Genomic DNA, 55,287 nt, shown 5'->3' with positions numbered 1-55,287 from the left:
CAAGCTGGCCAGCGCAACCGCGCTGGGCGCTCAGCACACCTATACCCCGCAACAGGCGCTTGACGCCGGCGTGCGCGCCCCGGTGGTGATCGAGGCGGCCGGTCATCCCGTTGCGCTGGAGACCGCGATCGGCTTGACCGCACCGGGCGGGCGCACTATCACTGTCGGCCTGCCGCCTCCGGATGCCCGGATCAGCGTGTCCCCGCTGGGTCTGGTTGCGCAGGGGCGCGCGCTGATCGGCAGCTACCTGGGTTCGGCGGTGCCCGCACGTGACATTCCACGCTTCGTGGAGTTGTGGCGAGCCGGCCGTCTTCCCGTCGAGCAGCTGGTGTCGGCGACCGTGCCGCTCGAGCAGATCAACGAGGCCATGGACCAGCTCGCCGACGGCGCCGCGGTCCGTCAGATCATCACGTTCGATCCGCACTGATTGCCGGTTCGAAGGTGAAGTCCGCTGCCCGGAACCGTCGGGTCATCGCCCAGAACGCACCGGCGCTGCGCGGCCACTGGGTGACCACCCGGCCGTTGGCGGCACGAAAGTAGTTGCTGCAGCGGGTGGTCCACACCGTGCCGTCCATCCACCGGTCGACCTTGGCGATGAAGTCTGCCAGCGCGGCGGGCCGCACGGCGACGTAGGACTTGCGCGTGCGTCGCAGGTGTTTGAGCACCCGAACGATGTAACGCGCTTGGGCCTCCAACACGAAGATGACGCTGTTGGAGCCTACGTTGGTGTTGGGCCCGTAGAGCATGAAGAAGTTGGGGAATCCGGGCATCGCCATACCGAGGTAGGCGCGCGGCCCGTCGCGCCAGGCCTGTTTGAGGGTGATGGCGTCCTCACCGGTCACCTCGATCTGACCGAGGTAATCCGCGGCCGCATATCCGGTGGCACAGACCACCACGTCGACCTCGCACTCGGTGCCGTCCTCGGTGACCACCGATCGGGACCGCAGCGCCCGGGCCGGGCTGGTCACCACCTCGACGTTGGGTCGGGCCAGCGCGGGCAGATAGTCCGAGGAGAACACCAGGCGCTTGCAGCCCAGCGGGTGATCCGGGGTCAGCGCCGCCCGCAACTGGTCGTCGGCGATGTTGTTGTCCAAGAGTTTTCGCGCGATGTCGGTGAACTCCCGGGTCTTGTCGCTGCCGTTCTCGATCACCGCGATGTTCGACTCGCTGCGCAGCCACAGGCGCATCCGGTACAGCCGCTTGGCCAGCGGGATGCGGGCAAAGGCCCATCGCTCCCGCGGGGTATAGCGCCGGTCCGGCTTGGGCAGGATCCAGGTCGGTGACCGCTGCAGCGAGTACACCTTCTCGGCGACGTCGGCCAATTCCGGCAGCAGTTGCGCCGCAGTTGAACCCGTCCCGAGCACAGCGACTTTCGCGCCGGCGATCGGCACCGAATGGTCCCACCGCGCTGAATGCATCACAGTGCCCGCGAAGGGCTGTTCTTCGATCAGGTCGGGCAGCACCGGCTGCGTGAACAGCCCTACGGCGGAGACCACCATGTCGAACCGATGCTGCGCGCCGTCGCTGCTGATCAGACACCACTGACGCCGGTCCGGCTCCCAGTGGGCGGCGCGAATCTCGGTGCGCAGCCGCAGATGCGCGTCGAGGCCGTGGTCGGCCGCGCAGCGCTCGAAATAGGCCAAGATCTCGGGCTGCTGCGACCACTGCCGCGACCAATGCGGGTTCAGGTCGAAAGAATAGGAGTACAGGTGTGATTTGACGTCACAGGCCAGCCCCGGATACGTATTGATCCGCCAGGTGCCGCCGACGCCGTCCTCCCGGTCGAAGATGGTGAAGTGGGAGAACCCCGCGCGGCGCAACAGGATTCCCAGCGCCAGCCCGCCCGGCCCGGCACCGATGATGCCGATCTTCATCGGATCTGCAGACACTGTCCGCCGTCCACCACAAGCTCGGCGCCGGTGATGAATGATGCGGCTTCGGAGACCAGGAACGCCACCGCGTCAGCCACCTCGACGGGCCTACCGAGTCGGCCACCCGCCGATACCGCGGCCAGGCGCTGCTGGGTCACGTCGTCGAGCATCGGGGTGGCGATCGGCCCGGGAAACACCGCGTTGACCCGGATGCCCGCCGAGATGAGTTCCGCGGCAACGGTCTGGGTCAGGCCGCGCAGTGCCCACTTCGATGACCCGTAGGCGCTGTGCTGCGGAAAGGGGCGGATCGCCCCGGTGCTGCAGGTGTTGACGATGGCGGCACCCTCGGCCTCCCGCAGTCGATCCAGCGCCGCCTGAATTCCCAGGAATGCGCCCAGACAGTTGACCCGCCAGGACTTTTCGAAGTCCTCGGGTGTCTCCTCGGCGATCGTCGCACGGTGCAAGGTGCCGGCATTGTTGATCAGTGCGGTCAGCGCCCCGAACCGCTGGACGGTGGTTGCCACCGCGGCGTGCCAGTGCTCGGGGCAGGTCACGTCGAGACGAACGCCGACCAGTGCGTCGTCAGCCCGCCCGGTGACGGCGGCATGCAGCGCGGCCTCGTTGATGTCGCCGGCGACGACGGCGAATCCGTCGGCGCGCAGCCGTTCGGCGATCGCCCAGCCCTGGCCGCGGGCGGCGCCGGTGACCAACGCAACCCGTGCCGGGCTCATCGGCCCCTCGCTTCGTCGAGATGTTCGAGGGCTCCCCGGCGCAGCGCCTGGGACTCGGCGGCCAGCGTGATCATCTGGTAGCCCAGCCCGGCTAGCACCGCGCCCGCCGCGCCCGATCCGCCGTGGATCGCCGCGATCACCCCTGCTTCCGCTGCCGCGCCCCGGATGCGTGTCATCGCCGCGAGCAGGTCGGGGTGCGTGGTGCTTTGGGCGACGTCGACGCCCATCGAGATCGCCAGGTCGGCGGGCCCGACGTAAACGCCGGCCAGGCCCGGAACCGCACAGATGCGTTCCACGTCTGCCAGGGCCGCGGCGGTCTCGATCATCGCGAAGACGTCCGCTCGCGATTCCAGACCGGCCAGATCGCGGCCCAGACCGAGGCGCAGCGGCCCGAAGCTGCGGATTCCGGCCGGGGGATAGCGGGTGGCGGCCACTGCGGCGGCCCCCTGCTCGGCGGTCTCGATCAACGCGATGATGACCGCGTCGGCGCCGGCGTCGAGCACCCGCCCGATAGGGGCGGGGTCTGCGTTGGGCAATCGAACCGCGGTGGCGATCGGCAGATGTTCGGTGTGCCGCAGCATGGCGGCGATGTCGGCGTCGTCGAGGTAACTGTGTTGGGCGTCGAAACCCACGTAGTCGTAGCCGGCGCGGGCGAATTCCTCCGGGCCCAGCACGGTGGGCCCGGTGACCCAGCCGCCCCAGAGCGGGGCCCGGGCCGCGAGGGCGGTACGCAACGCCGACGTCATGCAACCATCGCGATCTTGACTCGGCCCGGCACCGGTCGGGTCGCTAACTCGAAAGCGGCCTGGACTTCGTGGCAACCGAAGACGTGAGTAACGTAGTCGCCCAACAGTTCTGGATGCTCCGCGGCGAATCGGCCTGCGACCTCCAGCATCCGCCTCCGATCCTGGGTGACTCCGGAGATCAACGTGAGGTTGTTGCGCAGCATGGTGCGCATGCTGATCGGATAGCTGTCGTCGTCGGGGACACCGAAGTAGAACACCGTGCCGCCGGGAGCGACCGCCTCGATGGCGTGGCCCAAGGTGGCGACCTGGTGGCCGACCGCCTCGATCACGATCTCCGGGCGGTCGGCTGCGTCCAGGTGGTGCACCCAGCGGTCACTTGTCGCCTGTGCCACGGTGTCAATCCCGAAGGCGGATGCCATTTCTCGGCGATCGACCGGATCCACACCGGTGACGTGGCGCGCGCCCGCGGCTTTGGCGACAGCGCTGAACAGCAGACCGATCGACCCCTGACCGATCACCGCGACATGGCGGCCGGCCAGGTCGGGCAGTTGTTCGACTGCGTAGAGCACACACGCCAACGGCTGCAGGCCCACGGCTTGGGCGGGCGCCAGCGCCGGGTCGTAGGCCACCAGTCCGTCGCCGTCACTGATCACCTGTTCCATCAGTCCGTCGAAGCCCGACGCCCAACCGACGACCCGGTCGCCGGGTTGGTGCTGAGGATGCCGGCTGGCGATGACGTCGCCGACGATCTCGTGGATGGGGAAGCCGAGCTTCTCCGCGGCCGCGGCGCCGTCGTCACCGGGCAACCTGCCCTGCGCGCCGCGGAAGGCCGGCAGGTCGCTGCCGCATACCCCGGCCGCGACGAACTGCAGCAGCACCTGCCCCGCGCCGAGCTGCTGCTCGCGTGGATCGGGGGCCTCGATCTTCTCGAATTGATATGGCGCTATCAACCGGTATGCCCACATGTTTCAGACCTCCACCGGGATGGTGTTCCAGCCCCATTGGAAGCTGGATGGCAGCCGGGTCGCGCCGTCGTCGAGAATCCGATAGTTCGGCACTCGATGCAGCCATTCCTGCACCAGGACGGTCACTTCCAGTCGGGCCAGGTGGTAGCCGATGCAGAAGTGCTGTCCGCGTCCGAACGCCAGTGATCGTTTGATCGGCCGGTCCCAGCGAAATTCGTCGGGGTCGGGGTACTGGCGCTCGTCTCGGTTTGCCGACGCCAGCAGGGTGATGATGCGTTGGCCCGGCTCGACAGTCATCCCGTGCAGCGTGAACGGTTTGCGGGCGGTGCGCGCGAACCATTGCGCCGGTGCGCAATAGCGGATCATCTCTTCGCGTGCCAGCTGCACCGTGTCATGCGGATCGGCCCGTACCGCGGCCAGTTGGTCCGGGCGCCGGGCCAGTTCCCACAACCCGTGCGCGACGATCTTGGGCACGGTCTCGGTGCCGCCGATAAAGATGCACAGCAGTTGCGTCGCCGCTTCGATGTCGTCGAGGTCGGTGCCGTCCGGCAGTCGGTAAGCCAGCATCCCGTCGACGATCGGCAGCACGCCGGGGCCCTGCTCGGCGCGCCGGCGTTGTACGGCCGGGATGAGGTACTGCAGGTAGTTGGGCCGTGCCACAGCGGTGTCCACCCCGCTGCCGGCCTGCGCGAGACTTCCGGCGTTCACCGCCGCCAATACCTCTGCGGCGCAATCGATCGGAATGCCCAGCAGTTCGCAGACCACCTGAGCCACCACGACTCCGCCGTAGTCACAGGTCAGGTCGAACTGGCCCTGGCCAAGCAGCTCATCGAGCCGCTGATTGGCCAAGGTGCGGATGCGGTCTTCCCAGTCGGCCACCGATCGGGGCCGAAACGCCGGGGCCTGCAACCGGCGGATGTCGTCGTAGATCGGCTTGTCGAAGACGGCGTGGAACGGCAGCGGGTGCAGCGGCGGGTCTGGAACCGGGCCATTGTTGTGGTGCGCCAGCACGGTGGCCGCCGGCAGTGTTCCCTCCGAGGCCACGAAGGTGCCGTCACTGAGCGCCAGCACATCCCAGATGTCGTCGAAGCGGGACAGGGCGTACAGATCCCACTGTGGGACGTAGTACATCGGGTGCTGATCGCGCAGCACCCGGTAGTACGGGAGGGGGTCGGCCATCACCGCCGGGTCGAACGGATCGTAGGAGAACTCCGGTGCGGCAACGCTTGTCACGAGGCGTCTCGCTGCAGCGGAGAGGGGGGCAGGGCCTGCAGGATCGAGTCCTCCCAGCCGTCGCGTAATGCGGGCGCCACACTCATCCACGTCACGATCTCCGCCGGCGGATGGTCCTTCCACGACGGGTAATGCTCGGCGAAGCAGTCCCAGCCGCCGTCCAGTGCCCAGTAATGGATGACCTCGTTGTAGCGGAATGTGGTGGTGAACGAACCGAGCCAACGCTTGCCGGTGCTCTCCGACCACGGCACATACAGCCGCTCCAGTTCCCGGATGTAGTCGTCCTGGCGACCGGGCTTGGTCTGCATGATCTCCTGAATGACCACGGTCGCGTCGAAGTCGGTCGCGCGTAACGCAGCCAGGGTTTTGTTGTGCGGGCCGGGGTACATGATGCGGCCCTCCCCCGATGCTCCGATTCCGGCGAGGTAGGCCGACCATTCGGCCGCGCTCTGGGCGTGGCTGCCGCCGCGGCTCTGCGCCCGCCCGATTCGGGCGTAGTCGGCGAACGCGTCGATCTCCCAGATGATCGTGACCTGCGGCCAATGCCCGTTGTATGCGGTGGACTCCCACAGCGCGAACAGGCGGGCACCCAGCTCGGCCATCATCGGCTGGTAGATCTCGGTGAACTTGCGGGTGAAGTCGTCGCGCACGCCGCGGCCCAGATCGATCGTCTCGTGCAGGTATAGCAGGGTGTGGTCGTAGTGCTTGCGCATCAGCCGACCGGGACCAGATCGGAATTGACTGGCAGGCAATGCTTCTGGTCGCTACGGAATATCTCCGGACCGTCAAACGGGGCCGCGTACCCGACATCGGCGGCTGCCAACGCCTGCCGCTTGAACGCCCGGCCCGCCACCGTCGGCAGGTGCTGCACGGCGCTGAGCCGATGGCTGACCTCCAACGGCCAACGCTCACCCCACAGCACGACCTCGGTCAGGCTGCTCCGCAGCGCGTGGTGTACCCGCGCGCTGATCCGGGGATCGGCGGTGAGCACGTCGGCGACCACCGCCAGGCTGTGTCCGGGTGCATCGCTGCCGACGGCAGACAGCTCCGCCTCGAGGTCTGCCGTGTTGAGTCCCAAGATCTGCAACGGTCGGAGGTCCTGATGCGGCGGCACCAGCACCCGCACGTCCCAGCCGATCGCCGCACGGTGATACAGCCACCCGCCGGCCGCGCGCACCAGGCCGGCGACATCGGGGGCGATGACATCGAGGCGGTAGCGGAGGTAGTGATCCTGCGCCAAGGAATCCAGGGCCGCAGCGGTACTCGTCATCGCATCATCCCAGCTCGTCGTGAGAATCTCAGACGGTGCAGCCGGCCGGGCGCTGTCCGGCCGCGCAGCACAACTCCTCCGAGATATTACAGTTGAAGCTAAATTTGTAAAGCCGTATGAGGCGAACACGGGCGGGGGAGTGAAATGAGTCTGGTGGCCGGACACGGCCCGTTGAGCACCGAGCGCGCCGGCTGGTTCGCCCCGGAGATCACCGGCGCACTGGTGTACGTCGAACCGCATCCGCGCCGCGTGCGGGCGATCCGCGGTGAGCGCACCGTGATCGACACCGAAAGCGCGCTGCTGGTGCATCGCCAGGGCGAGCCGCTGGGCTACGCCTTCCCCGCGGATGCCGTCGGCGACCTTCCACATCGGGCGCTGCCCGAGGCATCGGGCTTCGTGCAGGTCCCGTGGGACGCCGTCGACGCCTGGTTCGAGGAGGGCCGGCGGCTGGTGCACTACCCCCCGAACCCTTACCACCGGGTCGATTGCCGGCCCACCCGGCGCGCATTGCGGGTCGAGGTTGACGGAGTGCCCCTGGTGGACACCGATGACACCGTGATCCTGTTCGAGACGGCCCTGGCGCCGCGGCTGTACGTCGCCCCGGACTACGTCCGCACGGATCTGCTGCAGGCGTCGACGACGTCGAGCTACTGCAACTACAAGGGCTACGCGAACTATTGGACCGCGGTCGTCGGAGACACCGTCGTACCGGACGTGGCCTGGAGCTACCCGGACCCGCTGCCCGAGAGTGCCCCCATCGCAGGACTTTTCAGCTTTGATCTGTCGCTCGTCGACGGTTTCGCTGAGCTGCCTCCGACGGCCGGACGCCCGCGGCTATAGCCGCGAGTGCTCGGCGATCTTGTTGTCGCTGGTGCGCAACGGCCGGATCAGGCCGTCCTGGGCGAACGAGGCGATTAGATCGCCCTCCTCGGTGTGCACGGTGCCGCGAACGTAGGACATACCCGCACCTACCTGGGTGCTTTCATGGCTGTAGAGGATCCAGCCGTCCCAGCGCACCGGCTCGTGAAAGCTCACCGTGACCGTCATGGGAGCGGTGGATACCGTCAGATGCGATTGGCTGGTGCCGATCCCCGCGTGCGCGCGCATCGTCGTCGAGATGCCCAAATGTCCGGTGAAGTAAGCGATCAGCGCTTTGGCGAGGTCGTCGCGGGCGGGAATGGGCTCATAGTGCAGCCAGGCGTAGAGCTCCGGCGGGCCCACCTCGTCCGGGCTGTTGACGTCGACCACGTCGACAAGGCGCACCTCGCGTCCGGCCATCGGCATGACACAGGGGTTGGCCTGCGCGGGGGCGGCCACCTCGGGCCGCGGCAGATGGTGGGTGATCACGTCGGCCGACGGGACATCGGCCAGCACGGTGATGGTCGCGCAACGCTTCTGGTTCTGCAGCACCGAGATCACCGCGGTGGCCGTTGACCGACCCTCGCTGACGACGTCGATCACGTATTCCGCCGCTGGTCCCACCAGTACGGCCCGGGCGAACACCGCGTGCACCGATCGGACGGACTTGTCGCCGAAGCGTTTCGCTGCCGCGACGATGGCCTGCGCCAACAGCTGGGTGCCCTCGACGACTTGGCGCTCGTCGTCGCCGGCCAGACCTGTCGCACCGGTGAACCGGTCCGGGCGGTCCTCGGTCACCTCGAACAGGTCCAGCAGGCCGCTCACCGACCACTGCGTCGCGGGGGAAGTCTCGGTGGTCGGAGATGCTTCAGACATTCCGCGAGCGTGACATTTGAGCGGCATTTTGTAAAGTGGGCTCTGGCCGCACCCGCGGCGCCGGACAGGAGGGCGACAGTGTTGGGTATCGCCGAAGCAAGCTCGCAATCGACACCGACGCCGCTGGCCGGCGGCTTCTGCTTCGGGGAGGGGCCGCGCTGGTTCGAGGGGCTGCTGTGGTTCTCGGACATGCTCGGCGAGGCGATCCACACCGTGAACCTGCGCGGCTCGATGACCACGGTGCCCCTGCCGGGACACACTCCCAGCGGGCTGGGGTTCCGGCCGGACGGATCACTGCTGATCGCCTCGGCCTCCGACCGCCAGGTGCTCTGCTACGACGGTGACACCGTGACCACGCTGGCCGATCTGAGCAAGCTGGTGCCCGCCGACCTCGGCGACATGGTGGTGGACGCGGCCGGCCGCGCCTACATCGGGTCGCAGGCCTACTCCGGCGGTGTGCTGGTACGCGTCGATCCCGACGCGAGCGTGCACCTGGTCGCCGAGGATCTGGACTTCCCCAACGGAATGGCGATCACCCCGGACGGCGGCACGCTGATCGTCGCCGAGTCGATGGGCCGCCGGCTCACCCGGTTCACCATCGACACCGACGGCGGGCTGAGTGAACGCCGAGTGTTCGCCGAAGGGTTGGACGGACCACCGGACGGCATTGCGCTGGACGCCGCCGGCGGGGTCTGGACGGCGATGACCCTGGCCAATCAGTTCGAGCGCATCACCGAAGGCGGCGTGGTGACCGACCGGATCGCAACCGGCGAGCGGGCCGCGATCGCGTGCGCGCTGGGCGGGCCGAAGCGCCGCACGCTGTTCCTGCTGTCCAGCCCCACCGCGTACCCGAAGCACCTGATCGGCACCCGCGACTCGCGCCTGGACACGGTGACCGTGGAGATCCCCGGCGCCGGGCTGCCCTGAAAGGGATTCGATGACCGACTCCTACTACGAGTTGCTGGACGCCGCCGATCCGCGGGGAGAGAAGTTCGCTGCCACCGATCTGGTTCGCGGCACGTGGTCGGCACAGATCCAGCACGCTGCACCGGTTTCGGCCCTGCTGGTGCGGGCACTGGAACGCTTGGCGCCGCGCGACGACACCCGACTCAGCCGAGTCAGCATCGACCTGTTGGGGCCGGTGCCGGCCGAAGGCGCGCTGTGGGTGCGCGGCCAGGTCGACCGAGCCGGCAAGCAGATCGAACTGGTCAGCGCCGAGATGCTGGCACCCGGCCCCGACCAACTGCCGCGACCCGTCGCCCGGGCATCCGGTTGGCGTTTGCAGACATTGGACACCGGCGACGTGCAGCACGCCTCGGCTCCACCGCTGCGGCCGGTCAGTGAGGCACAAAGCAACAACATGCAGCAGCACTGGGACCGCAACTACGTGCACAGCCTGGACTGGCGGTGGCTGACCACGCCGTTGGCCCCCGGCGCCGGTGAGTCCTGGATCTCACCGATCGTGGACCTGGTCAAGGGTGAATCCATGACCCCGCTGCAACGGCTGTTCGCCGTGGCCGACGACGCCAACGGGGTCGGCACCAAGCTCGACATCAGAAAGTGGACCTTCCTCAATACCGACCTGGTGGTGCACGTGCACCGGATTCCCGACGGCGAGTGGATCGGTATCCGGGCCGAGACCAACTACGGCCCCGACGGCATCGGGACGACGATCGGGACCCTGTTCGATCAGCAGGGCGCGGTGGCGGGCATTCAGCAGTCCGTCCTGGTGCGCCGGCGTTAGCGGGCCGCTCCCGCAGCCGGGAGCATTTCGACAAGACGCAGCCGCGACTCGGTGGCCATCCCGGCCAGCAGGCGGCCGGCCTCGGCGGTGCACGCGTAGACACCCGGCTGGGCCGACCGCACCACCGACGCCCGCACCCCGGTGCCGACGAACTCCGCGTCCAAGGCCGCCAGCCAAGCGTCAACCTTGCGCTGGGCGGCGGCGCACCTCACCCCGGCCAACTCCGGGCCGACCAGCACGACGTCCCCGCTGCCCCGGGTGATCATGGCCGGAATCAGCCGGGTGGCCAGGGTTTGCGCCCCCACTCCGGCGCTGTCCGGGCCCTCGCCCGCCGGTCCGGCGAGACCGACATCGGTGATGAGCACGTCCGGGGTGCCGATGAGGTAGTGCGCGGCGGTGAGGAATTGGTTGATCGAACGCGGCTCGGTGAGATCGAGGTGGGCGGCGAACGCACTGCCGCCGCGGTCGCGAAGCTGCGCCGCGAACCGCTCGGACTCCTCGATTCGTCGACCTCCGAGCAGCACCAGGTGTCCTTGGGCGGCCAACTGGGCCGCGGCCACCTGGCCGATCCCGGCTGCTTCGATGACGATCATCACGGCTCGCGGCGGATGCGTGCGTTCCTCGCACGTGACTTGCGGCGCTTCGATCACAATAATTGCCCTACGGCCCGATCCCCCGGGGCCCGCGACGGTGAGGAACGATGTCCAGGCACCGAACCAGCGTGACACTCTCGCTATTTTTTGTAAAGTCTCCGCTATGACCCGCAGCACGGTGGATGGCCCCGACAGCTCGACCCGGCAGCGGATCCTCGCGGCCACCGCGGAGGTGCTGGGGCGTAATGGGATGACCAAGCTCAGCCTGTCCGAGGTGGCCTCCCAGGCCGGGGTCTCCCGCCCCACCCTGTATCGATGGTTCCCGTCGAAGGAAGAGCTGATCTCGGCGTTCTCCCGGTACGAGCGGCACATCTTCGACAGCGGGATCGCCCGCGCCACCGAAGGACTCAAGGGCACCGAAAAGCTCGACGCCGCACTGCGTTTCATCGTCGACTACCAGCACTCGTACACGGGTGTGCGAATGATCGACATCGAGCCCAAGCACGTGCTCGCCGACTTCTCCCGCATCATCGTGCCGATGCGCGAGGGCCTGCAGCGGATGCTGACCGGGCCGGATGCCCCGGTGAAGGCGGCCGCCGCGATCCGGATTGCCATCTCGCACTACATCATTCGCAGCGACGACTCCGAGCAGTTCCTGGCCCAGTTGCGTCAGGCCGTCGGCATCAAGCACCGCTAGCGGCGATCGCAAGGTCGGCGGAGCCTGCGGAGCCGGGCGCGGCGGGTCGTCGCCATCGGCTCAGTCGAAGAGCACTGCGGCATTGAGATAGCCGGTCGGATCGAAGGCGGCCTTGATCGTCCGCATCGCGGCGATGTCGTCCGGCCCGCGCGACATCGCCAGGTAGGCCCGCTTGCGGCTGCCCACCCCGTGTTCGGAACTGACGTTGCCGCCGCAGTCGGCGATGAGCGTCATTATCGCCGCGTACAGGCCCGCCTCGGCCGATGCTGAGCAACGCAGCACGTTGAAGTGCAGGTTGCCCTCACCGATATGGCCGAACAGCACCGGAAGCGCCTCCGGTGCATGCGCTTGCACCACCGTGCTCGCCGCCGCGGCGAATCCGGCGACCGCCGCCAGGGGCAGGGACACGTCGAACTTCACCGGCGGCCCGAAGGCACCCAACACGTCGGCGATCGCCTCGCGCACCCGCCAGAGCCGCTGCTGGGTCGCAGGGTCCACACCCACCGCCGGTTCGTCGCAGCACCGCACCTGCGCCAGCAGTTCGGCGAGGCGGTCGGTCTGGTCGATGTCGCCGGTCAGTTCCACCAGCAGCAGCCAGTCACCGCGCACCGGGGCGCCGATCCCGAGCCGCTCGCCGGTCAGCGCAGCGACGCGCGCGTCGATCAATTCCAGCGCTGCGATGCCGTCCATGTCGCGAAAGACGCGGGCCGCCTCGACCAGTGCGTCGAGGCCCGCGAAGCCGCAGACCGCCGTCACCCGGTGCGCCGGGACGGGATGCAGCCGCAGGTCCAGCGCGGTGATGACGCCCAGGGTGCCTTCGGCCCCGACGAACAGTGCCGGCAGGTCGTAGCCGGTGTTGTCGGTGCGCACCGAGCTGTGCCGATGCACCGACGTACCATCCGGCAGCGCCACCTGCAGGCCAAGCACCTGCTCGCCCATGTTGCCGTAATGCACGGTGTGCAGCCCGCCGGCGTTGGTCGAGGCCATTCCACCCACTGTCGCGGTATCCCGGGCGGTCAGATCGACCCCGAAGATCAGCCCGGCATCGGCCGCCGCCCGCTGGACCGCCGCCAGCGTCGCACCTGCCCCCACGGTCACGCGGCGCTCGACGACGTCGACCTCACCGACGACGTTGAGCCGCTCGGTGGACAGCAGCACGTCGTCGTTCTCGGGGACGGTGCCGGCCACCAGCGAGGTACACCCACCCTGGATCGTGACGTGTGCGCCGGCGTCACGGCAGAGCCGCAGCACCGCGGCGACTTCCTCGGGCGACCCGGGACGCACCAACGCACTCGCCCGGCCCCGGTAACGGCGGGTGTAATCGACACCGCGGCCGGCCAACACGTCGGGGTCGTCCGTGACATAGGCGGGGCCCACCGCCTCCGCCAGGCTCTGCAAAAGGCTCCGAAACTGGCTTTGAGTCACCGCCCCGGTCACGAAGCCGGTTTACCACACGCGGGGCTACCTTTAGGCATGGCTATCCGCGAAGATGTCTCGTTTCGATCGGGCGCGGACCGTATCAGCGCCTGGCTCTACCGCCCCGACAACGCCGGACCCGACGGTGTGCCGCTGCTGGTGATGGCACACGGTCTGGGCGCGGTGCGCACCATGCGGCTCGACGCCTACGCCGAGCGGTTCGCTGCGGCCGGATACGCCTGTCTGGTGTTCGACTACCGCAACTTCGGCGACAGCGACGGTGCTCCCCGCCAGCTGCTCGATGTGGGCATGCAGCTGGCGGACTGGTCCGCCGCGGTCGACTTCGCGCACACCCTGGCCGGTGTCGACCGCAACCGGATCGGCCTGTGGGGCACGTCGTTCGGTGGCGGCCACGTGATCGCCACCGCGGCGCGCCTGCGGGTGGCGGCGGTGGTGGCGCAATGCCCATTCACCGACGGGATCGCCTCGGCGCGCACCATTCCGCCGTTGACGATCGCGCGGATCAGCCTGTTGGCGTTGCGGGATCTGGCTTCGGCCCGGCTCGGCAACCCGCCGGTGCTGGTGGCGACCGCCGGTCGTCCCGGAGAGGTCGCGCTGATGAGTACGCCCGACTCGTACCCGGGCTACCTGAAGCTGGTTCCGCAGGGGCAGAACCTGCGCAATGAGGTCGCCGCCCGGATCGGGATGAAGATCCTGGCCTACCGGCCGGGCCGGCTGGCGGCCAAGGTGAGCTGCCCGATTCTGTTCTGCGTCTGCGACACCGACTCGGTCGCCCCACCGGGCCCGACCCTGCGCTACGCCACCAAGGCGCCCCGCGGCACCGTCAAGAGATATCCCGAAGGCCACTTCGACATCTACGTCGGCGACGCCTTCGAGCGGGTTGTCGCGGATCAGCTGGAGTTCCTGGACCGCACCCTCAAGACCGCGGGGGCCTGAGCGCGCGGCACCAACTTGTCAGACCCCCTCGATAAAATCGCACGTATGTTCGAGACCGGCGGGCTGGGGCCAGAGTCGTTGGCGGAGGCCGACGACAAGGCCCTGGTGGCGGCCATCTCGGAGTGGGCCCGGGTGGAGGCCGCGGCCTCGGCGCGCCGCCTGGCGGCGATCGGCGAGTTGGTGGCTCGGCGTACCCGCGGGTCCGATGCGGTGAACCGGTCGCGCTGGTCCTGCGATTACTGGGACGCCGCGGCCTGCGAGGTCGGCGCTGCCGAGCAGATCAGCCACGGGATGGCCTCATCGCAGATGTATCTGGCCACGGCGCTGCGGGAACGGCTACCGAAGGTGGCCGCACTGTTTCTCGACGGAGCGATCAACAGCCGGCTGGTGGCCACGATCGTCTGGCGCACCACGTTGATCACCAACCCGTACCTGCTGAACGCCGTCGACACCGAACTCGCCGCGATCGCCACCGGCCTGGGGCCCCTGTCGGCGGCCAAGACCGCGGCGGCCATCGACGCCCTGATCGACCGGTACGACCCCGACGCCGTCCGGCGCCAGGAGCGCGACGCCCGCGGCCGCGAAATTGTCGTCGACACCCGCAACAGCGAAAACGGCACCACCGGCCTGTGGGGCCGACTGTTTGCCACCGATGCCACCGCACTCGAACGGCGCCTGACCCAACTGGCCCGCACCGTCTGCCACGACGATCCCCGCACCCTGGCCCAACGCCGCGCCGATGCCCTCGGCGCCCTGGCCAACGGAGCCGAGTCCCTAGCCTGCGCCTGCGGCAACTCCGACTGCCCCGCCGCCGGGGCAGACGACGCCCGCGCGGCCAACGTCACCGTCTACGTCCTCGCCGACCAAACCACACTGAACACCGAAGCCGATCCGCGATTCGGGAATGGCCAAGAGCCGTCAACCATCCCCGCTGGCAAACCCTCGACACCCCCGGCGCCCTCCGGGCAGATCATCGGCGGCGGTACGGTGCCCGCACCGCTGCTGGCCCAGCTCGTCAACAACGGCGCCACCGTCAAACCGCTGCGGCAGCCGGCCGACCTGCCGGCCGAACCGCACTACCGGCCCTCGACAGCGTTGGCCGCCTTCGTCCGGGCCCGCGACCTCACCTGCCGATTCCCCGGCTGCGACCAGCCCGCCACCTACTGCGACATCGACCACGCCGTGGCCCACCCGTGTGGAGTCACCCACCCAGCCAACCTGCGCTGCCTCTGCCGAAAACACCACCTACTCAAGACCTTCTGGACCGGCCGCGGGGGCTGGACCGACCGTCAGCACCCCAACGGCACCATCGAATGGACCAGCCCCACCGGCCACACCTACACCACACGGCCCGGCAGCATGCTGCTATTCCCCGCCCTGTGCCTAGCCACCACCGCACCACCGTCATCACCGTCACCACCGACATCAACCGGCGACCGCACCCTGATGATGCCCACACGCAAGAACACCCGAATCCAAGACCGGCTCCGGTGCATCGAGGCCGAACGCGCCTACAACCTCGCCCGACGCGATAGGCCTCCGCCTTAGTGCGATCCCACGGTTCTACACACCCAGCGGGGATTCGACCCGGATCGTCTCGTCGCGGATCAGCCCCCGCAGCAGCGCCGTACTGAACTCCGCGGCGATCTCCTTGGCGCTACGCCGGCCGCTGGGCCGCAACCAGCGGTAAGCCCCCAGCGTCATACCGATGTAGCCCAGCGCCAGCACGTGCGAGTCGCACGGATAGAACTCCCCGCTGGCGATACCGCGGTCGATCAGGCCATGCACGTGCTCGTAGACCTGGGCTTCCTTCTCCCGGATCTCGGCCACCTGCTCCTCGGTGAACCACTCGGTGATGTAGGGCTGCTCCTGGAAGTAGACCGCCGCGCCCTCGGGATTAACCGCGATCTGGTCGAGCAGACGCACGGTGTACTGGTACAACGCCTCGCGCGCGGTCCACGACGGGTCGTCGTGGACGGCCGCCAGCGTTCGTTCCGCGGCCTGCTGGTAAATGTCATAGAGGATCAATGACTTGCTGGCGTAGTAGTGATAGACCGTCGCCTTGTTCAGCCCCACCACGTCAGCGACGTCGTCCATGCGGGTGCCGTGGTAGCCGCGGGCCGCGAACAACTTGGTAGCGACCGCGAGCAGCTCCTCGCGACGAGATGGGGCCTGGGAAGATCCCCCCGGCGTAGCCTTGCCGTTTGCCATGTCCACTCACTCTTCGGCCAGGCCGGTGTCATCGGCGTGTCAATCAACTGGTTGGAAGGATTCTAGGCAGTCCGCTGTTGCAGCGTTGACGGGCCGACTAAACTGGTGGAAATCCAAGCTAAGGGGTTGACGACATGGGTCCTGGTTACGGTTACGATCCGAATCCGGATTACGAGCTGAGCGACGAGGCCGAGTTCTTCTTCAAGTACCTGACTTGGGGCATTCGTGGCGTCGAAAGCGGTGGCGGCTATCCCCCGCAGAACTACCCGCCGGTCTAAACCGCTACAGCGAACCTGATTGACGGCCCCTGATCCGCCCGGATCGGGGGCCGTTTCACGTCTGATCGGCCAAGCCACCAGCATGGTGTCCTATCGTGGCCGGGTGACCTCCCAGCCGAATCTGCCCGGGGCGTGGAATTTTCGCGACGTCTCCGAGACCACCGGCGCGTTGCGCCCCGGCCGCCTGTTCCGCTCCAGCGAACTGAGTCGCCTCGAAGATCGGGGCCGCGAAGAATTGCTGCGACTCGGGGTGTCCGACGTAGCCGATCTGCGGTCACCGCGCGAGGTGACGCGCCGCGGACCGGGGCTGGTGCCCGCCGGTGTCGGCATCCACCTGCTGCCCTTCCCGGATCTGGCCGGCGACCAATCACCGGACAGCTCGGCTCCGCACGAGGACGCGTTCCGCAACATGATGGCCGAGAAGCCCGACGAGGATTCCGCCGCCGACGTCGCCGCCCGCTACATGCTTGAGGAGTACGAGCGCTTCCCCACCCTCGCCGGGTCCCGCCGGGCGGTGCAGCGGGTGGTGTCACTGCTAGCCGAGGGCCGGCCGGTCCTGGCGCACTGCTTCGCCGGTAAGGACCGCACCGGATTCGTCGTCGCAGTGGTGCTGCGGGCGGCCGGGGTGGACCGCGACGCCGTCATCGAGGACTACCTGCGCAGCAACACCGCGGTGCCGGTGCTGCGTGACCGCATCATGGAAATGATCCGGTCACGGCCCGAGGCCGAGATCACCCCCGAGGTGCTGACCTTCACCGAAGCGCGCCTGTCCGACGAAGTGCTCGGTGTGCGCGCTGACTATCTGGATGCTGCCGAACGCTCGATCGAGGAGAACTTCGGCTCGCTCGACGGGTTCCTGCGGGCCGCCGAGGTCACCGACGCCGACGTCGACAGGCTGCGTGGCGCGCTGCTCGGCTAAAAGCAGCGCGCCACGTCCCGAATCTGACTGTTACAGCGAGAAACTGGCCGCCTTGGCCGCCGACAGGTCGGCGATCGTCGACCACTGCGCCGCGATCTCGTCGACCGACGGCGGGTTCTCGAAGGTGGCGCCGGCGTTCTCGAACAGTGCGGTCCGCTGTACCTTGCCGCCGCCGGCGATGAACACCGAGCCGGTCTCTGCGACCTCTTCGGTGCACAGGTAGGCCACCACCGGTGCGACGTACTCGGGCTTGAGCTTGGCCAGCACCTCCGGCGGCAGGATGTCCTCGGTCATCCGGGTTGCCGCGATGGGCGCGATCGCGTTGGCCTTGATGTTGTACTTCGCGCCCTCGATGGCCAGCGTGTTGATCATGCCGACCAGGCCGAGCTTGGCCGCGCCGTAGTTGGCCTGCCCGAAGTTGCCGAACAGTCCGCTGGTGGAGGTGGCGACGACCACGCGGCCGTAGCTCTGCTCGCGGAAGTGCGGCCACGCCGCGCGCACCACGTTGTATCCGCCGTAGAGGTGCACCTGAAGCACGGCGTCCCAGTTCTCCGACGTCATCTTGTGGAAGGTGCCGTCACGCAGGATGCCGGCGTTGCTGACGACGCCGTCGACCTTCCCGAACTCGTCGATCGCAGTCTTGATGATGTTGGCCGCGCCCTCGGCGTCGGCGACGCTGTCGTAGTTGGCGACGGCCCGGCCGCCGGCCTCTTTGATCTCAGCGACTACCTGGTCGGCCATGTTGTGCCCGGCACCGGTGCCGTCGCGGGCACCACCGAGATCGTTGACCACCACACAGGCCCCCTCGCGGGCCAAGGTCAGGGCGTATTCGCGGCCCAACCCACCACCGGCTCCGGTGACGACGACAACACGATCCTGCACTCCGGACATCAGTTTCCTTCCTCGATTCGATCGCCACGCTAGAACAGGCCCAGAGAAGGCCTAGCGCCAACTTCCAGGCCTTCTCTGTATACGGGGGATGAATCGCGTCCGCTATGTCGGGTCGGGTATGCCGAGTCAGCGGCGCACTGCGGTGACGAACTCCGAGAACGCGTCGGCGTCGTCCGTCACCGACACGTCCACCCAGCGGTTCAACCGGCGCATCTCCGCGGTCGAGGGCTGCGAGGCGGCCCGCCAGCCGTGCTCGTCGAGCCATCCCCGCACCGACGCGCGGTCCTCGTCCTGGTAAATCAGATCCTGGATGTCGAGGCTCTGCGTCAGGCCTACCGTCTCGGCGATCTTCTTGAATCGCTCCGCCATCTGCTGGCGCCGCTCGTCGGAGCGGTGGTTGCCCGCGGTCTCCGCCGCGATCCGGCTCCCCGAAGCGCTGAGCTCGGTGATTTGCTCGAACAGCCGGTCCTGACCCTCGGCGGGCAGGTACATCAACAGTCCCTCGGCCAGCCATGCGGTCGGGGCCGCGGGGTCGAAGCCGGCGGCAGTCAATGCGGCGGGCCAGTCCTGCCGCAGATCGATGGGCACGGTGCGGCGCTCGGCCGCCGGCGTCACGTCGTTGGCCGTCAGGGTCTGCTCCTTGTAGGCCAAGACCTTCGGCTGGTCGATCTCATAGACGGTGGTGCCGGTCGGCCAGTCCAGCCGGTAGGCGCGCGAGTCCAGCCCGGACGCCAGGATCACCACCTGGCGGATGCCGGCGGCGACGGCGTCGGCGAAGAAGGCGTCGAAGAAGTGGGTGCGGACCGCCTGGTAGCTGCGCATGTGGTGATAGACGGCAGCGACCTCGGCGTCGATGGCCTCCACCTTGTCTACCAACGTGTCGTCCAGCAGCATCTCCCAGATCCCGGTACCGGCACCGGCGACCAGGAGTTTGGCGTACGGGTCGTTGATCAGCGGGTCGGCGCTGGCCGTTTCGGATGCGCGGGCGGCGGCCACCATCACAGCTGTCGAGCCGACACTGGTGGCGATATCCCAGGTGTCGTCGTGGGTACGGAGTGCGCTCATCGGTTTACCTCGCTTGGTCGCGGCCGCTGTCGCACGCGATACTACCGATGAAAGTTAGCCGGGCTATTAACTTTATCCGTCGGCTGGCTGACGCAACTGCCAGAGTTCCTGGGTCAACAGCGCCTGCAGTGTGGCGACCACCCCGGCAGCTGCCGCCTGATTGCCAACCAGTGACACATAGAACGCGATGCCCCACAACACGGCCAACAGCATCTCGGTCAGCTCACCCATACTCAAGGTCGCGACCAATTCTCCGCGGTTGATGGCTTCGGTGAGCGCCTGGGTCAGAAACGCCCGCGGCGGGCCCTGGATGTCGCCGACCAACGACTTCAACACCGGGTCGCGCTGAGCGTCCACCACCGCGGTGACGGCAAACGCCGCCACCGTGCGGTCATCTTCGCCGAGTTGGGTGAAGCTCACGATGACCGAAGACAATTGTCCGACCAGGGTGGGCTCGGAGCGCGCCTGGTCGACGGCGTGCGCGAACAGGGTCTCGGCCTGCGTCAGAACTGCCTGATAGAGCAGCTTCTTGCTTGGAAAATAGTGGTTGATCGCCGGGCGGGTCAGCTGTGCCCGCTCCGCTATCGCCTGAAACGTCGTAGCGTGGTAGCCGAATTCGCCGAAGACGCCGCTGGCGGCCGTCACGATGCGTTCCCTGGTCACGCCGGAGCGCGCCCCGCGGGGGCGCCCCACCCTGCGAAAAACCGCATCCCGCACTAAGCAAGTGTGGCACGGCATAGCGTGCAACCCCAGAAAAATCGAAATTACGAATATTCACTTAAGACTCAGCTGCGCTGTATGCCAACTGCGTCCAGCGAACTAAAGTCGACTTATGGCCGCGGTTCTCTCTCAACAGGCGTACTTCGAGACCGGTTTCGAAGTGCTGTCCGACTTAGGCTACGGCGGCCTCAAGCTCGCCGAAGTCTGCAACCGGCTCGGCGTGACGACGGGCTCGTTCTACCACTACTTCACCAGCTGGCCGGTTTATACCCGTGACCTGGTTCAACACTGGCTGGACGAGCGCACCCTCCAGCACGTGGAATTCGTACGCGCGATACCCGACCCGCGGCAGCGCCTCGACAGCCTGATTCAGATCGGCCTGACCCTGCCCCACGGGGCCGAAGCCGCGATCCGCGCCTGGAGCTCGGCGGACACCCGAGTTCACGCGGTGCAGGCCGAAGTGGATCAGCAACGCTTCGACATCCTCTTCGAATCGGCGCAGGAAGTCCTCCGCGACAAACGCCAGGCGCAGCTGTTCGCAAACTGGGCGATCTATCTGCTGATCGGCTACGAGCAGGCGCTGCTGCCGCGCGACGCCTCCACGTTCGAGTGGATCGCCGCCCAATTGCTCGACGCGCTCGACTCCGGGAGGTTTGCCACAGCTGCCGACGACCCGCCCGGCACGTCGTCTACAGCGAGCTGATCCGCTGCAGGGCCAGACGGGGCCCGCGCCGTTTGCTGACAGCGAGCCCACTGTCGATCAGCAACCGAACCACGCGGTGCCGGTGCGGCCGCATCGGCTCCATCAGTTCGACCATGGCTTCGTCGGTGAACACCTCATCGAGCGGCAAGCCCAGCAGCGTGCGGCCGATCATCGTCGCAAGGTGGTAGTCCCCGACCGATAAAGCGTCGGCATCACCGAACGCTCGCTGCGCGGTCTCGGCCGCGGTCCACTCGCCGACGCCGGGCAGCGACATCAGCGCCGCCCGCGCCTCCGCTGCCGGGCGGGAAACCAGCCGTTCCAAGGCATCGGCTCGCCCAGCGCAACCGACGATGGTGCGCGCCCGCCCGCCATCGACGTTGGCACGATGGAACTTCCAGGACGGGATGGTCCGCCACGTCTGCGCCGACGGCGGCACCCGCATTCGGGACGGCGCCGGACCGGGAGCCGGCGAGCCGAACTCGGTGACCAGCAGGCGCCAGGCCCGAAAGGCATCAGCACCCGGCACCCGCTGCTCAAGCACGGCCGGGATGAGCGCCTCGAGCACCCGGTCGGTGCGCCCCAGCCGTAGGTGCGGCACGCGCCGGTAGGCAGCGATCACCGTCGCATCGGTCGGGGCGAAGCCGGCCGCGTCGTCGTGGACGCCCAACAAGCCCGGTGCGCCGTCAAGGAACTCCGCGGCGCCGGCGCCCCAGGCCGCGCAATCCACCGCATCGGGCGCGGCCTGGACGATGCGCGCCGTCACCGGCCCGCTGGGCATCAGGCTGGTTCGCCAGATGGCCCCACCTACCACCTGTAGGCATGGGTCGCCCGGGCCGCGGCGCAGTGGGCCCAGCGTGAGCGCGGGGCTGGCCGTGCCGGGAAAGGTGACGGTGCGAGAAAGCGAATTACTGATGACGCGATCATAAGGATCGCTTGTCCTCGTTGACCGCTCCCCGCCGCCCGGTCACGATGGAGAAATGGCCACCCCGTTCGATGATCCGCAGGCGGAATTGGCGTGGATGTTTCTCCAGGGCATCTGCGGCGACGACGACCTGGACGATATTTTTGCGCTGGTCAGTGACGACTTCACCTGGTGGAGCATCCTGACCCGCCAGGCCGTCGACAAAGACGAGTTGCGCCTGGAAGTCGAACAGCGTCGACTCGGCTTGCGGATCAACCTGGAGCTGGTGCGGTGCATCAACGAACACGAGACCGTGGTGATCGAAGCGCTGGGCGACTGTCACGCCGCCGACGGTTCGCACTATGACAGCCCGCTGGCGTACATCGTCGACACCCGAGACGGCCGGATCGTCTCGGTGCGGGAGTACACCGACACCCGGTTCGCCGGGCAACTGTTGGGGCTCTAGGAACCTCTGGCGCGACTTACGCTTCAGCGACGCTGATGTCGGCTTTGTCGGGGTAGAACGCGACGTACCCGGCGATCGGCGCAACCGCCGCAAACGGCTGCTCGTAGGTCCAGATCGCGTCGGCGATCGTCTGGCCGGCCGCGGTGGTGACGCTGTAATAGGCGGCATCGCCCTTGAACGGACAATAGCTGGTGGTCTGGGTGCGAGTCAGCAGATCGGTCTTGACATCGGACAGCGGAATGTACTGCACTGCAGGGTGATTCGATTCCTGCAGGGTGAGCGCGTTGGCGCTGTCGGCGATGATCTCGCCGCCGATCCGCACGGTGACCTGCCGCCCGGTCGGGGTCACGGTGATCGGGTATTCGTCAGTCGGGATGTGTACCGGTCGTCTGCCTGAATTTCCGTGTGTCATGCCGGCGAACCTCGCTTCTTGGCGTTGCGCAGTTTCATCCAGAAACGCGCCGCCTCCCGAATCGATTCCTCAACCGGTCGGGGCTGCCAGCCGAGCTCGCGCACCGCTTTGCTGTGATCGACCGGGGCTTCGGCACGCATCATCTGCACCGACTTCAGGCTCAGCTCGGCATCCTTACCGGTCAGGCTCGCCCGCAGGCTGCCGAGTGCGCCCAGCGCATACAGCGCCGGCACCGAGATCGAACGCGACGGCGCCGGCATTCCCGCTTCGTCGGCCGCGATCTTGACCACGTCCTCAAGCTGGATCAACCGCTCGGAGATCAGGTAGCGCTGGCCGTTGCGTCCACGCTCGGCGGCCAGGATCATCGCGCGGGCGGCGTCGTCGACCCCGACCACTTCCAGCTCGATCCCCTTCATCAGGAACGGCAGCTTGCCGAACGCCGCTCCCGCGATGAACGCTCCGTGCGGGGTCCGACCCCAGTCGCCGTCTCCGTAGGTGGTAGACACGCACATCGCGACCGCCGGCAGGCCGGCTTCGGCGCTGCGCAGCACCAGCTCTTCGGCCTGCACCCGGGACTGGACGTAGGGCGTCAGCCCGCGCGGGTTGATGATGTCGTCCTCGTTGGCGACGTGACCGCGGCGCCGACCGACAGCGGCGTAACTACTGGTGAACACGAATCTGCGCAGGTCGGCTTCTTTGGCAACGGCCAGAACATTGCGGGTGCCCTCGACGTTGGTGCGGAACAGCGGGCTCGGGTCGCGCAGCCAGGCGCGGGTGTCCACGACGCAGTAGTAGACGTCGTCGCAGCCGGCCATCGCCTCGGCCAGGGTGGCCGAATCGAAGATGTCGCCGTGGAACCGCGTGACGTCGAGGTGGTCGATGGCGATGGTGTTGGCGCTCGGGCGCACCATCACCCGTACGTCTTCTCCGGCGTCGACGAGCAGGCGGGTGACGTGCGATCCCAGGAACCCGTTGGCTCCGATGACAAGCTTGGGCTTGCGGCTCATGCGTTTCCTCCGAACTGCTTCATCCAGGCGGCCGCTTCGTCGTCTAGGGTGCCGAGTTCCTGGGCTTTGCGGCACCATTTCATGCTCGCGGCGACGAAGCGCAGCGGGTTGTAGATGTCCTCTTGGCGGGACCATAGGCCGTCGCCTGCATAGGTGACGATCGAGATGTTGGTGGCGCTGATGATGGTGCCGTCGCCGGGGTCGCGCATGGGGTTGTCCAGTTCGCAGATGATGCGCCCGCCGTCCTCGTCGATGACGGTCCACAGGGCCGGGAACTCGGTCATGTAGCTGCCCGGGAAGGTCGACATGGTCTTGCGGATCCAGCTGCGCACCTCGTCGCGGCCGTGCATGGTGCCCATCGCGTGCTCGACGTACTCGACGTCGGGGGTGTAGTGCGCTACCCAGGCATCCCAGTCCTGGGTCTCGGCGGCGCGAGCGACGGTCTGCTCGAACACATCGAATGCGGCCGCGAGTTCTGCGCGGCTGAACTGCGGTTTCGTCATGCCAAGAACTAGAACACGTTCTAGCGAGGTTGTCGAGGGTCCGCGGCCAGAATCGAATCTGGGTTTATATTCGAGACAGTGCTACGGTGACGCCGTCGGCCCACCGCGGGCCGTGAGGAGGTTCGGCAGCCAGTGACGTCCCCCAAGCCCACCGTCGGCCTGCACCACGCCGCGTACGCCTGCGCCGACCTGGAGGCCACGAACCACTTCTACGAAGACCTGCTGGGATTGCCGCTGGTGCACACCGAAGTCGAGCACCTGCAAGAAGGCTTCTTCCGGCATGTCTTCTACGACCTCGGTGACGGCTCGTGCATCGCGTTCTTCGACCTGCACGGCGTCGGGGAGAAGCCCGACTGGTCCAGCTCGTTGTCACGCCCGAACGGACTGCCGGTCTGGGTGAACCACTTCGCGTTCCGGGCCACCGAAGAGAAGCAGAACGAAGTCCGGGCGCGGATGGACGCCGCCGGCATCAAGGCACTGATGGACGTCGACCACGGCTGGTGCCACTCGCTGTACTACCTGGACCCCAACGGCATCATGATCGAGCTGTGCCGCGACACCCCCGGGTTCGAACCCGACCCGGAGCAGGCACACAAGTTGCTGAACAGCACCGAGCGGGCCGCTGACCCCAAGGTGGTCACGTCGAAGACGACCACCACCCAGCTCGGCTGAGCCGGCCGAGCATGGCGCTCGATTCGCTGACGTCGCTCACCGTCACCGACGACGGACCGGTGGCCCGGGTGTGCATCAGCCACGGCGAGATCAACCTGATGGACGCCACCATGATGGGTGACCTGTGGCGACTGGTGAATTGGCTACGGTCACCCGCCGGCCGCGACATCCGGGTGGTGGTTCTGGAAAGCGCCAACCCCGAGTTCTTCATCGCCCATGTCGATCTCGCGCTGCTGGCTGCCTCGGTCGAGAACACCGAGGCCGCCTGCGGTTCCTTCCAGGATCTGGTCGGTGCCTTCCGGGCGCTGGACCAGGTCACCATCGGGGTGGTCGCCGGGCGGGTCGCCGGCGGTGGGATGGAACTACTGGTCAACCTCGACCTGCGGTTTGCGGTCACCGGCCGGGCGCTCTTTAACCAGGTCGAGACCGGAATCGGGGTCATCCCGGCCGGCTCGGGTCCGCAGCACCTGCTTCAGCTGCTGGGGCGGGGTCGGGCGCTGGAGGTCATCCTCGGCCACGACGACCTCGATGCGGGCCTCGCCGAGCGCTACGGACTGGTCAACCGGGCGTTGGACGCGGACGCCGTCGGTCCCTTCCTGGACCGGCTGGTGCAGCGCATCGCCTCGGTACCCCTGGCCGACATCGCCGACGTCAAGGCCACCCTGGCCGCCCCGGACGTCGCCGCGGGGCTAGCCGTGGAGCGCTCCGCGTTCGCCCGGATGCTGGCCCGCGGTGCGGCGCTGCCGAAGATGCAACGTTTCCTAGCCGCAGGCGGCCAGACGCCCGAGGGCGAACGCCGACTGGCCGAGCTGGTCGCCGACCTAGAGCAGACGGAACCGGCGTGACACCCATGGACGGCGAGGCCGCGGACGGGTCGGCCGCCCGCCCCACCATCCGGGGCCGCGACACCCAGGCTCGCCTGGAACGGGCGGCCCGGGAGGTGATCGCCCGCAAGGGTTTTTTCAAGACGACGATCACCGACATCACCTCTGCCGCCAAACGCTCGCCGGCGTCGTTCTACCACTACTTCGGATCCAAGGAAGAATTGCTCGCGTCGCTGGCCGAGGACTTTCGGGCGATGGCCCGCAGCCGTGCGGTGCAGGCCTTGCACCCGGGCCAGGATCTGCACGCGATCATCCAAGAATCGGTGCGCGCGCACTGGGACACCTACCGCGAACACCTCGGGGTCATGGTCGGGGTGTTCCAGCTGGCGATGATTGACGACGCGTTCGCCCAGCGCTGGCGAGAGATGTGCGCCGACGCCATCGACTGGGTGGCACAGACGGTGCGAATGGCGCAGCGCAAGGGCTATGCGACCGACGCCGACCCGGAACTGGTCGGGTCGGCCATCGTCGCCATGCTCAACCACTTCACCTATGTCTGGCTGGTGGCAGGCGGCGATGTCGCCGGCCGCGAACTCGACGAAGAAGCAGCAATCAAGACGCTCACTGACACCTGGTATCGCTCAGTGAGCTGGCGCGATCAAGATTCATGATCAAAGGAGTAACGCAGTGGCAGTAACCCGCGAATTCGTTTCGCTCACTTCGGCATCGGCGGGCGTGAACCCCGCCGGTTATCACCCGGCCCAGGGGCTGTATTGGACTCCAGCCGGCGTTAAGCCGAAGGTGGCGGTGATCGCCAGCCACTACAACGTGGACTTCGCCGAGCACTACCTGGCGCCGCTCATTGCCGAACGCGGCTACGGCTTCTTGGGTTGGAACACCCGGTACCGCAGCGGCGAGTCGTTGTTCCTGCTTGAGCACGCACTGCTCGATATCGCCGCCGGCGTGCAGTGGCTGCGCGAACAAGCCGGCGTCGAGACGATCGTCTTACTCGGCAACTCGGGCGGTGGATCCCTGATGGCCGCCTACCAGTCTCAGTCCGTGGACCCGCACATCACAGGAGTCGGCGGAGGCCCGGTGCCTGATGCGGTCAATGCGCTGCCGCCCGGCGACCTCTACGTGTCCACCCAGGCCCACGCCGGGCGCCCTGAGGTACTGACCGCGTGGATCGACCCATCGGTGACCGACGAGACCGACCCGCTGTCGTGTGACCCGACTCTGGACATGTACGCCGAGCAGAACACGCCGCCCTACACCCCGGAATTCATCGCCCGCTACCGCCAGGCCCAGCGCGACCGCAATGACCGGATCACCGCGTGGGCGCAGGCAGAACTGAAGCGGCTCAAGGCCGGCGGCACCTACGACCGCTCCTTCTCAGTACACCGGGTGTGGGCCGACCCGCGCTACCTCGACGCGTCGCTCGACCCGTCGGACCGTCCGCTGAACTCGTGCTACCTGGGTGATCCGCGGCGCGCCAACCGTGCGCCGTACAACATCGCCGCGCACTGCACGCTGCGGACCTGGTTGTCCATGTGGAGCCTGCAGACGTCGTTCTGTCAGGGCGCACCGCACCTGGGCCGGATCACGTTGCCCTCGTTGGTGATCCAGGGCACCGCGGACACCGGTGTCTTCCCCAGCGATGCGCACCATATCCACGACTCGCTGGCCAGTACCGACAAGCAGCTGCATTTCATCCCCGGCGACCACTACCTGGAGCAGCCGACGGACAGCCGCACGATCTGCGCGGATCTGGTGGCGTCCTGGATCGCTGAACGCACCTGATGGGCACGCTCGACTTCGACTTCCGCGACCCGGAGCTGCACGTCGATCCGTTGACGTATCAGCGGCGGTTCGCCGAAGCCGAGCCGGTGCACCGCAACAGCCAGGGGCTGTGGGTGCTGACCCGCTACGCCGACGTGCTGGCGATGCTGCGCGACGAGCGGGTCAGCACCGATCGGCGAAACCTGTACCGCAACAAGCTAGATCCGGGCCGCCCGTATCTGACCCACGTGGAACATAACCTGTTCTACCGCTCCGGTGATGATCACCGCCGGCTGCGGGCCCCGCTGTCGCGGGCGTTCACGCCGCGGGCACTGGCCTCCTTCGAGGCCGAAGTCGCTTCCCGGGCCCGGTCTTTGGCGGCGGGACTGGACCCAGCAGGCTTCGACCTGGTGGCCGAGTTCGCCAAGCCATTGCCGCTGGGGGCGATCGCCACGCTGCTGGGGGTGCCCGACAGCGAACTGGACAACCTGGCGACCTGGTCGATGGCGCTGATCGGGGCTTTGGAACCGGCAGCATCTCGGACCGCGTTCGCTGCCGCGGACGAAGCCGCCGCGGGAATGAAGGCTCTGCTCGCCGATCTGCTGGTGCTACGCCGCGCCGATCCCGGCCATGACCTGCTGTCGGTGGTGGCCACCAGCGGACTGCCGGTGTCGGACGACGAGCTGCTGCACAACGCCATCTTCTTACTGTCGGCCGGGCACGACACCACCACGGCCGTGCTGACCGGAGCGGCCGCATTGCTGATCGAGCAGCGCGGGCAACGCGGCCTGCTGGCCGACTCCCCGCATGCCGTTGACGAACTGGTCCGGATGATCAGCCCGGCCCTGATGATCTCCCGGGTGGCCAGCGCCCCGATCGAAGTCGGTGACGGGAAGAACACCGTGATCGACACCGGTGCCCCGATCCTGCTCGGGTTGGCGGCCGCCAACCGGGACCCGGCGGTATTCCCCGACCCCGACCGCCTCGACCTGGCCCGGTCGCAGACCGGCCACCTGGGATTCGGGTTCGGTCCGCATGTCTGCCTGGGCGCGCCGTTGGCCCGCATGCAGATCCGGTTGGGACTACTCGCCCTGTTCGACCGGTTCCCCGAGTTGACGGAGCAGGCGCCGCCGCACCGGGAGCCGAGCGCCGTGCTGACCAGCTATCGTTCCTATCCGCTGGCGGGCCACGGCTAGCTGCGGATAATCGGGGCATGACCAATTTCCAGAGAGCGATCCTGGCCGGCGGCTGCTTCTGGGGCATGCAGGACCTGATCCGCAAGCAGCCCGGCGTGGTGAGCACCCGGGTCGGCTACACCGGCGACCCCAATGTCCCGAATGCCACCTACCGCAATCACGGCAACCATGCCGAAGCCATCGAGATCACCTACGACCCCGCGGCGACCGACTACCGCAGCCTGCTGGAGTTCTTCTTCGCCATCCACGATCCGACCACGCCTAACCGACAGGGCAATGACGTCGGCACCAGTTACCGCTCGGCGATCTTCTACCTCGACGACGAGCAGCGCCAGATCGCGCTGGACACCATCGCCGACGTGGAGGCCTCCGGCCGCTGGCCGGGCAAGGTGGTGACCGAGGTCAGCCCCGCCGGGGATTTCTGGGAGGCCGAACCGGAGCATCAGGATTACCTGGAGCGGTTCCCGGGCGGTTACACCTGCCACTACATCCGGCCGAACTGGCAGCTGCAGCCGCAACGCTAGCCGGGGTCAGTCCCGGCGTCGCACCGTGATCCGACCGCCCTTCTTGGGCGTGAAGGCCACGCCGCGGGAGTGGTACTTCTCTCCGGGCGCTGTGGTGGGCTCGATGGTCAAGCGCTCCAACACCGTCCGCAACACCACGTCCATCTCCAGGTTGGCGAAGGTCGAGCCCGGGCAGCGCCGGGTGCCACCGCCGTACGGCATCCACTCGAACGCCGACGGGCTGCCGTTGATGTAGCGCTTGGGGTCGAACCCCTGTGAATCATCGAACGCGGCGGCATTCTGGTGGACCTGGTTGATTGCGACGATCACCGAGTAGCCGCGCGGAATCACCCACTCTCCGACCTGGATGCTGGGCGCGTAGACATGCCGTCCGGAGAAGTCGATCACGGTGCGCACCCGCTGCACTTCGCGAATCGTGGCGCGCCGCAACGTGTTTCCACCTGCGTCCGCTTCGGCGGTCAGTTCGTCGAGCAGTTGCGGGTAGCGGCTCAGTCGCTCGAAGACCCAGGCCATGGTCGATGCCGTGGTCTCATGGCCGGCAGCCAGCAGGGTCAGCAGCTCGTCGCCGATCTCCTGGCGGTTCATGGTCGTACCGTCCTCGTGGTTGCTACGCAGCAGCAGGGTCAGCACGTCGGATCGGTTCTCGAAATCAGGGTCGGCTCGAACATCGGCGATCAGCTTGTCCAGGATGACGTCGTAGTGAGCACGCCATGTCTCCAGTCGGCCCCACGGGGTGAACCGACCGTACCGGCGAATCGGAATCGGCAAGGCCGCCAGCCGAGCGCCCAGCGTCACCCACTTGGGCAGGAGCGCCCGCAGCTGATCCAGCTCAGCGCCTTCGGCTCCGAAGATGGTCCGCAGGATGACGTTCAGGGTGATCCGGTTCATCGGACCGAAGGTCTCGAAGGGCTTTCCGGTTGGCCAGCCGGCGATCTCGCGCAGGGTCTCCTCGACGATGATCTGCTCGTAGGCGCGCACGCTCTTGCCGTGGAACGGTGGGCTCAGCAAGTTGCGCCGGCGCCGGTGCGCCGCGCCGTCGAGCGCGAACACCGAACCCGAGCCGAGTACCCGAGACAGGTTGGGCTGGATGTTGCCCAGATCTTCGGGGTTGGTCAGCATCACCTGCCGGACCAGGTCGGGGTCGGTGACGATGACGGTCGGCCCGAACAGCGGGACCTCGACGGTGAAGGCGGGACCGTACTTAGCTGTCAGGCGTTGCAGCACCCGGCGCCGGGACAGGATGAACAGCACACCCGCGATCAACTTGAACCCCCGCGCACCGGGCGGCAAGTTGATCGCCGGTGAATCCGGGGTTTCGACGGTGTCCGCGGCCGTGTTGGCCATCGTGTGGGTCATGCGACGCCTCCCGACATGAGATTTGGTACCGATGCGTACCAATGCTTGCGAGACACGGTACTCTGAAGTACCAACGAGTGGCAAGGCTCACGCGCAGGGAGGTGCGGCGATGACAATGCCTGCAGTCGATACCCCGGCGGCCAACGCTGCCGACCCCTACCGGCACCGGTTGCTCGACGGGCTGGCCGATTCGATCGCCGAGCGCGGATACCGGGCCAGCACCGTCGCCGAGATTGTGCGCGCGGCCCGCACCTCCAAACGCACCTTCTATGACCACTTCGCCAGCAAGGAAGAGTGCTTCCTGGAACTGCTGCTGGTGGACAACGAGGAGTTGGCGCTGCGAATCCGGGCCGAGGTGGATCCCCAGGCCGATTGGCAGGTCCAGATCCGCCAGGCGGTACAGGCCTACGTCGACCAGATTCGGGCTCGCCCGGCCATCACGCTGAGCTGGATTCGCGACATGCCGTCACTGGGCGAGGTGGCCCGGCCGGCCCAGCGTCGCGGCCTGGAGCTGATGTCGAACCTGCTGATCGAACTCAGCGGCAGTCCCGGGTTTCGCCGCGCGAATCTGCCGGCGCTGAGTCCGGCGCTGGCGGTGATTTTGCTGGGCGGCCTGCGCGAGCTGACTGCGCTGGCCGTCGAAGACGGCAAAGACATCGGCGTCATCACCGAGCCGGCCATCGACGCCTCGATCGCGCTGCTGGGCCCGCGGGCCTGACTCAGTTCCAGGGCAACGCCAGTTTGCAGATCTTGCGCACCACACTGCCGAACTGCTTGAGCAGCGGGCCGGTGTTGTACGGGACGCCGTAACGCTCGCAGATCTCGCGCACCTGCGGGGCGATCTCGGCGTAGCGGTGGGCCGGCAGATCGGGGAACAGGTGGTGCTCCACCTGGAACGACAGGTTCCCGCTGAAGATGTGGAACCACTTGCCGCCGGTCAGGTTCGCCGAGCCGAGGATCTGGCGGTAGTACCACATGCCGCGGGACTCGTTCTCGGTCTCCTCGATAGTGAATTCCTGTGTGCCGTCAGGGAAATGTCCGCAGAAGATGATCGTGTAGGACCACACGTTGCGCATCAGGTTGGCGGTCATGTTGCCGGCGAACACCAGTGGTGCGAACGGTCCGGACAGCAGCGGAAAGGCGACATAGTCCTTGAGGGTCTGCCGACGCACCTTCTGCCAGGTCTCAAGCAGCATCTCCTTCTTGTCGGCGAAACCGATCTCGCCGGCCCGGATGCGCTCGGTCTCCAGCTCGTGCACCGCCACGCCGTACTGGAACAGCACCATCAGCAGGAAGGCGTAGAGCGGGTTGCCCAAGAAATAGGGCTCCCAGGGCTGCTTGTCGCTCATCCGCAGGATGCCGTAGCCCACATCGCGGTCCATGCCAACGATGTTGGTGTGGGTGTGGTGCATGTAGTTGTGCGAGTGCCGCCACTGGTCGCCCGGGCAGGCGTTGTCCCATTCGAAATCCTTGCCGTACAACGCCGGTTCGCCCATCCAGTCGTACTGGCCGTGCATGACGTTGTGGCCGATCTCCATGTTGTCGAGGATCTTCGACAACCCCAGCATCACCGTGCCGGCCAGCCAGGCCGGCGGGATGATGCCCAAGAACAGCAGGGCGCGACCACCGACCTCCAAGGTGCGCTGCGCCTTGATGATTCGATGGATGTAGTCGGCGTCGCGCTCGCCGAGGTCGTCGAGGACGCGCTGGCGCAGGGCATCGAGTTCGGCGCCGAAGGCGTCGAGGTTTGCCGGCAGGTCCGATCGCTTGAGCACCTGGGGCTGCTCGGTCTGCGGCTGCTCGAGGACTGACTGCGTCATGGTTGACTCCTTCGTTTTCTACAGATCGATTTCGACGTCGCCGACGGGCACTGACACGCAGATCTGGATGTCTTCGCTCTCGGCGGTGGAGATAGCGCCGGTGATCAGGTTTCGCACCGCACCACCGGTTTTGCGGCAGGTGCAGCTGTGGCAGATGCCCATCCGGCATCCGCTTACCGGTTGCAGGCCCGCGGCTTCGGCTTGCTCCAGCAGGGTCCGGCCGTCGTCGACCACCGAGACGGTGCTGCCGAGGAAGCTGACCTGCCCACCGGACGGGTTGGCCGGAACCGTGAAGACCGGGGGCACGAAGCTTTCTGAGATCGCGTCGGGGCACTGTTCTCGCACCGCCGCCACCAGGGCCGGCGGCCCGCACACGTACACCGCGTCGGGGTTGGGCATGGCGGCCTCAAGATGCTCGGCACTGAAGTAGCCCTGCAGGTCGCCGTCGTTGGGTGTGCGGGTGTAGCCGTGCAGCACCTGCACTCGCGGCATGGCGGCGAGCTCGTCGTGGTAGCAGGCCTCTTCGCGGCTGCGGGCGTAGTGGATGAAGCTCACCCGGCCCGCATATTGCTCGGCTTGCAGGGTGCGCAGCATCGACATCACCGGGGTGATACCGCTGCCACCGGAGATCAGCAGAATGCGGCGCGGCCGGATCGCGGGGAGCACGAAATCGCCGCCGATCTTCTCCAGTCCGACGACCATGCCGGGCCGGGCGTTGCGGTACAGGTGCTCGGAGACCAGGCCCCCGTCGTGGCGGCCGATGGTGAGCTCGATAAGTCGTTGTCCTTCGGCGCTGGCCGGCGAATAGCACCGGGTGCGCCGGCGCCCGTCGATGTCGACGGACAGGTTGACGTGTTGGCCAGCTCGGAAACGGGGCAAGCAGCCGAACGCGTCGTTGGGTTCGAGGATCAGGGTCACGCTGCGCGGGGTGGAGCGCCGGACTGCGACGACCCGGGCACGGGCGTCGTTGCGGGTCCACGTCGGCGACACCAGCTCGGTGTAGCGGTCGACCCCGTGCGGACCGGTGAGCAGATCGACCAGGCTGGAACCCAGTACCCGCCGCGTCAAAGTTTGAGTGAACATATGTACACAGTGAACACTTGTTCACGACGAGTCAAGGGCTATTTACCCGCTGTGTTACGCTTCACAACAGTGAACAGTCGTACGCCGAATTTACGGTCGGGGCGCACGCGGCCAGCTCGGCCGGAACGGCCTCCCCGTGTCACCCGTCCCGAACGCACGCCCCGCCCAGAACGGCCGGAGCGCGTTTCGCGCGAGGAACGCAAGGAAGCCACCCGTCGAGCGATCATCAACGCGGCGCTCACCCTGCTGGACGAACGCAGTTTCAGCGCACTGAGCCTGCGCGAGGTGACGCGCGCCGCCCACATCGTGCCGGCCGCCTTCTACCGGCATTTCGAGTCGATGGACGCCCTGGGCCTGGTGCTGATCGACGAATCGTTCCGGGCACTGCGCGAGACGCTGCGCGACGCCCGGACCGGTGGGGTGGACCCCAGTCGAGTCATCGAGTCCTCGGTCGAAGTCCTGGTCGACAGCGTTGCCTCCCGCCACGAGTACTGGCGATTCATCAATCGGGAACGCTTCAGCGGGATGACCGTGCTGCGCTATGCGATCCGCACCGAGATCCGGCTGATCACTTCCGAGCTGGCCACGGATCTGGCGCGTTTCCCCGCGTTCAATGCCTGGAGCGCCGAGGATCTCAACGTCCTGGCGGGATTGTTCGTCAACGCGATGATCGTCACCGCGGAGGCCATCGAGGACGCCCCCGATGCCGAGACCCTCGCCGAGATCAAACACGTTGCCGTCAAACAACTCCGGATGATCGCGGTCGCCGCAGGCGGCTGGCGTAGCAAGCCTTGAGCGGTGGCCCCCGCCGCACGGAACACCCCCGGGAAGCTGGCCGACATCACCGGTCCAGGTATCACCGATCGGTGGGGCGTGACGTGCGCGGACCTGGGCGCCTCGGTACTGGCTCCTGACGGCACCCTGGTGTCGGTGTTCGGCGACACCTTCGCCGGCGAGCGGGTCGGCCAGGGTGATTGGCGATCCCCGGTGATCCTGATCGGCACCGGCGACGCCACCCACCGGGTGCGCTACCAGCGAGCCGGCGGCCCCGATGCGCACTACGCCCGCCAACTGTGGCACTACCGACACCGCCAACCGGCCTCACGGCTGGACCGCAACGCCATCAGCACCGTAATCCCGTCGGATCTGCTGCGGGTAGAACAGATGCTCTACCTGCACGCGATCGTCAACCGCGGATTCGGCAAGGTGGCGTGGACCGAGATCTGGCAATCGGCCGACAACGGAATCACCTGGCACAGCATCGGGGCGCGGTTCCCCGCGCGACTTCATGGCGGGTACGCCCAATGCTGGTCCTGGGACTACGACCCCGAGGACGGTTGGGTGTATGTGGTCTCGACCGGATTCCAGCGCGACAAAGGCGTCATCCTGCGGAGGGTGCGTCCCGCCCACCTCGGAGATCCGAGCAAATACTCGGGCTGGGGCTACCGCGGCGAGCGCCGGGCCTGGGGCCAAGTCCCGATGCCCATCACCCCGCCTAGCGAGACGTGGGGCGAGCTGTCGCTGCGACGGCTGGCGCCCGGAACCTGGGTACTGGGCGGGTTCGTATCGTCGCGCTACGCGCTGGGTTACCGAGTGCTGAAGTCCCCCACCGCCGAACTGACCGGGACACCGCTGCAGCGCCCGCTGGTTGGGAGCGGTTGGGACGACGAGGATCACGCACGCGGCCGAGTCGCCCAGCTCTACGGCGGCTATGTGCTGCCCGGTTCCCGGGTGGATCGCACCGGCGGGGTGGGTCTGATGGTGTCGCAGTGGAACACCGCGCACGGCTGGCCATACCGGGTGATGCAGTTTCGCGCGACGTTGCGCAGTGGCGAGGAAATTCTCTAGTCCAGAGCCGCTATTGGCGCCGCACCTGGACGGTTAACCGAGATTCCTCAGTAACTTTCTGGGTAAATGAGCGAGACAAGGCATAAAGCTGAGTTTTTCCTGGGGAACAGCTGCTAGGCTTCCGCCCATTGGTCCGAGTAACTCCGGCGAGGGATATCGATCGTGACGAAGGTGAAGCAGTTTCTATGCGGTGTGACCGTCGCCGGCCTGGTTGCCGGAACGGGAGCGGCAGTAGGCACGCAGGTGGGCCTGTCGGCAGTGACCGCCGACTGGATGCTGACCGCTGAGCACGTGCTGCTGATCGGCCTCGACGGCGTCAACCTCGCCAAGGTCCTGGAATACGCCTACAACGACGACAGCGGGTTCAAGACCGCGATGGACCAGGGCATCACCGGGACCGCAAGTCTGACCAACCACACCACACTCTCCGGGCCGTCGTGGTCGACGATCCTCACCGGCGTGTGGGACGACAAGCACGGGGTCTACAACAACCTCTTCCGGCCCGAGCCTTACAACGCGTGGCCGTCGGTGTTCAACCTGATCGAGTACCACAAGCCGGAGGTCGACACCACGATCATCAGCAACTGGGAGTACCTCAACCAGTTGGCCGACGCCGGCAATTACCCGGTCGACAACAACATCTTCGTCCCGGCCGGGGAGAGTCCCGCCGACAGCGACGAGCTGGTCACCGCGCTCACCATCGCCCAGATCCTCGGCACCGCGGACAACCCCGATGACATCTCGAGTTTCCTGTTCTCCTACCAGTCGCAAGGCGACCACGCCGGGCACTCGTTCGCCAGCGGCTCGGACGAATACATGCAGGCCATCATCAACCTTGGGGCCAACATCCAACAGATCCTGGCCGCGATCGCTCAGGTGCAGGCGATCACCGGGGACGACTGGTCGATCATCGTCACCACCGATCACGGCCACCAGCAGACGGTGACCCTGCCCGGTCTCAGCATCGGCCACGGCTTCCAATCGCCCAATGAGACGACGTCGTTCGTCATCTTCGATCAGGCCGGCGATCACGCTACCGACGGCAGCCAGAACCTGAACTACTCGATCGCCGACATCACCCCGACGATCTTGTCGCTGTTCGGCATCCCGTTGCGCTCGGACTTCGACGGTGTCTCCATGGCGTTCGACCCGACCGTCCTGAACGGCCTTGTCACGCCCGTCGACCTCAAGCAGGCGCTCACCGACGCCATCGCGATGTACGGCTATCCGAACATCGGCAACGACATCACGCTGGCCATCCGGACTCTGGCCGGGTCCGTGCCGTATTTCCTCGACAAGTTTGTAACCCAGATCGACACATTCCTGCAGTCGATCGCCGACCAGGACATCTTCCTGATCAGCGGACTGGCCCAATTCGCCCAGCAGATCAACGATTTCTTCGGCGGTCTGACGGTGGACGTGACCAACACGCTGGCCATGGGAATCACGCATCTGCTCGGGTCGGGCGGAATCGCGCCCGAGGATGCGCCACTGCCGCTGCCGGGCAGCGCCGAGTTCTCCGACCTGTCTGCGCTGCTCGACATCGAGGCCCTGCTGGGCTGATCCGCCGAAGCCGACGGCAGCCACACCAACCACTTCCACGAGGAGACCCGACCGTGACGAAGGTGAAGCAGTTTCTGTGCGGTACAGCCGTCGCCAGCCTGGTTGCGGGAACGGGAGCCGCGGCATTAGGGACACCGCTGGGGCTGTCTGCCGTGACCGCCGAATGGATGCTCGCCGCCGAACACGTGCTGCTGCTCGGCACCGACGGCACGAACCTGGACAAGATCCTGGAGTACGCCTACAACGACGACAGCGGCTTCAAGATGCTGATGGACCGGGGCATCACCGCCGCCACCACCATCGCAGGCCACATGACGATGTCCACACCGTCATGGTCGACGATCCTCACCGGGGTCTGGGACGACAAACATGGGGTGGTCAGCAACGTCTACCGGCCCGAGCCCTACACGACCTGGCCGTCGGTGTTCAACCTGATCGAGTACCACAAGCCGGAGATCGAGACCACGGTTATCTCCGGCCGAGGCCTGTTCACCGAGATTGCGTCCACCGGCGGCTACCCGGCCGACAACATCATCGGCATCAGCGGTGGCTCCACCTCGGCGGAGATGGACGCACTGGTCACCCAGGAGACCATCTCCCGGATCTTGGCGACCACCAACAACCCGAATATCGACACCTTCATGTTTTCCTACCAGTCGCAGGTCGACCACGCCGGGCACTCGTACGGCGGCGGCTCAGACCAGTACCGCGACGCCGTCATCAATGTCGGGGCCAACTGGAAGGAGATCCTGGAGGCGGTAGCCCAGGCCGAAGCGGCCACCGGCGACCGCTGGACGATCATCGCGGTCACCGACCACGGCCACCAGCAAAACCCGGACCTGTTCGGATTCAGCCTCGGCCACGGCTTCCAGTCGCCCAACGAAACGTCGAGCTTCGTCATGTTGTCGCTGGCCGGAAATGAAGCACAGGCCGGCGGCCAGAGCCTGAGTTACCAGACCATCGACATCACACCCACGATCCTGCAGGCTTTCGGGATACCGATGCGGTCGGACTTCGACGGCGTCCCCATGCAGACCGACCCGGACATCCTGAACGGCATCGTCTTCCCAGCCGATCTCAAACAGGCCCTCACCGACGCGATCAACAGCTACGGCTACCCCGACGTCGGCACCGACATCATGCTCAGCATCCGGGCGCTGGCGGGTGGGGCCGGCTACTTCCTCGAAAACTACGCACTCCCACCGATACTCAACTTCCTGCAGTCGATCGTCGACCAGGACATCTTCCTGATCAGCGGGCTCGCCGAAGGCACGCAATGGGTGCTCAAGACCGTCGGCGCCGCCACGGCCGACGTACTCACCGATATCGGCAGGGTGGTCGCGTACTTCACCGGGGCGGGAGTCATCCCGCCGAACGACGCGCCGCTGCCACTGCCGGGCGCCGCCGAGTTCACCGGATCACTGGAGGCCTTGCTGGCCGACCACTCCTTTACCGCTCCCGACTTCGGCGGCGCCGACGTACCCTCACTCCTCGATGTGGACGCACTGCTGAGCTGATACAGCTGCGCTTACGCCTGTCTCACCTGGTGAAATAACCCACAGGCCTCCTCAGTAACACCCTGCTCAAATGAGTGATTTCGGGCAGAAAGCTGAGTTTTAGCTGGGTAACTGTTAGTCTTGCGCCCATTGGCTGGCACTACTCGACGAGGGAATCCGATCGTGACAACAATCAAGAAGTTCCTCAGTGGTGTGGCCGTCGCCGGCCTGGTTGCCGGTACGGGTGCCGCCGTCGGGTCGCCGGTGGGGCTGTCCGCAACGACGGCCGACTGGCTGCTCGCCGCCGAGCACGTGCTGTTGATCGGCGTCGACGGAGCCAACCTCTCCAAGATCCTGGAGTACGCCTACAACGAGGACAGCGGTTTCAAGACCGCGATGGACCAAGGCATCACCGGCGCCGCGACCGAGGTCAACCACACCACGATCTCCGGCCCGTCGTGGTCGACGATCCTCACCGGGGTGTGGGACGACAAGCACGGTGTGATCAACAACCTGTTCGAGTCCGAGCCGTACAACCTGTGGCCGACGGTGTTCAACCTGATCGAGTACCACAAGCCGGAGATCAACACCTCGATAATCTCCGACTGGGACTACCTCAACCAACTCGCCGCAGCGGGCGGCTACCAGGCCGACAGCAACACCTACATTCCGATGGAGACCACCTGGGCTAACGCCGACGCGGCCGTCACTGCGGAGACCATCGCCCAGATCATGGCCACGCAGAACAACCCGGGCGACATCTCGAGTTTCCTGTTCTCCTACCAGGGCCAGGTCGACGAGATGGGACACGAATTCGGCGGCGGGTCACCCGAATACGCCCAAGGCCTTGTGAATGTCGCAGGCAACATCCAAGAGATCTTGGCCGCGGTAGCCGCCGTCAAGGCGATCACCGGCGACGACTGGTCAATCATCATCACCACCGACCACGGCCACCAGCAGTCGCTGGGCTTCGGGCACGGCTTCCAATCGCCCAACGAGACAACGCAATTCGTGATCTTCGATCAAGCCGGCCATGATGCGTCCGACGGCAGCCAGAACCTGAACTACTCGATCGCCGACATCACGCCGACCATCTTGTCGCTGTTCGGCATCCCGATGCGGTCGGACTTCGACGGTGTCTCGATGGCGTTCGACCCGGACGTCCTGAACAGCCTCGTCACCCCCGTCGACCTCAAGCAGGCGCTCACCGACGCGATCGCGATGTACGGCTACCCGAACATCGGCAACGACCTGGCGCTGGGCCTCCGTACCGTCGTCGCCACCATCCCGTACCTGCTCAACGGCGTTGTCACCGACATCGACAAGTTCCTGCAGGGGATCGTCGACCAGGACATCTTCCTGATCAGCGGACTGGCCCAATTCGCCCAGGAGATCAACGGCTTCTTCGGTGGTCTGTCGGTGGACACGCTCCAATGGATGGCACACGGTGTCGGCTACCTGACGGGATCCGGGACCATCGAGCCGACCGACGCACCGCTGCCGCCGCCGGGAAGCGCCGAGTTCACTCCCGACCTCGGGGGCTCCGACCTGTCCGGGCTGCTCGACGCACTGGTGGGCTGACAGCTCCTCGCACACCGATGCCGCCAGGTCTTTGACCTGGCGGCATCGGTGTTTCGGCCGGAAGCCGCTGCGCTAACGTCGCGGTAGCTACCTCACACCGCGGGACCCCGGACCCGTTCTCGATCCCAGTTGAACAAAGGAGCGGCCGTGAAGACCCCCATCTGCGAGCAGTACGGCATCGACTTCCCGCTTTTCGCCTTCAGCCACTGCCGCGACGTGGTGGCCGCGGTGACCAACGCGGGCGGGTTCGGCGTGCTCGGCGGCGCCGCCTACACCCCTGAGCAGTTGGATCAGGAACTTTCCTGGATCGACGAGCAGGTCAAGGGAAAGCCCTACGGCATCGACATCATCGTGCCCGCCAAGTTCGAAGGCAAGGGCGAGAACCTCTCCGGCCACCAACTTTCCGACCGGATCCCCGACGAGTACAAGGCCTTCATCGCAGAACTGTTGGCGCAGCACGACATTGAACCCGACGAGAAGCCCCGGTTGGGATCTGCCATGCTCTCCGGCAGCAACGGCGAGCAACTGCTCGAAGTCGCGGTCGCCCATCCCATCCGCATGATGGCCAACGCGCTCGGCGTGCCGCCGGATTACATGATCAAGTCCGGCAAGGACAACGACATCCCCGTCGCGGCGCTCGTCGGCGCAAAGGAGCATGCCCTCAAGCAGGTGGCACAAGGCGTGGATCTGATCGTCGCTCAAGGAACGGAGGCGGGCGGCCACTGTGGCGAAGTCTCCACGCTGGTCGTCGTCCCTGAAGTCATCGAAGCCATCGACAACGCCGTGCCCGTGCTTGCCGCCGGCGGGATCGTCACCGGTCGACAGATGGCGGCCTGCGTGGCGTTGGGCGCCGCCGGTGCGTGGACGGGTTCGGTGTGGCTTACCACCGAGGAGGCCGAAACGGCTCCGCACACCGTGCAGAAGATGCTCGCGGCCACCTCGCGCGACACCATTCGCTCCACCGGACGCACCGGCAAGCCCGCACGCCAACTGATCTCCGATTGGACTGATGCGTGGCGACCCAACGACACCGGCCACCCGACCCTGCCGCTACCGCTGCAGTCGATGATCGCCGAACCCACACTGCGTCGCATCGACAAGCTGGCCGCCACCGGACACCCTGGGGCCCAAGCCCTGTCCACCTATTTCGTCGGCCAGGGCGTCGGGCTGATGAACAAGGTGAAGCCCGCGCGCGACGTCGTGTTCGAGTTCGTCGAGGACTACCTCGCCGCCGCCGAACGACTCGGCGGCTCGGTCAGCGACTGACCCTCGTTTGTCCGTCGCTGGTCGACTTCGCGGGTAGCTTGTCGTCCGTGACCGGACGCGTGATCATCCTGACCGGCCCACCCGGGTCGGGAAAGTCAACGCTCGCATCGAAGCTTGCCTGCGGTTATGAAAAGGGCGTTCATCTGCACACGGACGACTTCTGGCACTACATCGTGTCGGGCGCGATACCCCCGTACGATCCCGCCTCTGATGCGCAGAACCAGACTGTCATGGACGTGATCGCGGGTGCGTCCTACGCCTATGCACTCGGCGGGTTCGCCACCGTGATCGACGGAATCATCGGGCCGTGGATGCTCGATCACTTCCGAATCCGAGCAGCACAGCACCCGAACCTGCCGCTCGACTACGTAGTCCTGCGACCGCAGCGCGCCGTCACACTGCAGCGGGCCCAGGCCCGAACCGCGCCGAGCGCCCTCACCGACGAGGGCCCGATCCTCTCGATGTGGGATCAGTTCTCCGACCTCGGTGAGTTCGACAACCACGTACTCGACACCTCGAGCGAAGCCGAGGAGCGCAGCGCCCGCCGGGTGGCAGACGCCGTCCGTGATGGCCGCTACCGCGTATCTGCCACATAGCACCTTGCGCTACTACGCCCCTAGGGAGTCTGCGGCTCCCGCCACATCTTCCACAGCGTCGGCCCGCCGTCGGGGACGTTGATCTCGCCGATCACCCGGAATCCGAAACGCTCGTAGTACGGCACGTTCTCGTGCTTGCTGGACTCCAGATAGGCCGGGCAGAGTTCGGCATCGCAGCGGTCGAGCCGTGGCTGCATGACGGCCTGCCCGAAGCCGCGTCCCCGCACCGACGGGTCACTGCCGATCACCGCCAGATACCAATGCGGCTCTTCGGGGTGGTTGGCATCCAACAGGTCTGTCAGTGCGCGGCCTTGGGTAAGCCGGAAGCCGAACGACCGGAACAACGGCGGCACCATGCGCAGCTGCGACCAGATCGACTGCTTCCAGCGGTTGGGCGGGTCCCACAGCGCAGCCGCCCCGACGACTGCGCCGTCGTCGGCCACCTCGACGCCACCGCCCGCCAGGTGATGAACCCGCGTAGAGGTGCCGAAGAACGTCGTCAACTGCTCGGTGCGGGCCTCGTCGTCGGGAAGCAGCCACATCGATACCGGGTCGTCGTAGAACGCGCGCCCCAACGCCTGCGCCAGCGAGGGGATGTCCGATTTCAACGCGGGCCGCGAGTCGATTGCCATGGGGCTAGGTTAATGCGTCGCATTCGGGCGGCGCGCAGAGCAAGATCAGCGGCTATGAGCACGCTGCTGTGGGACCAACACACTTGCCTGCCGTTGCAGGACAGCGCCGAGGTGGCCCCGCTGACCCGCTACCAGCATTCCGGCGGCGCATTGCTGTCGGTGAACGTGGGCTACGCACCGCAGCGCTTGGCCGACACCTTGGCCCTGCTGCGGCACTTTCGCCGCGCCATCGACGCCCACCCAGATCTCACGGTGGCGGCCACCGTCAGCGACGTCGACGCGATCACCGGCGCCGGCGGGATCGCGGTGGTGTTCGACCTGGAGGATTCCAATCCGCTCAACGACGACCTGTCCAACCTGGCCGTGTTGGCCGAGCAGGGCGTCCGCACTCTGTTGCCCACCTACAACCACACCAACCGTGCCGGCAGCGGCTGCCTGGACGCCGCGGACTCCGGACTGACGGCGTGGGGTCGCGCGATCGTCGCCGAGATGAACGCCGTGGGCATGGTTCCCGACGGCTCACATTGCAGCGCCCGCACCGGCCTGGACATGTGTGCGGTTTCGAGCGGCCCGGTCGTCTACAGCCATTCCTGTATGCGGGCCCTGTGGGATCACCCGCGCAACATCACCGACGATCAAGCGCGGGCATGCGCGGCCACCGGCGGCGTCGTCGGTATCACCGCGGTGGGAATCTTCCTGGGCCCCAACACTCCCACCCTCAACGCGGTAGCGCACCACCTGGAGTACGCGGTCGAGCTGGTGGGTATCGAGCACGTCGGTGTCAGCACCGACTACTCCTTTGACCACGCCGACTTCAATGCCGAGCTGCTCGCCAACCCGCAGCTGTTCGACCAGAGCTACACCCGCTGGGGCCCGATCCAGTGGATGCCTCCGGAGACCTGGCTGGGTCTGCGTGACCACCTGTCGGAGCGCGGTTGGGCCGGCGCCGACATCAATGCCGTGCTCGGCGGCAACTTCCACCGGGTGGCACGTGAGACATGGCGGACCTAGATTTTCTTGGCCCCGCGGGCGAATTCGTTTATCGTGCTGACGAATTCACTGGGTTTCTCGACTAGGGGGCTGTGGCCTGATCCGGCGATGACGACCGGCTGCAGGCCGGCGTGGCGATAGCGGTCCACGTTCTGGGCGGTCGGGGTCAGCACATCACTGTCACCCCACACCACCAGCACCGGCTTGCCCAGACCCGCCAAGCGGTCGGCCACCGCTCGCTGTTCGTTGATCTGTCCCGCGGTCTTAGCGTCACACAATGCGTTGTGGGTCATGCGTTTCAACGAACGGTAGGCCAACGCGGGAACCGGGAAGTCGGCGGCGAAGCCGGTCTGCAGCGAGCTCTTGTCGACGGCATCGACGCTGCGCAACTTGTCGACCGCGGCTCCGAGCACCGGCCAGCACACCGCGTTGCCCAGCGCGGGCATCGCGGTCATCCCCAGCGCCGCGGGCGTGTCGGAGACGACCACGCGGTCCACCAGCTCCGGTGCGCTCTCGGCCAAGGCGGTGGCCACCGTCCCACCCATCGAATGCCCGACCAGCACCGCGTGCCGCACCCCCAGGGCATCGAGCGCCTGGTGCACGGCGGTTGCCTGGCCGTCGGCGCTGTAGGGGGCGGCGTCGCTCGGGGCCTCCGACCCGCCGTGGCCGACCAGATCGATCGCGATCACCCGGGCGCCCTGCGCCAGGGTTGGCGCCACCGCCTCCCACCACTGGATCGACGCCGAATAGCCGTGCAGCAGCACGATGGCGCGGTCCCCACCCGGGCCGTACTCGCGGACGTTGAGATCCGGTCCGGGCAGCTCCAGCACCCGCCCCTGCGCGAACGGCTCGGCAGCCCGTGCGATGCGGTCGGTGACCATGGCATTGACCAGCAGTGCGACGAGGACGAGCGTGATGACCAAAGCGGCAAGGCGTTTACCCACCCGATGACGCTATCTCGGGCCTAACCTGGACCGAGACCGAATCCAGAGGAGGTAGCAGTGAGCGACCACGACATTCGGATGATCGTCTTGTCCACCGACGACCTGGACGAGTCAATCAAGTTCTACAGCGAGACCCTGGGCATGCCACTGAAGTTTCGCGATGGCGCGCACTTCGCTGCACTCGACGGCGGGTCGGTGACGTTGGCATTGGCGACCGCGGTGGACCACCCCATCCACGGGCAGGTGGTGGTCGGCATCAAGACCGACGACGTCGACGGTGCGGCGAAGGCCATCGAGGCCAGTGGCGGCGGAATCGTCAAGGGCCCCTACGACGATGCGCACGAGCGCCGGGCGGTGGTCTACGACAACAAGGGCAATGGGCTGGTGTTCTATAAGCCGTTGGGGCGGTAGGGGGGTCAACGCGGTCAAGCGCGATCCAGGGGCCCAGGTCCTAGTTGGGGTCTACCATCCGCAAGGTGACCCCGCCAACGTCACCTTTGCCCGCACCGCCTGCCAACCAGTCACCCCAGCGATTGGTTGTGGCGCTTGCGGCGTTTGCTGCGTTGCTGTCAGTCGTCGCGCTGATCGTTGCGATCGTTTCGCCAAACCGACCTTCAGATGCGTCAGCACCTGGTTATACGACTGCTCAACAAGCCGACGCCAAGAAGCGTCTCTGTGACAGTTACAAGCTCGCTGCTCATGCGGAACACATTGAGACGAACACGCCTGACAACGTTGCACTCGCGCGTCTCTCCGCAACGAACGGCGCCCTGATCCTGGAGACGGCCGCAGCGGACCCCGCCCTCGACGCCGAGTATCGCGACGCTGCCCGCGCACTCGCACTCACCTACCAGAATCTTGTGGCTATCTCCACGGGCAGAGGCGAAGGCAACCCGGAGCTCGAGGCGGCGATCACCGACGCAAACACCAAAGACCGCGTGATGATCGACCTGTGCGGCGATTAGCCTCCTTCGATGGGACGTCGACACCGTTCGTAGGTACGGCGATGCGGCGATGTCGGCTCCTACACAACTCACTCGCGCGATGAGCCTTGCGCGGCCCCGGCCATTACTTTCAGCGCCCCAGGAAGGCCGCTTACCGACCGAACCAGTCTCAATCAGGATGTAAACGCGAAATCGCCCTGAGGGCTACCATCCGCAATGTGACCATGCCATCACCCTCCTGGCCAGTACCAGCCCCTGTTCAGCCTAATCGTCGGTCAGCCCTTGTACTCGCAACGCTCGCCGCCTTGCTGGGCATTGCCTCCGTAATACTGGCTGTTGCGGCATTAATACGGCCGGCAACCAGTCCCACTCCTTCGGCAGCCCAGAAGACGGCCGCGAGGGCGGACCTGTGCGATCGGTTCAAACCTGCTATGAACGCGATACACATCGAGACCAACGGGCCCGATGCGGGTCTTGGACGTATCGCTTTGATTAACGGCGCGCTGGTCCTAGAGAGCGCTACTGCGAATCCAGCCTTGGACCCCACATATCGCGACGCAGCCCAAGCCGTGGAGTCAGCCTACCAGGATCTAGTTATTGAATCTTCCAGCGGCAAGGCCGGCGATCCTCAGTTCGATAATGTTGTGAATACCGCCAACGCCAAAGAACGAGTTTTGAAGGAACTATGCGGTGACTGATCTGCCGACTGACCTACCGCCAGGTAAATGGTCATCTTACTTGGTGGGTGTGTGGTGGCCCGGCCCCCCGACCCGCCCCGAGCAGGGGATCCAGCACTGGTCTAGTCAATCCGACGCCAAAGAGCACGAAGCTATCGAACTCCGGGATTTCACAAACGGTTTAAGCGCAAGGAACAGCGGACGAACCACGGAGGACGAGCTGATACGGCTACGTATCGGCTACAACCGTCTGACGAACGCCGCCGAGCACTGTAGGAGCAAAAAAACCGCTAGCGACAGCGTGGTCCGGGCCGTTAATGACCTCCGTCAGAACTTGACGAGTATCGCCAATCAGTACAACCCAAAAATCGATGACCTGGTAGCGAAAAATACACCGGAGGCAATGACCGAAGCCATCAGCCTAATTGGTGAAGCCAACGGCAAAGCCGCCGAACACAGCTCAGCAGCCAACCGACAGATCATTGAGGCAACCCAGCAGATGTTCAATGATCTCGGCATCGAAGGCGACGCCCAGAACTGGCTGCAAAATAACGGCGCGAAATTCGGCACGCCGCCGCCGCAACCGCCCACCAGCGAAGAACTGAGCAGAAGGGCCGCCGGAACCGACCAGCTTCCATTCCCGCCTGGCGCGGGGTACGCGGAGGATCGCCCAATTCCCAGGAGCGTGGACGATCTCCTTCTTCCGGAAGGCCGCGCCAACAGCGGCGCGGGCGGCAACGAGACTGGCGGGACGGGTGGCAGCGGATCCGGCGGCGGCAACAGCGGGGGCACCGGAGGCGGCAACATAGGCGGCAACAGCGGGGGCACCGGAGGCGGCAACATAGGCGGCAACAGCGGGGGCACCGGAGGCGGCAACATAGGCGGCAACAGCGGGGGCACCGGAGGCACCGGGGGTGGCAACAGCGGCGGCACCGGAGGCGGCGGCAGCGGCGGCAGCGGCGGCGGCCAAGCCATCGGCAGCAACACAGGCAACGACGTACAACAAGGGGCGGGCAACCCAGTGAGCACTCCTAACCTTGTGCCACCAGGCGGCGGTGGGGGTGGCGCCCTGTCCGGCACAACCGCGATGAATGGAGGCGGCGGCATGCCACCTCCCATGGCCTCCGGCATGTCAGGCCTGGGCAGCCCCGGCGGCGGTGGTATGCCGCCCAGCCTTCCCGGCGGCGGGCCGGCCCAGGCGCTGGCGTCCGGCATGCCGGGTGGTGGGCCTGCGGGACCGGGCGGACCGCCATCGCCATTGACGCCGGGCGGGGCGGGCTCTGGAGGATTCGGCCAGCCATCGCAGATTCCCCCCTCCCCGTCGGTGACGCCGATGGCCGGTGGGGCGCTGGGCAATATGGCCCAATTGGCCAGCCCCAACACCGAGATCGCCCCGGCCGCACCCACCGCCGGCGCGACACCTGCAGCTCCAACGGCACCGCCCGTGACAGCTAGTCCGGCCTCCGTATCGTCGGGGCCGATCAGCGCCGGCCCGGCAGCCCCGTCGGGCCCCTTGCCCGGCTACGGGGCAGATTTGCGCCCAGCGGCTGGAGCCGTCCCGGCCGCACCCACCGCGCCTGCCGGACCTGCGGGCCCGACTCCCCCGCCCCCGCCCGGCGGCCCCACGACGCCGACGTCGGGGGGACCCACCGTGGCCTCCGCCGGCGATCGTCCGACACCGGGCAAGCCGACGCCCGGCTCAGCCAGTCAGTCCGGCGCATCGTTGGCCGGCAGCATGGGCGCCGGGGGCACGGCCGGAGCCGGAGCCGGTACGGCCGCCCGGCGTCTGGCCGAACACCAGGATCTGCAGCGCAAGGTCGACGCGGTGGCCCGCCAGGCGCCGGAGTTGGCCTGGGCGGCTGGCCTTCGCGATGACGAGACCACCACCGTGCTGACCACCGATCTGGCCGGCGGCTGGATTCCGCCCACCGTCAAACTCCCGCCCGGGCTCACGTTGCTGGATCCGGCCCACCGCCGCCGCGACACCAGCGCGGTCGATCTGCTGGGTGCGGTGACCGCGGCCGCCGCCCATCAACCGAACACCTACATCACCGAGGCCGGCCCGAACGATCCGATTCCCGGCAACGGGGAGCGCGCCCGCTATGGGCAGCACATCGACGAACTCGGTCCCACGCTCATCGACATCACCGGCGCCAACGACGGCCTACCGCGGATCGTGCAGACCGTGGCACGCGCCGTGGCCCGCAGATCCGGCGTCGCCGACAACGAGATCGCGCTGTTCCGGCAGGTAGTCACCGACACGCAGGCGCGAGTACTGTCGGCCTATCCGCAGCATGCCCCGCGGGACGTCGCCGACTGGATGCTGTTGGCGGCCATCGACGCCCTGATCGACGGAAGCGAAGAGCTCGCCCGCTACCACCTGGCGTGGTATCTGGCAGTGGCAGTACGGCATGGAGGTGTTACGCCGTGACAGACGACTTCGTGAAGCATTACGGTGCCGACTTCCTGCACATTGCGCTCTCACAGCCCCCGACGGCGATCCCCCCTGGACCGGTCCATGACGGTGGATCGTCCCCGGTCGACGCCACGATGGCCGCATTCGGTGCCGCAACCAACCTGAACCTGGTCGAGACGAACACCGAACTCGCCAACGATCACCGAGACCGCACCGGCCACGCCGCCGATGCCGTGCGCAAGTTCGCCGAGCACGAGGCCGACGCGGCATCGAAGTTCCAGAACGTCGCCTCGCAGGGTGACGCGCTCATGGCACAGCAATCACCGCAGGAAGCCATGGGCGGGGCGATGCAGGGTGTCAACAGCGCGATGCAGGGCATCACCAGCGCACTCAGCGGCGCCCTCGGCGCGGTGACCAAGCTGCCCCAGGGGTTGATGCAGGCCGGCCAGGGTGCGTTATCGCCGCTGATGAGTGCCGCGTCATCGCTGGGCAAGGCCGGGCTCGGCGGCACCACGCTGGCCTCGAACATCAGCCCCGAATCCGGCCTGGGCGGCGGGGATTTCGGCTCCGGCGGAAGCGGCGGGGGCGGGCTGGGCATGGGCACCACGCCGGCCAGCAACCTCGGCCCGCCCCCGGTTCCGGGGACATCAACTCCGACAACGCCCGCCAGCTCCATGGCCAGTGCCGGTGCGGGCGGCACTGCAGGCGGTGCGCCCACGGCGGGTGGGGGCGGGGGCGGAATGATGCCGATGATGCCCGGCGGGGCAGGTGCCGGGGGCAAGGGCGGCAAAGACGACAAGACCGACGCGAAGCGGATCGCCGCCCCCGGCGTGCCCAACGGCCAGCCCGTCAAGGGCCGCACGACGGCCCCGCCCAATGTGCCGGTGACCAAGTCCGTCGCGAAGGGCGCCGGTCATCCCGGCATCACTCCACTGAAACGCATTGTGGACAAAGACGATTCGGCGAGGTAGACCGCACAGGCCGTCGCGCGTCTGCCGCGCTACTTCACCCGCTCGGAAATCAACTGTGTCACGGTGTCTGCGATCTGATCGGACCGCGGAAGACCTTGGACTACAACGTCGATCAACACCGACTCTGCTACGCGGTACATGACGCTCTGCGAGTTCCCAGGGAAAGCCAGGGCAACCGTGGACTGATCCTGTTTCTCGATACGGAAGTCGTAGAGCTTTGCCTGTAACGCCGAACAGGCCTCGAAGGAAGCTACTAGCCGGTCGAATTCAGCTCTCGCCGTGCCATCATCCGGATAAACTCCGATCCCCTGTGCGACGGTAGATATGGTGCTTATTTCTCCACCAGCAGCCGTGTATGTCACGGCACGAAACTGTGACCAGTTATGCCCAAAAGCTTCTTCTAGGCCGAAAACCGGGTGGCACTGGTCCGGTGTGCGCAAATTTTCGTGAAACGACGGGGGAGCATCCATCACGGGCAGCGCAGCGAGGTCGTCGCGGTCGGTGACGCGCTGGACCTCATCCAACCCGACGATCAACGAGGCGGCATCGATCCCGGGTGTGGCGCCAACACCACCGGAATGGCAAGCACTTAGCGCCACGACAAGACAGCACGTTGTCGCCGGCCGCTTAAGCCGGGTGAACAACCCCTTGCGAATCACGCTGATCCCTCCCAAATACCACAGGATCAGGCACCGATAAGCGCGGCGCCTTGTCGCGTCAGGAACGGACCGATCAAGTCGACCACGACCCAGTGTCGCGCCACATCAATCCCGGTGATGATTCCTAGGTTGGCAATGGAGCCGTCCACGTCCGCTGTTACTGGCGCGCCGATGATTTTGGCATCGATGGCGGCCTTCACGTTGTCCACGGCGACAACGACTCGGTCGATGCCGGCGGGGATGTCCCGCACTTCCGCTGTCACGGCGGGATCGACCACGTGCCCTCCGACAACCCCGCCGTCGAGGTCTGTCCACGCTGCGCGAGCCCGATTGTGTTGCACCACATCGATTGTCTCGACCGTGTCGGCTGTCGGCGGCCTTCCGTTGACCGTTCCGTCGACCGGCAGCGGCCAGGCGCCCGGACCGGAACTGAACAGCGCCAGCGGAGATGTCGGCATCGTCCAGGCCTCATCGGCCACTCGCGGACGTGCTTCGCCCGCCGTCAGGTAAGCGATCTCGCCGATCTTGGTCCGAGTTGGAGCCAGTCCAGCGTCTTCGATCTTCATGACGGCGACTGGAGCGTCCTCGTCACCGTTGGCGCACTGCGCGCCGGTAAGAAAACCGGTGGACCGTCCTCCCGAGGCGTGCGGATCCGGGAAATCCACATAAAAGCCGGTCGTACACACCGTCGTCGCGGGTCCATCGCCCACCAATACCTGAATTCCGGGCTGCAATCTCGCCACCGGCTTCGGCACAACGGTCGCTTCGTTGAGGGCAGGGGGAAACACCTTGGCCGACGGCGTCCCTACAACACTCGAGGTACCCGCAACGGGCGGGTTCTGTGGACTATTTGATTCACAGCCGGCCGCCGCCATGGCAAGACTGAGCGAAATAGCAGTGGCTATGGTTCGACGACCCCGAGCCATCTGAATTACCTCCTCTTGTTCGGCTTGCTGCCGCAGCCTGTCAGTCGAAACTTGCAGAGCAGCAGTCACTCCGGCGGACGCATTGAGATCCTGGACCCATCCGGCCACACGATATCTCCGTTGCTGTCGTCAACCTGGCCCCCGAATTTTTCTGCTTCCACAACTAATTCACCATATTCTTGCACGACCTTATTTCTCGCTAATTGGACCGGATCGTGTTCGCGCTTCCATTCCTGGTATCGCGCCGCCTGCGTGGCGTCTTCCATATCGAAGGTGATACCGTCAGGCCATTTTTTGTTGAACGCCTTGACCTTATTCGTGACGGATTTATTTTCCTCTTTCCAGTCATCAATTTTCTTGAATAGGTCGGCCGCATCCGCCGGGTCGTACGCGGGTGGCTCGCGTGTCGGACTCGGGGTGGGGGGGCGGGCTGGTCTTCTGGCCGCCCCGTTTTGCCCCACCAGCCCGATATTGTCCAGTCAACGCTTGGACCTGCGCCGCCCGCTGCTGGCTGTCTGCAGCCGCATCGGCCACGATCCGGTGGATCTCCCGGGTCTTGCCGGTCAGATACGCCTGGAACTGGCGGGCACCGGCCGGGGTGTCCAGACCGGGCCAACTCGCGGCACTTTGGCGGATCTCGGCTTCCAGCGTGTCCAGACGCGCCCGCGATTGCAGGTTGTTCTGGTGGGCGCCGCGCAGGATCCCCTCAAAAGACCGGTCGAGCTCAACCGACGTCGCCAACCGCTGCACCAACTGCTCTTCGCGTGCCCGGGCGGCCTCAGCGAACGCCCCCGACTGGTCCGGCATAGCGCAAAAGGTACGCGCGCCGGCGTCATCGTGTGTGCGCAAGTGACTGGTTCCCGCTGGACAAGGCCAGTAATGTCGTCGCGGTGCGCTCTGTCGCCGCAGGGGGCGGCGCCGCCGAGCGTGCGTCGTTAGGGGTAGCAGAGCATGCCGCTGAGTCTGTCGAACCGGGACCAGAACTCCGGTCACCTGTTCTACAACCGACGACTGCGCGCCGCCACCACCAAATTCTCGGTCCGCATGAAGCACGACGACCGCAAACAGACCGCCGCGATCGTGCTCTCCATCGTGCTGATCTTCATCGGCATGGGTTGGATGCTGCTGCTGAACGTGCTGCGTCCGGCCGGGATCGTGCGAACATCATCGATCGTCGGCGACCGCGACTCCGGTGCGATCTACGCGCGCATCGACGGGCGGCTGTACCCGGCGCTGAACATCACTTCAGCGCGGCTGGCGGTCGGCCACGCGGAGGCGCCCACCTGGGTCAAACCCGCAGAGATCGCCAAATACCCGACCGGCCCCACGATCGGCATCCCCGGCGCCCCGTCGTCATTGGTCGCCAACACCAGCGCCCCCTCGGCCTGGGCCGTCTGCGACACCGCGGGCTCCCCGCGCCGTGCCGAACCCCCCGTGGTGACCTCGATCGCGGGCCCGTTGAGCACGGCCGGCCGCGCCGCGCCGCTGGCCCCGGGCGCCGCCGTGCTGACCCGCTTCCAGGGCGCCACCTACGTCATCTGGGGCGGCAAACGGTCCCAGGTGGACCCCGCCGATCGGGCGATCACGCTGAGCCTCGGCATCGACCCGGGCATCACCGTTCCGGTGGAGATGTCGCGGGCACTGTTCGACGCCCTGCCCAGCACCGAGCCGCTGCGGGTCCCGGTGATCCCCCTGGCGGGCACGCCGTCGCAGTGGGTGCCCGGGTCCCAGGTCGGGGCGGTGCTGGAGACTCGCACGGCCGGCGGCGGCTCCCAGTTCTACGTTCTTGTGCCAGACGGGGTCCAGAAGATCACCAGCTTCGTGGCCGACCTGATTCGCAGCGCGAACTCGTTCGGGTCCGTGGCGCCGCTGGTGGTCAGCCCCGACAAGCTGGTCAACATCCCGGAAGTGGGCACGCTGCCCGTCGAGTTCTACCCGAGCAGCAGGCTCAAGTTCGTCGATACTGCCGCCGATCCGACCACATGCGTAGGCTGGGAGAAGGCTTCCGGAGACCGGCAGGCGCGGATCACCCTCTACAGCGGGCGCGGGCTGCCGGTGTCGCCGGCGATGGACAACCGGATCGTTCGGTTGGTGCGTGATGACCGCAGCCCCACCTCGGTGGTGGCCAACCAGGTCTTGGTGTTGCCGGGCGCAACGAACTTCGTCACCTCGACCAGCGAACTGCTCGACTCCGATTCCCGCGAAACCCTGTTCTGGGTGTCGCCCAACGGTGTCCGGTTCGGCATCACCGGCGAAAGTGAGACCCTGCGGGGCCTCGGCCTGGATCCGGGCTCGGCGCAGCAGGCGCCGTGGCCGCTGCTGCGCACCTTCGCGACCGGTCCGGAACTGTCGCGGCATGCCGCGCTGCTGGCCCGCGACACCGTGGCGTCGGCGGGTGCGGTGCAGCCGGTGGTCCCCAACAATCAGCAGGGCGTCCCGGGAGGGCACTGAGGCGATGTCAAAGCGCGCATTCGTTCCGGTCCGTCTTCAGGTGCCCGAGCCCAAGCCGGTGCGGGTCGCGCCGCGCGCGCCGGACGCCCTTCCCGAACGCGAGCCACGCAACCTGTGGGTGATGATCGGCATGCCTGCGCTGATCGTCGCGCTGATCGGCACCATCGTCATGCTCTACGTGTCCGGGGTGCGCAGCTTGGGTTCGGGCATGTTCCCGATGGTGGGCATGGCAGGCCTGGGCATGTTGATGTTCTCCGGGCGATTCGGGCGGGCCCGCAAGATCAGCTGGGGCGAGCAGGAAAAGAATCGGCGCAGCTATCTGCGCTCCCTGGACGGCGAGCGCGACGAGATCCAGAAGGCGGTCTGCGCCCAGCGCAATTCCCAGGAGTTGGTGCACTCCAACCCGCAGGACTTGGGCGCGGTGATCGGCGGTCCGCAGATGTGGGAACGTCGCCGCTCCGACCCGGACTTCCTGGATGTGCGGGTGGGCGTCGGCGTACAGCATGCCCCCGACTCGGTGTTGTCGGTGCAGTGGCCGGAGATCCCGATCGACGAGGAGCTGGAGCCCGTCACCGGCCAGGCGTTGCGTGACTTCATCCTCGAACAACGCAAGATCCGCGACATCGCGAAAGTGGTTAACCTGCGGTCCCGCCCGGGCTTCAGCTTCGTCGGCGAGGACCTCGACGGGGTCCGCTCGTTGCTGCGTTCGATGCTGAGTGGGATGGCGGTGTTTCACAATCCACTGGACGTCAAGTTGATGGTGGTGACCCGACACCCCGAGCTGTGGTCGTGGATGGTCTGGCTCCCGCACAATCAGCACGACGAGCTGTTCGACGCCTGCGGGTGGCGGCGCCTGGTGTTCACCAGCCCCTCCGAACTCGAGGCGACGCTCGGCGCCGACCTGCACATGAAAGGCAAACGCGGCGCCTGGCGGCCGCCGTCAGCTCCGAGTCCCACCACTATGGGCTCGGCATTGGAGACCGGCACTGACAGCCACGATCTGGGTCCGCATTGGGTGATCGTCGACGACAACACCGGCAGCCCCGAGGCCTGGGAGAGCGTCGTCGGGCGCGTCGGCAAGGAAGGCATCACGGTGTTGCGGGTCGCCTCCCGGCTCGGCAACGGTGTCGGGTTCGCCCGCGACGAGATCTTCGAGGTGACCGGCAATCCATCACGGCCCATGCTGCGCGCCGGCGGCAAGTTCTTCGCCCACGCCGATCAACTGTCGGTGCCGCGGGCCTACCGCTACGCGCGGGCGATGGCGCGCTGGTCGCCGACGGCCAGCGTCGACGTCGCCGACGCGGGCAGCGGCGCACTGGAACTGTTGCGCGCGCTGGGAATCGACGACGCGCGCGAGCTCAACGTCGACCGGCTGTGGGCCGAGCGGCGCAGCCGCGGCGACGAGCGCTGGGCTGAGATCCCGGTCGGCGCCAAGCCCAACGGCGAATTGCAGAACGTCGTGCTGCGCGCAAAAGACTTCGGCGGCTTCGGTTTCCACTCCGTGGTGATCGGCACCAGCGGCTCGGGGAAATCGGAGTTCTTCCTGTCGCTGGTGTACGGCATCGCGCTGACGCACTCGCCGGAGACCTTCAACGTGATCTTCGTGGACATGAAGTTCGAGTCCGCGGCCCAGGACATCCTCGGCATCCCGCACGTGTCGGCGGCCCTATCCAACCTCGGGAAGGACGAGCGACACCTCGCCGAACGGATGCGCCGGGCCATCGACGGTGAGATCGCCCGGCGCTACCGCCTGTTCAACTCCGTCGGCGCGCGCGACGCCAACGACTACGAGGAGATCCGGCTGGCCGGTCGGGACCTGGAGCCGGTGCCGATCCTGCTGGTGGTGATCGACGAATACCTGGAGCTGTTCCAGAACCATCCGAAGTGGATCGACCTGATCATCCACATCGGTCAGGAAGGCCGCGGCGCCAACGTCTTCTTCATGCTCGGCGGGCAGCGCCTGGACCTGTCGTCGCTACAGAAAGTCAAGTCCAACATCGCCTTCCGGGTCGCACTGCGCGCCGAGTCCGGTGACGACAG

The 55,287-nt window shown here is 66.7% G+C and carries 59 protein-coding genes (2 of these 59 cut by a window edge); 33 read left to right on the top strand and 26 right to left on the bottom strand.

Going from position 1 to position 55,287, the window contains the following annotated elements:
• Positions 1–427 carry the 3' end of an alcohol dehydrogenase catalytic domain-containing protein gene (locus ACKY0X_RS00570; protein ID WP_409427883.1) on the top strand. 689 nt of this gene lie to the left of the window's left edge, so the window shows 427 of its 1,116 coding nt (coding positions 690–1,116); its start codon lies off the left edge, out of view; its stop codon occupies positions 425–427.
• Here ACKY0X_RS00570 and ACKY0X_RS00565 read toward each other — a convergent pair.
• Genes ACKY0X_RS00565 through ACKY0X_RS00535 form a run of 7 tightly spaced genes read right to left on the bottom strand, consistent with a single transcriptional unit; the run spans position 408 to position 6,816 of the window.
• A complete protein-coding gene (locus ACKY0X_RS00565; protein ID WP_409429757.1) occupies positions 408–1,874 on the bottom strand; it encodes a flavin-containing monooxygenase in 1,467 nt (488 codons plus the stop codon). The two genes, ACKY0X_RS00570 and ACKY0X_RS00565, sit on opposite strands and share 20 nt — an antisense overlap.
• Positions 1,871–2,602, bottom strand: coding sequence for an SDR family NAD(P)-dependent oxidoreductase (locus ACKY0X_RS00560; protein WP_409427882.1), 732 nt, complete (start codon positions 2,600–2,602; stop codon positions 1,871–1,873). The genes ACKY0X_RS00565 and ACKY0X_RS00560 overlap by 4 nt, the downstream gene beginning before the upstream one ends.
• Positions 2,599–3,348, bottom strand: a complete 750-nt coding sequence (locus ACKY0X_RS00555; RefSeq protein ID WP_409427881.1) for an HpcH/HpaI aldolase family protein — start codon at positions 3,346–3,348, stop codon at positions 2,599–2,601. Before ACKY0X_RS00555 ends, ACKY0X_RS00560 begins: the two co-directional genes overlap by 4 nt.
• On the bottom strand, positions 3,345–4,313 hold the full coding sequence (locus ACKY0X_RS00550; protein ID WP_409427880.1) for a zinc-binding dehydrogenase: 969 nt from the start codon (positions 4,311–4,313) through the stop codon (positions 3,345–3,347). Before ACKY0X_RS00550 ends, ACKY0X_RS00555 begins: the two co-directional genes overlap by 4 nt.
• A gap of 3 nt (positions 4,314–4,316) precedes the next feature.
• Positions 4,317–5,492: a cytochrome P450 gene (locus tag ACKY0X_RS00545; RefSeq protein ID WP_409429756.1), complete on the bottom strand. Its 1,176-nt coding sequence runs from the start codon at positions 5,490–5,492 to the stop codon at positions 4,317–4,319.
• 50 nt (positions 5,493–5,542) lie between these two features.
• Entirely contained in the window at positions 5,543–6,259 is a 717-nt protein-coding gene (locus tag ACKY0X_RS00540) for an NIPSNAP family protein (RefSeq protein WP_409427879.1), read from the bottom strand.
• A complete protein-coding gene (locus ACKY0X_RS00535; RefSeq protein ID WP_409427878.1) occupies positions 6,259–6,816 on the bottom strand; it encodes a hypothetical protein in 558 nt (185 codons plus the stop codon). The genes ACKY0X_RS00540 and ACKY0X_RS00535 overlap by 1 nt, the downstream gene beginning before the upstream one ends.
• A 144-nt stretch (positions 6,817–6,960) precedes the next feature.
• On the opposite strand from ACKY0X_RS00535, the gene ACKY0X_RS00530 reads away from it, so the two are divergent.
• A complete protein-coding gene (locus ACKY0X_RS00530; protein ID WP_409427877.1) occupies positions 6,961–7,656 on the top strand; it encodes a DUF427 domain-containing protein in 696 nt (231 codons plus the stop codon).
• Here the strand turns inward: ACKY0X_RS00530 and ACKY0X_RS00525 are convergent.
• Positions 7,651–8,550, bottom strand: coding sequence for an acyl-CoA thioesterase (locus ACKY0X_RS00525; protein ID WP_409427876.1), 900 nt, complete (start codon positions 8,548–8,550; stop codon positions 7,651–7,653). The genes ACKY0X_RS00530 and ACKY0X_RS00525 overlap by 6 nt on opposite strands.
• Positions 8,551–8,628: 78 nt before the next feature.
• Between ACKY0X_RS00525 and ACKY0X_RS00520 the strand changes: the two genes are divergently transcribed.
• Together ACKY0X_RS00520 and ACKY0X_RS00515 are read left to right on the top strand one after the other, a co-directional pair.
• Positions 8,629–9,477: an SMP-30/gluconolactonase/LRE family protein gene (locus ACKY0X_RS00520; RefSeq protein WP_409427875.1), complete on the top strand. Its 849-nt coding sequence runs from the start codon at positions 8,629–8,631 to the stop codon at positions 9,475–9,477.
• 10 nt (positions 9,478–9,487) lie between these two features.
• Positions 9,488–10,294, top strand: coding sequence for a thioesterase family protein (locus ACKY0X_RS00515; RefSeq protein ID WP_409427874.1), 807 nt, complete (start codon positions 9,488–9,490; stop codon positions 10,292–10,294).
• Here the strand turns inward: ACKY0X_RS00515 and ACKY0X_RS00510 are convergent.
• The gene (locus ACKY0X_RS00510; RefSeq protein ID WP_409427873.1) at positions 10,291–10,887 is read right to left on the bottom strand and encodes an SDR family NAD(P)-dependent oxidoreductase; all 597 of its coding nucleotides are present in this window, start codon (positions 10,885–10,887) and stop codon (positions 10,291–10,293) included. The two genes, ACKY0X_RS00515 and ACKY0X_RS00510, sit on opposite strands and share 4 nt — an antisense overlap.
• A 163-nt stretch (positions 10,888–11,050) precedes the next feature.
• Here ACKY0X_RS00510 and ACKY0X_RS00505 point away from each other — a divergent pair, with 163 nt between their 5' ends.
• Positions 11,051–11,584 (top strand): TetR/AcrR family transcriptional regulator, encoded by a 534-nt coding sequence (locus tag ACKY0X_RS00505; RefSeq protein ID WP_046283326.1) that lies wholly within the window; start codon positions 11,051–11,053, stop codon positions 11,582–11,584.
• Positions 11,585–11,644: 60 nt separating this feature from the next.
• Here ACKY0X_RS00505 and ACKY0X_RS00500 read toward each other — a convergent pair whose 3' ends face one another.
• Positions 11,645–13,009 carry an FAD-binding oxidoreductase gene (locus tag ACKY0X_RS00500; RefSeq protein WP_409429755.1) on the bottom strand — a complete coding sequence of 455 codons (1,365 nt, stop codon included), beginning with the start codon at positions 13,007–13,009 and terminating at the stop codon, positions 11,645–11,647.
• A gap of 48 nt (positions 13,010–13,057) precedes the next feature.
• Between ACKY0X_RS00500 and ACKY0X_RS00495 the strand changes: the two genes are divergently transcribed.
• Together ACKY0X_RS00495 and ACKY0X_RS00490 are read left to right on the top strand one after the other, a co-directional pair.
• Positions 13,058–13,957: an alpha/beta hydrolase gene (locus tag ACKY0X_RS00495; protein WP_409427872.1), complete on the top strand. Its 900-nt coding sequence runs from the start codon at positions 13,058–13,060 to the stop codon at positions 13,955–13,957.
• 45 nt (positions 13,958–14,002) lie between these two features.
• Positions 14,003–15,505, top strand: coding sequence for a DUF222 domain-containing protein (locus ACKY0X_RS00490; protein ID WP_409427871.1), 1,503 nt, complete (start codon positions 14,003–14,005; stop codon positions 15,503–15,505).
• Between the two features lie 15 nt (positions 15,506–15,520).
• On the opposite strand, the gene ACKY0X_RS00485 is transcribed toward ACKY0X_RS00490, so the two are convergent.
• Positions 15,521–16,168: a TetR/AcrR family transcriptional regulator gene (locus ACKY0X_RS00485; RefSeq protein WP_046285376.1), complete on the bottom strand. Its 648-nt coding sequence runs from the start codon at positions 16,166–16,168 to the stop codon at positions 15,521–15,523.
• Between the two features lie 134 nt (positions 16,169–16,302).
• On the opposite strand from ACKY0X_RS00485, the gene ACKY0X_RS00480 reads away from it, so the two are divergent.
• Positions 16,303–16,446 (top strand): hypothetical protein, encoded by a 144-nt coding sequence (locus tag ACKY0X_RS00480; protein ID WP_105295430.1) that lies wholly within the window; start codon positions 16,303–16,305, stop codon positions 16,444–16,446.
• Between the two features lie 82 nt (positions 16,447–16,528).
• Positions 16,529–17,365, top strand: coding sequence for a tyrosine-protein phosphatase (locus ACKY0X_RS00475; protein WP_065040787.1), 837 nt, complete (start codon positions 16,529–16,531; stop codon positions 17,363–17,365).
• 30 nt (positions 17,366–17,395) lie between these two features.
• Here ACKY0X_RS00475 and ACKY0X_RS00470 read toward each other — a convergent pair whose 3' ends face one another.
• From ACKY0X_RS00470 to ACKY0X_RS00460, 3 genes are all read right to left on the bottom strand, one after another.
• A complete protein-coding gene (locus ACKY0X_RS00470) occupies positions 17,396–18,256 on the bottom strand; it encodes an SDR family oxidoreductase (protein ID WP_046285370.1) in 861 nt (286 codons plus the stop codon).
• A gap of 126 nt (positions 18,257–18,382) precedes the next feature.
• A complete protein-coding gene (locus tag ACKY0X_RS00465; RefSeq protein ID WP_409427870.1) occupies positions 18,383–19,321 on the bottom strand; it encodes a class I SAM-dependent methyltransferase in 939 nt (312 codons plus the stop codon).
• 72 nt (positions 19,322–19,393) lie between these two features.
• Positions 19,394–19,966: a TetR/AcrR family transcriptional regulator gene (locus ACKY0X_RS00460; protein WP_409427869.1), complete on the bottom strand. Its 573-nt coding sequence runs from the start codon at positions 19,964–19,966 to the stop codon at positions 19,394–19,396.
• A 187-nt stretch (positions 19,967–20,153) separates the two neighbouring features.
• Between ACKY0X_RS00460 and ACKY0X_RS00455 the strand changes: the two genes are divergently transcribed.
• Positions 20,154–20,744 carry a TetR/AcrR family transcriptional regulator gene (locus tag ACKY0X_RS00455; RefSeq protein ID WP_409427868.1) on the top strand — a complete coding sequence of 197 codons (591 nt, stop codon included), beginning with the start codon at positions 20,154–20,156 and terminating at the stop codon, positions 20,742–20,744.
• Here the strand turns inward: ACKY0X_RS00455 and ACKY0X_RS00450 are convergent.
• On the bottom strand, positions 20,731–21,657 hold the full coding sequence (locus tag ACKY0X_RS00450) for a DNA-3-methyladenine glycosylase family protein (protein WP_409429754.1): 927 nt from the start codon (positions 21,655–21,657) through the stop codon (positions 20,731–20,733). The genes ACKY0X_RS00455 and ACKY0X_RS00450 overlap by 14 nt on opposite strands.
• Positions 21,658–21,721: 64 nt before the next feature.
• Here ACKY0X_RS00450 and ACKY0X_RS00445 point away from each other — a divergent pair, with 64 nt between their 5' ends.
• On the top strand, positions 21,722–22,111 hold the full coding sequence (locus ACKY0X_RS00445; RefSeq protein ID WP_409427867.1) for a nuclear transport factor 2 family protein: 390 nt from the start codon (positions 21,722–21,724) through the stop codon (positions 22,109–22,111).
• A gap of 16 nt (positions 22,112–22,127) precedes the next feature.
• Here the strand turns inward: ACKY0X_RS00445 and ACKY0X_RS00440 are convergent, their stop codons facing one another.
• Genes ACKY0X_RS00440 through ACKY0X_RS00430 form a run of 3 tightly spaced genes read right to left on the bottom strand, consistent with a single transcriptional unit; the run spans position 22,128 to position 24,033 of the window.
• Entirely contained in the window at positions 22,128–22,523 is a 396-nt protein-coding gene (locus ACKY0X_RS00440; RefSeq protein WP_409427866.1) for a DUF427 domain-containing protein, read from the bottom strand.
• The gene (locus tag ACKY0X_RS00435) at positions 22,520–23,530 is read right to left on the bottom strand and encodes an NAD-dependent epimerase/dehydratase family protein (RefSeq protein WP_409427865.1); all 1,011 of its coding nucleotides are present in this window, start codon (positions 23,528–23,530) and stop codon (positions 22,520–22,522) included. The genes ACKY0X_RS00440 and ACKY0X_RS00435 overlap by 4 nt, the downstream gene beginning before the upstream one ends.
• On the bottom strand, positions 23,527–24,033 hold the full coding sequence (locus ACKY0X_RS00430; protein WP_064888985.1) for a nuclear transport factor 2 family protein: 507 nt from the start codon (positions 24,031–24,033) through the stop codon (positions 23,527–23,529). Before ACKY0X_RS00430 ends, ACKY0X_RS00435 begins: the two co-directional genes overlap by 4 nt.
• Positions 24,034–24,165: 132 nt before the next feature.
• On the opposite strand from ACKY0X_RS00430, the gene ACKY0X_RS00425 reads away from it, so the two are divergent.
• Genes ACKY0X_RS00425 through msrA form a run of 6 tightly spaced genes read left to right on the top strand, consistent with a single transcriptional unit; the run spans position 24,166 to position 29,028 of the window.
• Positions 24,166–24,705, top strand: a complete 540-nt coding sequence (locus ACKY0X_RS00425) for a VOC family protein (RefSeq protein WP_024440291.1) — start codon at positions 24,166–24,168, stop codon at positions 24,703–24,705.
• Positions 24,706–24,716: 11 nt separating this feature from the next.
• A complete protein-coding gene (locus ACKY0X_RS00420) occupies positions 24,717–25,550 on the top strand; it encodes an enoyl-CoA hydratase/isomerase family protein (RefSeq protein ID WP_409427864.1) in 834 nt (277 codons plus the stop codon).
• A gap of 5 nt (positions 25,551–25,555) precedes the next feature.
• Positions 25,556–26,200, top strand: a complete 645-nt coding sequence (locus tag ACKY0X_RS00415) for a TetR/AcrR family transcriptional regulator (protein WP_409429753.1) — start codon at positions 25,556–25,558, stop codon at positions 26,198–26,200.
• A 16-nt stretch (positions 26,201–26,216) separates the two neighbouring features.
• On the top strand, positions 26,217–27,329 hold the full coding sequence (locus ACKY0X_RS00410) for an alpha/beta hydrolase (protein WP_065040798.1): 1,113 nt from the start codon (positions 26,217–26,219) through the stop codon (positions 27,327–27,329).
• Positions 27,329–28,504 (top strand): cytochrome P450, encoded by a 1,176-nt coding sequence (locus ACKY0X_RS00405; protein WP_409427863.1) that lies wholly within the window; start codon positions 27,329–27,331, stop codon positions 28,502–28,504. The genes ACKY0X_RS00410 and ACKY0X_RS00405 overlap by 1 nt, the downstream gene beginning before the upstream one ends.
• Before the next feature lie 17 nt (positions 28,505–28,521).
• Positions 28,522–29,028 carry a peptide-methionine (S)-S-oxide reductase MsrA gene (gene msrA, locus ACKY0X_RS00400; RefSeq protein ID WP_409427862.1) on the top strand — a complete coding sequence of 169 codons (507 nt, stop codon included), beginning with the start codon at positions 28,522–28,524 and terminating at the stop codon, positions 29,026–29,028.
• A 6-nt stretch (positions 29,029–29,034) separates the two neighbouring features.
• On the opposite strand, the gene ACKY0X_RS00395 is transcribed toward msrA, so the two are convergent.
• Positions 29,035–30,384, bottom strand: coding sequence for a cytochrome P450 (locus ACKY0X_RS00395; protein ID WP_409427861.1), 1,350 nt, complete (start codon positions 30,382–30,384; stop codon positions 29,035–29,037).
• A gap of 115 nt (positions 30,385–30,499) precedes the next feature.
• On the opposite strand from ACKY0X_RS00395, the gene ACKY0X_RS00390 reads away from it, so the two are divergent.
• Positions 30,500–31,102: a TetR/AcrR family transcriptional regulator gene (locus tag ACKY0X_RS00390; protein ID WP_065040807.1), complete on the top strand. Its 603-nt coding sequence runs from the start codon at positions 30,500–30,502 to the stop codon at positions 31,100–31,102.
• A gap of 1 nt (position 31,103) precedes the next feature.
• Here the strand turns inward: ACKY0X_RS00390 and ACKY0X_RS00385 are convergent, their stop codons facing one another.
• Positions 31,104–32,204, bottom strand: a complete 1,101-nt coding sequence (locus ACKY0X_RS00385) for a fatty acid desaturase family protein (RefSeq protein WP_409427860.1) — start codon at positions 32,202–32,204, stop codon at positions 31,104–31,106.
• 18 nt (positions 32,205–32,222) lie between these two features.
• A complete protein-coding gene (locus tag ACKY0X_RS00380; protein ID WP_409427859.1) occupies positions 32,223–33,287 on the bottom strand; it encodes a ferredoxin reductase in 1,065 nt (354 codons plus the stop codon).
• 69 nt (positions 33,288–33,356) lie between these two features.
• Between ACKY0X_RS00380 and ACKY0X_RS00375 the strand changes: the two genes are divergently transcribed.
• From ACKY0X_RS00375 to ACKY0X_RS00345, 7 genes are all read left to right on the top strand, one after another.
• Positions 33,357–34,082, top strand: a complete 726-nt coding sequence (locus tag ACKY0X_RS00375) for a TetR family transcriptional regulator (RefSeq protein WP_409427858.1) — start codon at positions 33,357–33,359, stop codon at positions 34,080–34,082.
• Positions 34,083–34,085: 3 nt separating this feature from the next.
• On the top strand, positions 34,086–35,135 hold the full coding sequence (locus tag ACKY0X_RS00370; RefSeq protein ID WP_409427857.1) for a DUF4185 domain-containing protein: 1,050 nt from the start codon (positions 34,086–34,088) through the stop codon (positions 35,133–35,135).
• 162 nt (positions 35,136–35,297) lie between these two features.
• Positions 35,298–36,698 carry an alkaline phosphatase family protein gene (locus ACKY0X_RS00365; protein WP_409427856.1) on the top strand — a complete coding sequence of 467 codons (1,401 nt, stop codon included), beginning with the start codon at positions 35,298–35,300 and terminating at the stop codon, positions 36,696–36,698.
• A gap of 53 nt (positions 36,699–36,751) precedes the next feature.
• Complete coding sequence (locus ACKY0X_RS00360; protein WP_409427855.1) at positions 36,752–38,215, top strand: alkaline phosphatase family protein; 1,464 nt, start codon at positions 36,752–36,754, stop codon at positions 38,213–38,215.
• Between the two features lie 162 nt (positions 38,216–38,377).
• Positions 38,378–39,775 (top strand): alkaline phosphatase family protein, encoded by a 1,398-nt coding sequence (locus tag ACKY0X_RS00355; protein WP_409427854.1) that lies wholly within the window; start codon positions 38,378–38,380, stop codon positions 39,773–39,775.
• 147 nt (positions 39,776–39,922) lie between these two features.
• Complete coding sequence (locus ACKY0X_RS00350; protein ID WP_065041712.1) at positions 39,923–41,041, top strand: nitronate monooxygenase; 1,119 nt, start codon at positions 39,923–39,925, stop codon at positions 41,039–41,041.
• A 47-nt stretch (positions 41,042–41,088) separates the two neighbouring features.
• Positions 41,089–41,637, top strand: coding sequence for an AAA family ATPase (locus ACKY0X_RS00345; RefSeq protein WP_409427853.1), 549 nt, complete (start codon positions 41,089–41,091; stop codon positions 41,635–41,637).
• Between the two features lie 20 nt (positions 41,638–41,657).
• Here the strand turns inward: ACKY0X_RS00345 and ACKY0X_RS00340 are convergent, their stop codons facing one another.
• Entirely contained in the window at positions 41,658–42,269 is a 612-nt protein-coding gene (locus ACKY0X_RS00340) for a GNAT family N-acetyltransferase (protein WP_409427852.1), read from the bottom strand.
• A 54-nt stretch (positions 42,270–42,323) separates the two neighbouring features.
• On the opposite strand from ACKY0X_RS00340, the gene ACKY0X_RS00335 reads away from it, so the two are divergent.
• Entirely contained in the window at positions 42,324–43,280 is a 957-nt protein-coding gene (locus tag ACKY0X_RS00335) for a dipeptidase (protein WP_409427851.1), read from the top strand.
• On the opposite strand, the gene ACKY0X_RS00330 is transcribed toward ACKY0X_RS00335, so the two are convergent.
• Complete coding sequence (locus tag ACKY0X_RS00330; RefSeq protein WP_409427850.1) at positions 43,277–44,203, bottom strand: alpha/beta fold hydrolase; 927 nt, start codon at positions 44,201–44,203, stop codon at positions 43,277–43,279. The two genes, ACKY0X_RS00335 and ACKY0X_RS00330, sit on opposite strands and share 4 nt — an antisense overlap.
• 78 nt (positions 44,204–44,281) lie before the next feature.
• On the opposite strand from ACKY0X_RS00330, the gene ACKY0X_RS00325 reads away from it, so the two are divergent.
• The 5 genes from ACKY0X_RS00325 (at position 44,282) to ACKY0X_RS00305 (ending at position 49,211) form a co-directional block, all read left to right on the top strand.
• Positions 44,282–44,614 (top strand): VOC family protein, encoded by a 333-nt coding sequence (locus ACKY0X_RS00325; protein WP_373693206.1) that lies wholly within the window; start codon positions 44,282–44,284, stop codon positions 44,612–44,614.
• Positions 44,615–44,679: 65 nt separating this feature from the next.
• A complete protein-coding gene (locus tag ACKY0X_RS00320) occupies positions 44,680–45,168 on the top strand; it encodes a hypothetical protein (protein WP_409427849.1) in 489 nt (162 codons plus the stop codon).
• A 410-nt stretch (positions 45,169–45,578) separates the two neighbouring features.
• Complete coding sequence (locus ACKY0X_RS00315; protein WP_409427848.1) at positions 45,579–45,845, top strand: hypothetical protein; 267 nt, start codon at positions 45,579–45,581, stop codon at positions 45,843–45,845.
• A 382-nt stretch (positions 45,846–46,227) separates the two neighbouring features.
• Positions 46,228–48,255: a DUF5631 domain-containing protein gene (locus ACKY0X_RS00310; RefSeq protein ID WP_409427847.1), complete on the top strand. Its 2,028-nt coding sequence runs from the start codon at positions 46,228–46,230 to the stop codon at positions 48,253–48,255.
• Positions 48,252–49,211, top strand: coding sequence for a hypothetical protein (locus ACKY0X_RS00305; protein WP_409427846.1), 960 nt, complete (start codon positions 48,252–48,254; stop codon positions 49,209–49,211). Before ACKY0X_RS00310 ends, ACKY0X_RS00305 begins: the two co-directional genes overlap by 4 nt.
• A 29-nt stretch (positions 49,212–49,240) precedes the next feature.
• On the opposite strand, the gene ACKY0X_RS00300 is transcribed toward ACKY0X_RS00305, so the two are convergent.
• The 3 genes from ACKY0X_RS00300 to ACKY0X_RS00290 form a co-directional block, all read right to left on the bottom strand.
• Entirely contained in the window at positions 49,241–49,870 is a 630-nt protein-coding gene (locus tag ACKY0X_RS00300; RefSeq protein WP_409427845.1) for a sensor domain-containing protein, read from the bottom strand.
• Positions 49,871–49,896: 26 nt separating this feature from the next.
• Positions 49,897–50,904: a hypothetical protein gene (locus ACKY0X_RS00295; RefSeq protein ID WP_409427844.1), complete on the bottom strand. Its 1,008-nt coding sequence runs from the start codon at positions 50,902–50,904 to the stop codon at positions 49,897–49,899.
• Between the two features lie 240 nt (positions 50,905–51,144).
• A complete protein-coding gene (locus ACKY0X_RS00290; protein WP_409427843.1) occupies positions 51,145–51,603 on the bottom strand; it encodes a DUF4226 domain-containing protein in 459 nt (152 codons plus the stop codon).
• A 144-nt stretch (positions 51,604–51,747) separates the two neighbouring features.
• Here ACKY0X_RS00290 and eccB point away from each other — a divergent pair, with 144 nt between their 5' ends.
• Positions 51,748–53,247 carry a type VII secretion protein EccB gene (gene eccB, locus ACKY0X_RS00285; protein ID WP_409427842.1) on the top strand — a complete coding sequence of 500 codons (1,500 nt, stop codon included), beginning with the start codon at positions 51,748–51,750 and terminating at the stop codon, positions 53,245–53,247.
• Between the two features lie 4 nt (positions 53,248–53,251).
• On the top strand, positions 53,252–55,287 hold the beginning of the coding sequence (gene eccCa, locus ACKY0X_RS00280) for a type VII secretion protein EccCa (protein WP_409427841.1). The gene runs 2,104 nt beyond the window's last position; 2,036 of the gene's 4,140 nt are visible here — the first part of the coding sequence; it begins with the start codon at positions 53,252–53,254; the stop codon falls past the right edge of the window.

This window comes from Mycobacterium sp. SMC-11 (assembly GCF_046250095.1).
Taxonomy (GTDB): Bacteria; Actinomycetota; Actinomycetes; order Mycobacteriales; family Mycobacteriaceae; genus Mycobacterium; species Mycobacterium heraklionense_A.
The sequence above is the reverse complement of the archived record's forward strand: the minus strand, read 5'-3'. Positions and strand labels throughout refer to the sequence as shown.

Coding starts and splice junctions, on each gene's coding strand:
- ACKY0X_RS00565 (WP_409429757.1), bottom strand. CDS start 1,874: ATGAAGATCGGCATCATCGGTGCCGGGCCGGGCGGGCTGGCGCTGGGA.
- ACKY0X_RS00560 (WP_409427882.1), bottom strand. CDS start 2,602: ATGAGCCCGGCACGGGTTGCGTTGGTCACCGGCGCCGCCCGCGGCCAG.
- ACKY0X_RS00555 (WP_409427881.1), bottom strand. CDS start 3,348: ATGACGTCGGCGTTGCGTACCGCCCTCGCGGCCCGGGCCCCGCTCTGG.
- ACKY0X_RS00550 (WP_409427880.1), bottom strand. CDS start 4,313: ATGTGGGCATACCGGTTGATAGCGCCATATCAATTCGAGAAGATCGAG.
- ACKY0X_RS00545 (WP_409429756.1), bottom strand. CDS start 5,492: ATGGCCGACCCCCTCCCGTACTACCGGGTGCTGCGCGATCAGCACCCG.
- ACKY0X_RS00540 (WP_409427879.1), bottom strand. CDS start 6,259: ATGCGCAAGCACTACGACCACACCCTGCTATACCTGCACGAGACGATC.
- ACKY0X_RS00535 (WP_409427878.1), bottom strand. CDS start 6,816: ATGACGAGTACCGCTGCGGCCCTGGATTCCTTGGCGCAGGATCACTAC.
- ACKY0X_RS00530 (WP_409427877.1), top strand. CDS start 6,961: ATGAGTCTGGTGGCCGGACACGGCCCGTTGAGCACCGAGCGCGCCGGC.
- ACKY0X_RS00525 (WP_409427876.1), bottom strand. CDS start 8,550: ATGTCTGAAGCATCTCCGACCACCGAGACTTCCCCCGCGACGCAGTGG.
- ACKY0X_RS00515 (WP_409427874.1), top strand. CDS start 9,488: ATGACCGACTCCTACTACGAGTTGCTGGACGCCGCCGATCCGCGGGGA.
- ACKY0X_RS00510 (WP_409427873.1), bottom strand. CDS start 10,887: ATGATCGTCATCGAAGCAGCCGGGATCGGCCAGGTGGCCGCGGCCCAG.
- ACKY0X_RS00505 (WP_046283326.1), top strand. CDS start 11,051: ATGACCCGCAGCACGGTGGATGGCCCCGACAGCTCGACCCGGCAGCGG.
- ACKY0X_RS00495 (WP_409427872.1), top strand. CDS start 13,058: ATGGCTATCCGCGAAGATGTCTCGTTTCGATCGGGCGCGGACCGTATC.
- ACKY0X_RS00490 (WP_409427871.1), top strand. CDS start 14,003: ATGTTCGAGACCGGCGGGCTGGGGCCAGAGTCGTTGGCGGAGGCCGAC.
- ACKY0X_RS00485 (WP_046285376.1), bottom strand. CDS start 16,168: ATGGCAAACGGCAAGGCTACGCCGGGGGGATCTTCCCAGGCCCCATCT.
- ACKY0X_RS00480 (WP_105295430.1), top strand. CDS start 16,303: ATGGGTCCTGGTTACGGTTACGATCCGAATCCGGATTACGAGCTGAGC.
- ACKY0X_RS00475 (WP_065040787.1), top strand. CDS start 16,529: ATGGTGTCCTATCGTGGCCGGGTGACCTCCCAGCCGAATCTGCCCGGG.
- ACKY0X_RS00470 (WP_046285370.1), bottom strand. CDS start 18,256: ATGTCCGGAGTGCAGGATCGTGTTGTCGTCGTCACCGGAGCCGGTGGT.
- ACKY0X_RS00465 (WP_409427870.1), bottom strand. CDS start 19,321: ATGAGCGCACTCCGTACCCACGACGACACCTGGGATATCGCCACCAGT.
- ACKY0X_RS00455 (WP_409427868.1), top strand. CDS start 20,154: ATGGCCGCGGTTCTCTCTCAACAGGCGTACTTCGAGACCGGTTTCGAA.
- ACKY0X_RS00445 (WP_409427867.1), top strand. CDS start 21,722: ATGGCCACCCCGTTCGATGATCCGCAGGCGGAATTGGCGTGGATGTTT.
- ACKY0X_RS00440 (WP_409427866.1), bottom strand. CDS start 22,523: ATGACACACGGAAATTCAGGCAGACGACCGGTACACATCCCGACTGAC.
- ACKY0X_RS00435 (WP_409427865.1), bottom strand. CDS start 23,530: ATGAGCCGCAAGCCCAAGCTTGTCATCGGAGCCAACGGGTTCCTGGGA.
- ACKY0X_RS00430 (WP_064888985.1), bottom strand. CDS start 24,033: ATGACGAAACCGCAGTTCAGCCGCGCAGAACTCGCGGCCGCATTCGAT.
- ACKY0X_RS00420 (WP_409427864.1), top strand. CDS start 24,717: ATGGCGCTCGATTCGCTGACGTCGCTCACCGTCACCGACGACGGACCG.
- ACKY0X_RS00415 (WP_409429753.1), top strand. CDS start 25,556: ATGGACGGCGAGGCCGCGGACGGGTCGGCCGCCCGCCCCACCATCCGG.
- ACKY0X_RS00405 (WP_409427863.1), top strand. CDS start 27,329: ATGGGCACGCTCGACTTCGACTTCCGCGACCCGGAGCTGCACGTCGAT.
- msrA (WP_409427862.1), top strand. CDS start 28,522: ATGACCAATTTCCAGAGAGCGATCCTGGCCGGCGGCTGCTTCTGGGGC.
- ACKY0X_RS00395 (WP_409427861.1), bottom strand. CDS start 30,384: ATGACCCACACGATGGCCAACACGGCCGCGGACACCGTCGAAACCCCG.
- ACKY0X_RS00390 (WP_065040807.1), top strand. CDS start 30,500: ATGCCTGCAGTCGATACCCCGGCGGCCAACGCTGCCGACCCCTACCGG.
- ACKY0X_RS00385 (WP_409427860.1), bottom strand. CDS start 32,204: ATGACGCAGTCAGTCCTCGAGCAGCCGCAGACCGAGCAGCCCCAGGTG.
- ACKY0X_RS00380 (WP_409427859.1), bottom strand. CDS start 33,287: ATGTTCACTCAAACTTTGACGCGGCGGGTACTGGGTTCCAGCCTGGTC.
- ACKY0X_RS00340 (WP_409427852.1), bottom strand. CDS start 42,269: ATGGCAATCGACTCGCGGCCCGCGTTGAAATCGGACATCCCCTCGCTG.
- ACKY0X_RS00335 (WP_409427851.1), top strand. CDS start 42,324: ATGAGCACGCTGCTGTGGGACCAACACACTTGCCTGCCGTTGCAGGAC.
- ACKY0X_RS00325 (WP_373693206.1), top strand. CDS start 44,282: ATGATCGTCTTGTCCACCGACGACCTGGACGAGTCAATCAAGTTCTAC.
- ACKY0X_RS00315 (WP_409427848.1), top strand. CDS start 45,579: ATGAACGCGATACACATCGAGACCAACGGGCCCGATGCGGGTCTTGGA.
- ACKY0X_RS00310 (WP_409427847.1), top strand. CDS start 46,228: ATGACCGAAGCCATCAGCCTAATTGGTGAAGCCAACGGCAAAGCCGCC.
- ACKY0X_RS00290 (WP_409427843.1), bottom strand. CDS start 51,603: ATGCCGGACCAGTCGGGGGCGTTCGCTGAGGCCGCCCGGGCACGCGAA.
- eccB (WP_409427842.1), top strand. CDS start 51,748: ATGCCGCTGAGTCTGTCGAACCGGGACCAGAACTCCGGTCACCTGTTC.